General features: G+C 64.3%; 49 protein-coding genes, 1 tRNA gene and 1 riboswitch (2 of these 51 running past the window's edge). Of the genes, 18 read left to right on the top strand and 32 right to left on the bottom strand.

The genetic code is table 11. From position 1 onward, the window contains the following. Positions 1-143, bottom strand: the start of a protein-coding gene (mutS, locus tag KUV65_RS09285) for a DNA mismatch repair protein MutS (RefSeq protein WP_222189905.1). Its footprint begins 2,500 nt before the window's first position; 143 of the gene's 2,643 nt are visible here — the first part of the coding sequence; its start codon is at positions 141-143; its stop codon lies off the left edge, out of view. 127 nt (positions 144-270) lie between these two features. Between mutS and KUV65_RS09280 the strand changes: the two genes are divergently transcribed. Then, positions 271-2,538, top strand: coding sequence for an NADP-dependent malic enzyme (locus tag KUV65_RS09280; RefSeq protein ID WP_222189903.1), 2,268 nt, complete (start codon positions 271-273; stop codon positions 2,536-2,538). 21 nt (positions 2,539-2,559) lie between these two features. Here the strand turns inward: KUV65_RS09280 and KUV65_RS09275 are convergent, their stop codons facing one another. The 4 genes from KUV65_RS09275 to dnaK all read right to left on the bottom strand — a co-directional run bounded on the left by KUV65_RS09275 (position 2,560) and on the right by dnaK (position 6,749). Then, positions 2,560-3,000, bottom strand: coding sequence for a c-type cytochrome (locus KUV65_RS09275; protein ID WP_261331724.1), 441 nt, complete (start codon positions 2,998-3,000; stop codon positions 2,560-2,562). Positions 3,001-3,007: 7 nt separating this feature from the next. Then, a complete protein-coding gene (locus KUV65_RS09270) occupies positions 3,008-3,451 on the bottom strand; it encodes a c-type cytochrome (RefSeq protein WP_222189889.1) in 444 nt (147 codons plus the stop codon). A 137-nt stretch (positions 3,452-3,588) separates the two neighbouring features. Next, the gene (gene dnaJ, locus KUV65_RS09265; protein WP_222189887.1) at positions 3,589-4,755 is read right to left on the bottom strand and encodes a molecular chaperone DnaJ; all 1,167 of its coding nucleotides are present in this window, start codon (positions 4,753-4,755) and stop codon (positions 3,589-3,591) included. A gap of 77 nt (positions 4,756-4,832) precedes the next feature. Then, positions 4,833-6,749: a molecular chaperone DnaK gene (gene dnaK / locus KUV65_RS09260; RefSeq protein WP_222189885.1), complete on the bottom strand. Its 1,917-nt coding sequence runs from the start codon at positions 6,747-6,749 to the stop codon at positions 4,833-4,835. A 183-nt stretch (positions 6,750-6,932) separates the two neighbouring features. Here dnaK and KUV65_RS09255 point away from each other — a divergent pair, with 183 nt between their 5' ends. Next, complete coding sequence (locus KUV65_RS09255; RefSeq protein WP_222189882.1) at positions 6,933-7,535, top strand: alpha-ketoglutarate-dependent dioxygenase AlkB family protein; 603 nt, start codon at positions 6,933-6,935, stop codon at positions 7,533-7,535. Here KUV65_RS09255 and KUV65_RS09250 read toward each other — a convergent pair. Continuing rightward, positions 7,532-8,353, bottom strand: a complete 822-nt coding sequence (locus KUV65_RS09250) for an ABC transporter permease (protein ID WP_222189881.1) — start codon at positions 8,351-8,353, stop codon at positions 7,532-7,534. The two genes, KUV65_RS09255 and KUV65_RS09250, sit on opposite strands and share 4 nt — an antisense overlap. A 152-nt stretch (positions 8,354-8,505) precedes the next feature. Here KUV65_RS09250 and cysQ point away from each other — a divergent pair, with 152 nt between their 5' ends. The 8 genes from cysQ to KUV65_RS09210 all read left to right on the top strand — a co-directional run bounded on the left by cysQ (position 8,506) and on the right by KUV65_RS09210 (position 17,689). Then, positions 8,506-9,303 (top strand): 3'(2'),5'-bisphosphate nucleotidase CysQ, encoded by a 798-nt coding sequence (gene cysQ, locus KUV65_RS09245; RefSeq protein ID WP_261331723.1) that lies wholly within the window; start codon positions 8,506-8,508, stop codon positions 9,301-9,303. Then, on the top strand, positions 9,300-10,100 hold the full coding sequence (locus KUV65_RS09240) for a 3-deoxy-manno-octulosonate cytidylyltransferase (RefSeq protein WP_222189876.1): 801 nt from the start codon (positions 9,300-9,302) through the stop codon (positions 10,098-10,100). The genes cysQ and KUV65_RS09240 overlap by 4 nt, the downstream gene beginning before the upstream one ends. Next, complete coding sequence (locus KUV65_RS09235; RefSeq protein WP_222189874.1) at positions 10,100-11,302, top strand: glycosyltransferase family 2 protein; 1,203 nt, start codon at positions 10,100-10,102, stop codon at positions 11,300-11,302. The genes KUV65_RS09240 and KUV65_RS09235 overlap by 1 nt, the downstream gene beginning before the upstream one ends. A 96-nt stretch (positions 11,303-11,398) precedes the next feature. Next, entirely contained in the window at positions 11,399-12,292 is an 894-nt protein-coding gene (galU, locus tag KUV65_RS09230; protein ID WP_222189872.1) for a UTP--glucose-1-phosphate uridylyltransferase GalU, read from the top strand. Next, entirely contained in the window at positions 12,289-13,545 is a 1,257-nt protein-coding gene (locus tag KUV65_RS09225; RefSeq protein ID WP_222189870.1) for a glycosyltransferase family 4 protein, read from the top strand. The genes galU and KUV65_RS09225 overlap by 4 nt, the downstream gene beginning before the upstream one ends. After that, complete coding sequence (locus KUV65_RS09220; RefSeq protein ID WP_222189868.1) at positions 13,542-14,552, top strand: glycosyltransferase family 2 protein; 1,011 nt, start codon at positions 13,542-13,544, stop codon at positions 14,550-14,552. The genes KUV65_RS09225 and KUV65_RS09220 overlap by 4 nt, the downstream gene beginning before the upstream one ends. Beyond that, on the top strand, positions 14,549-16,252 hold the full coding sequence (locus KUV65_RS09215) for a beta-1,6-N-acetylglucosaminyltransferase (protein WP_222189866.1): 1,704 nt from the start codon (positions 14,549-14,551) through the stop codon (positions 16,250-16,252). The genes KUV65_RS09220 and KUV65_RS09215 overlap by 4 nt, the downstream gene beginning before the upstream one ends. 3 nt (positions 16,253-16,255) lie before the next feature. Then, positions 16,256-17,689, top strand: coding sequence for a hypothetical protein (locus tag KUV65_RS09210; RefSeq protein ID WP_222189864.1), 1,434 nt, complete (start codon positions 16,256-16,258; stop codon positions 17,687-17,689). Positions 17,690-17,693: 4 nt separating this feature from the next. Here the strand turns inward: KUV65_RS09210 and KUV65_RS09205 are convergent, their stop codons facing one another. The 9 genes from KUV65_RS09205 to KUV65_RS09165 all read right to left on the bottom strand — a co-directional run bounded on the left by KUV65_RS09205 (position 17,694) and on the right by KUV65_RS09165 (position 26,771). Then, positions 17,694-18,158, bottom strand: coding sequence for a PTS sugar transporter subunit IIA (locus tag KUV65_RS09205; RefSeq protein WP_222189862.1), 465 nt, complete (start codon positions 18,156-18,158; stop codon positions 17,694-17,696). 71 nt (positions 18,159-18,229) lie between these two features. Beyond that, positions 18,230-18,802, bottom strand: a complete 573-nt coding sequence (hpf, locus tag KUV65_RS09200; RefSeq protein ID WP_222189860.1) for a ribosome hibernation-promoting factor, HPF/YfiA family — start codon at positions 18,800-18,802, stop codon at positions 18,230-18,232. A 226-nt stretch (positions 18,803-19,028) separates the two neighbouring features. After that, positions 19,029-19,793 carry an LPS export ABC transporter ATP-binding protein gene (gene lptB / locus KUV65_RS09195; protein ID WP_222189858.1) on the bottom strand — a complete coding sequence of 255 codons (765 nt, stop codon included), beginning with the start codon at positions 19,791-19,793 and terminating at the stop codon, positions 19,029-19,031. Further along, on the bottom strand, positions 19,790-20,293 hold the full coding sequence (locus KUV65_RS09190) for an LptA/OstA family protein (RefSeq protein ID WP_222189856.1): 504 nt from the start codon (positions 20,291-20,293) through the stop codon (positions 19,790-19,792). Before KUV65_RS09190 ends, lptB begins: the two co-directional genes overlap by 4 nt. Positions 20,294-20,303: 10 nt before the next feature. Next, positions 20,304-20,912, bottom strand: a complete 609-nt coding sequence (gene lptC / locus KUV65_RS09185; RefSeq protein WP_222189854.1) for an LPS export ABC transporter periplasmic protein LptC — start codon at positions 20,910-20,912, stop codon at positions 20,304-20,306. Between the two features lie 13 nt (positions 20,913-20,925). Next, a complete protein-coding gene (locus tag KUV65_RS09180) occupies positions 20,926-21,537 on the bottom strand; it encodes a ribonuclease D (protein ID WP_222189852.1) in 612 nt (203 codons plus the stop codon). Between the two features lie 52 nt (positions 21,538-21,589). Further along, positions 21,590-21,676, bottom strand: a tRNA-Leu gene (locus KUV65_RS09175). An 83-nt stretch (positions 21,677-21,759) separates the two neighbouring features. Further along, positions 21,760-25,014, bottom strand: a complete 3,255-nt coding sequence (locus tag KUV65_RS09170; protein WP_222189849.1) for a translocation/assembly module TamB domain-containing protein — start codon at positions 25,012-25,014, stop codon at positions 21,760-21,762. After that, entirely contained in the window at positions 25,014-26,771 is a 1,758-nt protein-coding gene (locus KUV65_RS09165) for an autotransporter assembly complex protein TamA (RefSeq protein WP_222189846.1), read from the bottom strand. Before KUV65_RS09165 ends, KUV65_RS09170 begins: the two co-directional genes overlap by 1 nt. 208 nt (positions 26,772-26,979) lie before the next feature. Between KUV65_RS09165 and KUV65_RS09160 the strand changes: the two genes are divergently transcribed. Beyond that, positions 26,980-27,972 carry a complex I NDUFA9 subunit family protein gene (locus KUV65_RS09160; protein WP_222189844.1) on the top strand — a complete coding sequence of 331 codons (993 nt, stop codon included), beginning with the start codon at positions 26,980-26,982 and terminating at the stop codon, positions 27,970-27,972. On the opposite strand, the gene KUV65_RS09155 is transcribed toward KUV65_RS09160, so the two are convergent. After that, entirely contained in the window at positions 27,969-28,772 is an 804-nt protein-coding gene (locus KUV65_RS09155) for an undecaprenyl-diphosphate phosphatase (RefSeq protein WP_222189842.1), read from the bottom strand. The two genes, KUV65_RS09160 and KUV65_RS09155, sit on opposite strands and share 4 nt — an antisense overlap. Before the next feature lie 227 nt (positions 28,773-28,999). On the opposite strand from KUV65_RS09155, the gene KUV65_RS09150 reads away from it, so the two are divergent. The 5 genes from KUV65_RS09150 (at position 29,000) to KUV65_RS09130 (ending at position 37,365) form a co-directional block, all read left to right on the top strand. Continuing rightward, a complete protein-coding gene (locus tag KUV65_RS09150; RefSeq protein ID WP_261331722.1) occupies positions 29,000-30,424 on the top strand; it encodes an NAD(P)-dependent oxidoreductase in 1,425 nt (474 codons plus the stop codon). Positions 30,425-30,524: 100 nt separating this feature from the next. Beyond that, complete coding sequence (locus tag KUV65_RS09145; RefSeq protein WP_222189838.1) at positions 30,525-31,253, top strand: hypothetical protein; 729 nt, start codon at positions 30,525-30,527, stop codon at positions 31,251-31,253. Next, positions 31,250-31,684, top strand: a complete 435-nt coding sequence (locus KUV65_RS09140; RefSeq protein WP_222189837.1) for a GFA family protein — start codon at positions 31,250-31,252, stop codon at positions 31,682-31,684. Before KUV65_RS09145 ends, KUV65_RS09140 begins: the two co-directional genes overlap by 4 nt. 2 nt (positions 31,685-31,686) lie before the next feature. Further along, complete coding sequence (gltB, locus tag KUV65_RS09135; protein ID WP_222189836.1) at positions 31,687-36,231, top strand: glutamate synthase large subunit; 4,545 nt, start codon at positions 31,687-31,689, stop codon at positions 36,229-36,231. Positions 36,232-36,456: 225 nt separating this feature from the next. Then, a complete protein-coding gene (locus KUV65_RS09130) occupies positions 36,457-37,365 on the top strand; it encodes a Hint domain-containing protein (RefSeq protein ID WP_222189835.1) in 909 nt (302 codons plus the stop codon). Positions 37,366-37,371: 6 nt separating this feature from the next. Here the strand turns inward: KUV65_RS09130 and serB are convergent, their stop codons facing one another. Next, a complete protein-coding gene (gene serB, locus KUV65_RS09125) occupies positions 37,372-38,247 on the bottom strand; it encodes a phosphoserine phosphatase SerB (RefSeq protein ID WP_222189832.1) in 876 nt (291 codons plus the stop codon). A gap of 118 nt (positions 38,248-38,365) precedes the next feature. Here serB and KUV65_RS09120 point away from each other — a divergent pair, with 118 nt between their 5' ends. Then, positions 38,366-39,841, top strand: coding sequence for an alpha/beta hydrolase (locus KUV65_RS09120; protein WP_308124591.1), 1,476 nt, complete (start codon positions 38,366-38,368; stop codon positions 39,839-39,841). A 12-nt stretch (positions 39,842-39,853) separates the two neighbouring features. On the opposite strand, the gene KUV65_RS09115 is transcribed toward KUV65_RS09120, so the two are convergent. The 14 genes from KUV65_RS09115 to KUV65_RS09050 form a co-directional block, all read right to left on the bottom strand. After that, entirely contained in the window at positions 39,854-40,387 is a 534-nt protein-coding gene (locus KUV65_RS09115) for a pyridoxamine 5'-phosphate oxidase family protein (protein WP_222189830.1), read from the bottom strand. Further along, positions 40,380-41,435 (bottom strand): lipocalin-like domain-containing protein, encoded by a 1,056-nt coding sequence (locus KUV65_RS09110; protein WP_222189829.1) that lies wholly within the window; start codon positions 41,433-41,435, stop codon positions 40,380-40,382. Before KUV65_RS09110 ends, KUV65_RS09115 begins: the two co-directional genes overlap by 8 nt. After that, complete coding sequence (locus KUV65_RS09105; protein ID WP_222189828.1) at positions 41,435-43,837, bottom strand: ABC transporter permease; 2,403 nt, start codon at positions 43,835-43,837, stop codon at positions 41,435-41,437. The genes KUV65_RS09110 and KUV65_RS09105 overlap by 1 nt, the downstream gene beginning before the upstream one ends. A 2-nt stretch (positions 43,838-43,839) precedes the next feature. Next, positions 43,840-44,523 carry an ABC transporter ATP-binding protein gene (locus KUV65_RS09100; protein ID WP_222189827.1) on the bottom strand — a complete coding sequence of 228 codons (684 nt, stop codon included), beginning with the start codon at positions 44,521-44,523 and terminating at the stop codon, positions 43,840-43,842. A 39-nt stretch (positions 44,524-44,562) separates the two neighbouring features. Then, on the bottom strand, positions 44,563-45,537 hold the full coding sequence (locus tag KUV65_RS09095; RefSeq protein WP_222189826.1) for an energy transducer TonB family protein: 975 nt from the start codon (positions 45,535-45,537) through the stop codon (positions 44,563-44,565). Next, positions 45,534-45,920 (bottom strand): ExbD/TolR family protein, encoded by a 387-nt coding sequence (locus KUV65_RS09090; protein ID WP_222189825.1) that lies wholly within the window; start codon positions 45,918-45,920, stop codon positions 45,534-45,536. The genes KUV65_RS09095 and KUV65_RS09090 overlap by 4 nt, the downstream gene beginning before the upstream one ends. Next, positions 45,917-46,312 carry an ExbD/TolR family protein gene (locus tag KUV65_RS09085; protein ID WP_222189820.1) on the bottom strand — a complete coding sequence of 132 codons (396 nt, stop codon included), beginning with the start codon at positions 46,310-46,312 and terminating at the stop codon, positions 45,917-45,919. The genes KUV65_RS09090 and KUV65_RS09085 overlap by 4 nt, the downstream gene beginning before the upstream one ends. Next, on the bottom strand, positions 46,309-46,926 hold the full coding sequence (locus tag KUV65_RS09080; protein WP_222189818.1) for a MotA/TolQ/ExbB proton channel family protein: 618 nt from the start codon (positions 46,924-46,926) through the stop codon (positions 46,309-46,311). The genes KUV65_RS09085 and KUV65_RS09080 overlap by 4 nt, the downstream gene beginning before the upstream one ends. 28 nt (positions 46,927-46,954) lie before the next feature. After that, the gene (locus KUV65_RS09075) at positions 46,955-47,599 is read right to left on the bottom strand and encodes an adenosylcobinamide amidohydrolase (RefSeq protein WP_222189816.1); all 645 of its coding nucleotides are present in this window, start codon (positions 47,597-47,599) and stop codon (positions 46,955-46,957) included. Further along, positions 47,596-48,354 (bottom strand): ABC transporter ATP-binding protein, encoded by a 759-nt coding sequence (locus KUV65_RS09070; protein WP_222189814.1) that lies wholly within the window; start codon positions 48,352-48,354, stop codon positions 47,596-47,598. Before KUV65_RS09070 ends, KUV65_RS09075 begins: the two co-directional genes overlap by 4 nt. Next, positions 48,351-49,340, bottom strand: coding sequence for a FecCD family ABC transporter permease (locus tag KUV65_RS09065; protein WP_222189812.1), 990 nt, complete (start codon positions 49,338-49,340; stop codon positions 48,351-48,353). Before KUV65_RS09065 ends, KUV65_RS09070 begins: the two co-directional genes overlap by 4 nt. Beyond that, the gene (locus tag KUV65_RS09060) at positions 49,337-50,134 is read right to left on the bottom strand and encodes an ABC transporter substrate-binding protein (protein ID WP_222189810.1); all 798 of its coding nucleotides are present in this window, start codon (positions 50,132-50,134) and stop codon (positions 49,337-49,339) included. Before KUV65_RS09060 ends, KUV65_RS09065 begins: the two co-directional genes overlap by 4 nt. 31 nt (positions 50,135-50,165) lie before the next feature. Continuing rightward, a complete protein-coding gene (locus tag KUV65_RS09055; protein ID WP_222189807.1) occupies positions 50,166-51,992 on the bottom strand; it encodes a TonB-dependent receptor plug domain-containing protein in 1,827 nt (608 codons plus the stop codon). A gap of 140 nt (positions 51,993-52,132) precedes the next feature. Continuing rightward, positions 52,133-52,324, bottom strand: a riboswitch (cobalamin riboswitch). A gap of 143 nt (positions 52,325-52,467) precedes the next feature. Then, positions 52,468-56,037, bottom strand: a complete 3,570-nt coding sequence (locus tag KUV65_RS09050; RefSeq protein ID WP_222189805.1) for a hydantoinase B/oxoprolinase family protein — start codon at positions 56,035-56,037, stop codon at positions 52,468-52,470. A gap of 81 nt (positions 56,038-56,118) precedes the next feature. On the opposite strand from KUV65_RS09050, the gene KUV65_RS09045 reads away from it, so the two are divergent. Continuing rightward, positions 56,119-56,922: an alpha/beta hydrolase gene (locus KUV65_RS09045; RefSeq protein ID WP_222191247.1), complete on the top strand. Its 804-nt coding sequence runs from the start codon at positions 56,119-56,121 to the stop codon at positions 56,920-56,922. Here the strand turns inward: KUV65_RS09045 and KUV65_RS09040 are convergent. Continuing rightward, positions 56,913-57,091 carry the 3' portion of a MarR family winged helix-turn-helix transcriptional regulator gene (locus KUV65_RS09040; protein ID WP_222189803.1) on the bottom strand. The gene runs 256 nt beyond the window's last position, so only the last 179 of its 435 coding nucleotides appear in the window; the start codon falls outside the window, past its right edge; its stop codon occupies positions 56,913-56,915. The two genes, KUV65_RS09045 and KUV65_RS09040, sit on opposite strands and share 10 nt — an antisense overlap.

The following is a 57,091-nucleotide window of genomic DNA, read 5'->3' as shown; positions in this document are numbered from 1 at the left end:
ATATCCAGCGCCTCGGCTGCGGCGACCGCATCCTCGAAGAACATCTCGTAGAAATCGCCCATCCGGTAGAACAACAGCGCATCGGCATGTTGCGCCTTGATCTCCAGATACTGCGCCATCATCGGCGTGACGTGTGCGGTCATGCCTATCCCCCGTTTTGGCCGGATGACACTACGCAAGCGCGCGACGGGATTGAAGCGGCAAAGCCGTCATTGTCGTCGCTTTTTCTGCCCGCTAAGACGTGACGACGCGCAAAGGGAGGGGCGAGGCATGGCCGAGAAAACACGTATCACGCGGGACGAGGCGCTTGCCTATCACCTGGAGCCGACGCCGGGGAAGATCGAGGTCCTGGCATCGACCCCGATGACCACGCAGCGCGACCTGAGCCTTGCCTATTCGCCCGGTGTGGCCGTCCCCTGCGAGGTGATCGCGGAAAACCCTGAAACCGCCTATGATTACACGACCAAGGGCAACATGGTCGCGGTCATCTCGAACGGGACGGCGGTTCTGGGCCTTGGCAATCTCGGCGCGCTCGCTTCCAAACCGGTGATGGAGGGCAAGGCGGTGCTTTTCAAACGCTTCGCCGACGTCAACGCCATCGATATCGAGCTGGATACCGAGGACCCGGACGAGTTCATCAAGGCCGTGCAGCTGATGGGCCCGAGCTTCGGCGGTGTGAACCTCGAAGACATCAAGGCGCCGGAATGCTTCATCATCGAGCAGGCGTTGAAGGAGAAGATGGATATCCCCGTCTTCCACGACGACCAGCACGGCACGGCGGTCATCTGCGCCGCTGGCCTGATCAACGCGCTGCATCTGTCGGGCAAGAAGATCGAGGATTGCCGGATCGTCCTGAACGGGGCCGGGGCCGCCGGGATCGCCTGTATCGAGCTGCTGAAAGCCATGGGCGCGCGGCATGAAAACTGCATCGTCTGCGACACGAAGGGCGTGATCTACCAGGGCCGTACGGCCGGCATGAACCAGTGGAAATCGGCCCATGCCGTCGCCACCGACATGCGCACGCTGGAAGAGGCGATGGAAGGGGCCGACGTGTTCCTGGGCGTGTCGGTGAAGGGGGCGGTGACGCAGGACATGGTGAAATCCATGGCCGACAACCCGGTCATTTTCGCCATGGCGAACCCGGACCCCGAGATCACGCCGGAAGAGGCGCACGAGGTGCGTGTCGATGCCATCGTCGCCACCGGGCGGTCCGATTACCCGAACCAGGTGAACAACGTCCTCGGCTTCCCGTATCTGTTCCGTGGGGCGCTGGATATTCACGCCCGCGCCATCAATGACGAGATGAAGATCGCCTGTGCCGAAGCGCTCGCCGCTCTCGCGCGCGAGGACGTGCCGGACGAGGTGGCTATGGCCTATGGTCGCAAGCTGAGCTTCGGGCGCGACTACATCATCCCCACACCCTTCGATCCGCGCCTGATCTACACGGTGCCCCCCGCTGTTGCGCGGGCCGGGATGGACACGGGCGTATCGCGCCGCCCGATCGTGGATCTCGATGGATATGCCGACGGTCTGCGCGCGCGGATGGACCCGACAAGTTCGATCCTGCAGGGCATCTATGCCCGCGCCAAGAATGCCCAGGCCCGCATGATCTTTGCCGAGGGCGACGATGTCCGCGTCTTGCGCGCCGCTGTCGCCTATCAGCGCAACGGCTTGGGCAAGGCGCTGGTCGTCGGGCGCGAAGCCGATGTGAAGGAAAAGCTGGAAAGCGCCGGTCTGGGCGATGCCGTGCGCGAGTTGGAGGTCGTGAACGCCGCCAACACCCGCCATCTCGATAGCTACAAGTCGTTCCTGTACCAGCGGCTGCAGCGCAAGGGCTTCGACCATCACGATATTCACAAGCTGGCCGCACGGGACCGTCATGTGTTCTCGGCCCTGATGCTGGCCCATGGTCACGGCGACGCGCTGGTCACCGGGGCAACGCGGAAATCGGCGCATGTGCTGGAGCTGATCGGCAAGGTCTTCGATGCCGGCGCCGAGGATGGCGCGGTGGGCATCACCGTCCTGCTGCACAAGGGAAAGATCGTTCTGATCGGCGATACGCTGGTCAACGAATGGCCCGACAACGAGGACCTCGCCCTGATCGCCGAGCGTGGGGCGCATGTGGCGCGCGAGCTGGGGATCGAACCGCGCGTGGCCTTCGTCAGCTTCTCGACCTTCGGTCACCCGGTCAGCGAACGGGCCGACAAGATGCACCGCGCCCCGGCCGTTCTGGACCAGCGTGGCGTGGATTTCGAATATGATGGCGAAATGACCGTCGATGTGGCCCTGAACCCCAAGGTCATGGCGCAATACCCGTTCTGCCGCCTGTCCGGCCCCGCGAATGTGCTGGTCGTACCTGCCCGCCATTCGGCCAGCATCAGTGTGAAACTGATGCAGGAAATGGCGGGGGCCACGGTGATCGGCCCGATCCTGACCGGCTTGCAAAGCCCGATTCAGATCTGTGCGACCGTTTCCACGGCGAACGACATCCTGAACATGGCGGTGATGGCGGCCTGCGAGATCGGGCGAAACCGCTGATCGAGGGATCGGCCCGCCGCGTCAGTGCGGCGGGTTTCGCATTGCCTGCATCTCCTGCACGCGATCCGGCCAGGTCGACCGGATATAGGCCAGAACTTCCCAGATTTCCTCGTCGGTCAGCGTGCCCTCGAAGGCGGGCATCCCGCTTCGAAAATCCGTAATCCCGCGCTGGGCAAGCGCGCCCTGACCGCCAAGGCGCGTGTAGTCGAACAGCAAGACATTATCGTGGTGCCAGGTGTGCCCCGTTTCATCATGCGGAGGGGCGGGCAAAACGCCGTCCGGTCCGGGAAAACGCCAGTTCTCCTGCCCTTCGAGGTTCGCCCCGTGGCAGGACGCGCAGTGATCGGCATAAAGCGCCTGCCCATTCTCGACATCCCGGTCCAGCAACTCGTGCCCGGCATGGGCGGATAGGGCCGAAACACACAATGCGGCCACCAAGGCCGGCCGTGAAAACCTTGTCATGCGCATGTCACTCCTGCCTGTAGATATCATGGCACCCCGAGCATGTTTCCCCGATGCTCTGAAGCGCAGGGCGCACATCGCCGAGGGTTTCGATACCTCCGGCCAGTTCACCTGCGGCGATCTCCAGACGGTTGGCCCGGTTGACGAAATCATCGAAGTTCAGCCAGATCGTGTCCAAGGCTTCCGAGGCGGGGTCATCCTCGCGGTTCTGGAACAGCGGCACGATCTCGGAAGACTGGATCCGAAGGTCCTGCAAGGCCTGGTTTGCCTGGGCCCGGTCGAACGTGGTGGTTCCCCGCACCATGTTCACCAGCGTTTCAACGCTGTCTCCCATGTCGGTCATGTTGTTCATCCGGGCAAGGACAGCCGGGTTTTCTACGCCCTGATGCGCGACGGCGGCGGTTCCGATGGCGACGGCAACCGCAAGCGTCAAAGCACTTGAAAGCTTCATGAAACTTATCCCTGTTTGCGCGATCCAAGGTTAACTGGCGTCAGGGCGGCCATCCAGTCACGTTTTCTCAAGGTCGCTGGCAAGGAACCCATGAAAAAGGCCCCCGAAAACGGGGGCCTGTTCGCGGTCTAGTTGGGTCAGCTTGCCAAGTCGTCCCAGAATTTCTTGACCTTGTCGAAAAAGCCCGACGCGTTGGGGTTGTTCGACTGGGAAAAGCTCTCCTCGAACTGGCGCAGCAGGGCCTTCTGTTCGCTGGTCAGTTTGACGGGTGTCTCGACCGCCAGCTCGATATACATGTCGCCGCTGCCCGACCCGCGCAGGGCAGGCATGCCCTTGCTGCGCAGGCGCATCTGGCGGCCCGACTGGCTGCCCTCGGGCACTTTCACCCGGCTGCGGCCGCCGTCGATGGTGGGCACTTCGACCTCGCCCCCTAGCGCCGCCGCGACCATCGAGACCGGCACGCGGCAGAACAGGTCCATGCCATCGCGCTGGAACAGCGGATGATCTTCGACCTCGATAAAGATGTAGAGATCGCCGGCCGGCCCACCGCGCAACCCGGCCTCACCTTCACCCGACAGGCGGATGCGGGTGCCGGTTTCGACGCCGGCGGGGATGTTCACGCTGAGTGCGCGGTCTTTCTGCACGCGCCCAGCGCCACCGCAGGCCGAGCAGGGGTTCTTGACGATCTGGCCAGCACCCGAGCAGGTCGGGCAGGTGCGCTCGACGGTGAAGAAGCCCTGCTGCGCGCGGACCTTGCCCATCCCCGAACAGGTGGGACAGGTCACAGGCTCCGATCCGCCGTCCGATCCGGTTCCGCTACAGGAGGAACAGGGCACGGAGCTGGGCACGGTGATCTGCTTTTGCAGGCCCGAATAGGCCTCTTCGAGGCTGATCCGCAGGTTGTACCGCAGGTCGGAGCCACGCGTCGCCCGGCTGCGACGTCCGCCCCCGGGCCCCCGTTGGCCGCCCATGAAATCGCCGAACAGATCTTCGAACACGTCGGAAAAGGCGCTGGCGAAATCGCCCTGGCCTGGGCCGCCGCCATATCCCCCGGCGCGAGGACCACCCGCCATGCCGCCATCGAAGGCCGCGTGACCGAACCGGTCATAGGCCGCCTTCTTCTCGGGATCCTTCAGCACATCATAGGCCTCGTTCACTTCCTTGAACTGGGCCTCGGCATCGGGGTTGTCCGAGTTGCGGTCGGGGTGAAGCTCTTTCGCTTTCTTGCGATAGCCCTTCTTGATCTCGTCCGCGGACGCGCCGCGCTCGACCCCAAGAACCTCGTAGTAATCGCGCTTTGCCATGGGTTTTCCGTTCCTCCGGAAATGCAGGGGCCGACCCGGTTTCCCGGACCGGCCTCGGCACGGATCACGTTACGAGATCACGACCGCTTGCGATCGTCGTCGAGATCTTCGAAATCGGCGTCCACGATGTCGTCATCCACGGGGCGCGCTTCGTCTTCGTCCGATGCCTCGCCGGCCTCGGCCTCTTCCTGTTGCGCCTTGTAGATGGCTTCACCCAGCTTCATCGAGGCTTCGGTCACGTTCTGGATGCCGCCCTTGATCTTGCTGACTTCGCCGGTCTCAAGTTGTTCCTTGAGGTTCTTGATGGCCAGTTCGATCGCTTCGACCGTGGTCGGATCGACCTTTTCACCATGCTCCTCAAGCGATTTCTCGGTCGAGTGAATCAGGCTTTCGGCCTGGTTCGTGGTTTCGACCAGTTCCTTGCGCTCCTTGTCGGCCTCGGCGTTTTCCTCGGCCTCGCGCACCATGCGGTCGATATCCTCGTCCGACAGACCACCCGATGCCTGGATGGTGATCTTCTGCTCCTTGCCGGTGCCCTTGTCCTTGGCGCCGACCGACACGATGCCGTTGGCGTCGATGTCGAAGGTCACCTCGATCTGCGGCACGCCGCGCGGGGCGGGCGGGATGTTCTCGAGGTTGAACTGACCGAGCATCTTGTTGTCGGCCGCCATCTCGCGCTCACCCTGGAAGACGCGGATGGTCACGGCGTTCTGGTTGTCCTCGGCGGTCGAGAAGATCTGCGCCTTCTTGGTCGGGATCGTCGTGTTGCGGTCGATCAGGCGGGTGAAGACACCACCCAGCGTTTCGATACCCAGCGACAGCGGCGTCACGTCGAGCAGGACAACGTCCTTCACGTCACCTTGCAGAACACCGGCCTGGATGGCGGCGCCCAGGGCCACGACCTCGTCAGGGTTCACACCCTTGTGCGGCTCTTTCCCGAAGAAGTTGGTCACTTCCTCCACCACCTTGGGCATGCGGGTCATGCCGCCGACCAGAACCACCTCGTCAATCTCGCCTTTCGACAGACCGGCATCTTTCAGAGCGGCCTGGCAGGGCTTGAGCGACTGCTTGATCAGGTCGCCAACGAGGCTTTCCAGCTTGGCGCGGGTCAGCTTCATGACCATGTGCAGCGGCTGACCGTTGGACCCCATCGAGATGAAGGGCTGGTTGATCTCGGTCTGGCTGGAGCTGGACAGTTCGATCTTGGCCTTTTCCGCCGCCTCTTTCAGGCGCTGCAGGGCCATCTTGTCCTGGGTCAGGTCGACTGAATGCTCTTTCTTGAACTCTTGCGCCAGGTAATTGACGATCCGCATGTCGAAGTCTTCGCCGCCAAGGAACGTGTCCCCGTTGGTCGACTTCACCTCGAACAGGCCGTCGTCGATTTCCAGAATGGTGATGTCGAAGGTGCCGCCGCCAAGGTCATAAACCGCGATCGTCTTGCTGTCCTTCTTGTCGAGACCGTAGGCCAGTGCGGCCGCCGTCGGCTCGTTGATGATGCGCAGCACTTCCAGACCGGCGATCTTGCCGGCGTCCTTGGTGGCCTGGCGCTGGGCGTCGTTGAAATAGGCGGGAACCGTGATGACGGCTTGCGTCACATCCTCGCCAAGATAGCTTTCGGCGGTTTCCTTCATCTTGCCGAGGATCTGCGCCGAGATCTGCGAGGGGCTGTATTTCTCGCCATTCACCTCGACCCAGGCGTCGCCGTTGCCACCATCGACGATCTTGTAGGGGACAAGACCCTTGTCCTTCTCGACCTCGGCGTCGCCAAGACGGCGGCCGATCAGGCGCTTGACGGCGAAGATGGTGTTTTCGGGGTTCGTCACCGCCTGGCGTTTGGCCGGCTGGCCGACGAGGCGTTCATCGTCGGTGTAGGCGACGATCGAGGGCGTCGTGCGCGCCCCTTCGGAGTTTTCGATGACCTTGGGCTGGCTACCATCCATGATAGCGACACAGGAGTTGGTGGTGCCGAGGTCGATACCGATCACTTTGGCCATGGTTGTCTGGTCCCTTTCTTCAAGCGAACGGGCGGGGCGGGTCCGATCGCGGCCCCCGAGCCGCCACTTCTGACGTGGAATGTTGCCGACCCGATTGCACGCCGAGCCGGTTTCGGTCGCTATATAAGTAGGGGTCCATACCCCTGCAAGCGTTGCACGTTATGTGAAAGACGAGATTCATACATGAGCGAGATCGATCTGAACGGCGTGAGGGTTCTGCCCGGCTTGCTGAACCGGGCGGACCAGGTCGCACTGGTCGAGGATCTGCGACGCGTGGTGCAGGCGGCGCCGCTGTTTCATCCTGTCACGGCCCGGGGCAAGCAAATGTCGGTGCGGATGACCTCGGCCGGCGACTATGGCTGGGTTTCGGACCGCCGCGGCTACCGCTACGAGCGCCAGCATCCGCAGGGGATGGCGTGGCCGCCGATCCCGTCCATCGCCCTGCGGGTCTGGCGGGAGGTATCCGGGGTGGATCGCCCGCCGCAGTGCTGCCTTGTCAATTTCTACGATGAGGCCGCGCGTATGGGGCTGCACCAGGACCGGGACGAGGCCGATTTCGACATGCCGGTGGTCTCGATCTCTCTCGGGGATGAGGCCTTGTTCCGGGTCGGCCAGACCACGCGCGGCGGGCCGACGAAATCGATCTGGCTCCGCTCGGGCGACGTGGCTGTTCTGTCCGGGGCGTCGCGGCTGGCCTATCACGGCATCGATCGGGTCAAGCCGGGCAGTTCCACCCTCTTGCCGCAAGGTGGCCGGATCAACCTGACGCTTCGGGTGGTGGATTAACGCTTGGCGTCCCAGCTGACCGAGGCATGCTTGCGCGTGTAGAAATCGCCCAAGGTGCCCAAGAGGATCAGCACCAAGGTCGCGTAAAGCGGGTACTGCCAATTGGTGTAATGCGGGAAATAATTCACGAAGGTGAAGCCGCGGGCCTGGTCGATGATGTGAAACAGCGGGTTCCAGTCGAACATGCTGACCATGAAGCTGGGCATCATGTTGGCGACGAACATCTTGCCCGAGGCGATCATGTTGGCGCGGACATAGATCAGCTGGAGGATGGCGACGACATCCGGGGCCCAGGGTTTCAGCGCCAGCAGGATCAAGCCCACCGCGCAGCCGGATCCCCAGGCCAGCAAGAACATCATGAACGCGCCCGCCCAGTCATGCAGTTCGATCGGTGACACCAGGGTGTGCAGGCAGAAAAGGATCACCAAAAGGCTGATCGTCTTGACGTATAGCGTGGACAGCGCCGCGGAGAGGATCGAGACGAGCGTGTTCATCGGCGCGTGCTGCATCATGGACGAGGTCGGCCCATCGGTGCGCATGATCGCCGTCACCGCCTGGATGTGGGAGAGATACAGGAAAATCCCCGTCAGCAGGTAGAGCATGAAATCCCCGCGGATCGCCATCGTGCGGGTCCCGAGGAGGTTGAACATGAAATAGAACGCAGCGACGAACAAAAGGCTTTGCATGATGCTCAGCCCGATCGCGACCATCGCGTTGCCATGGGTCTGGCGCACGCGACGGACCGAGGCGTGATAGGTCACCCCGAGGAAATTGAAGAAAAGCGCCCAGGTGGACGTCGGTTTCGTGGTCTGGAACATTCCGCTCGGCCTCGAACTGGTTTGGGTCGCGTCTTGACGTCTCAATTGGGCGATTATGTGACCCGGTCGCAGAGCTTCTCTTGCCGTTTCGTGTTTCGGAAACGATAAACCGGGGCAGATTTAGGATCAATCAGACGCAAGGGGCTGGCGCTTTGGACAATGAAGAATTGATGAAAGTGTTGCGGCGCGCCGCGATTGAGGGTGGCCGCAAGATCATGGAGATCTACGAGGCCGATGATTTCGACGTCCGCGCCAAATCGGACGATAGCCCGGTCACCGCCGCCGACGAAGCAGCCGATGCGATCATTTCCGAACATCTGCGCGCCGCCTTTCCCGATATCGCCCTCGTCACCGAAGAGCAGGCCGACAGCCACGACCAGACCGCCGACCGGTTCCTGATCGTCGATCCGCTGGACGGCACCAAGGAATTCATCCAGCGCCGTGGCGATTTCACCGTCAATATCGCGCTGGTCGAAAACGGCACCCCTGTTTTCGGCGTGGTCTATGCCCCTGCGAAGGAGCGGCTGTTCTACACGCGTCCGGATGGTCAAAGCGTCGAGGAAACCGGCGATTTCGATCTGGAAACCCCCGGACCCACCACCGAGATCCACGTGTCGCAGCCCGAAAATGGCGCGCTGCGGGTCGTTGCGTCGAAGTCCCACCGCGATGCCGCGACGGATGCCTATATCGGCAAATACGCCTGCGCCGACATGAAAAGCGCGGGTTCGTCTCTGAAATTCTGCCTCGTCGCCACCGGGGAGGCTGATCTTTACCCCCGGCTTGGCCGCACGATGGAATGGGACACCGCCGCCGGGGACGCGGTGTTGCGCGGGGCCGGTGGCCAGATGGTCCGCTTCGACGATCACGCCCCCTTCACCTATGGCAAGGACGGGTTCGCCAACGTGTTCTTCATCGCCTACGCCCCGGGCGTCGATCTGAAACCGGCATGAGCGTCGTTTGTGTCATCCCGGCGCGCTTTGCCTCGACGCGCTATCCCGGAAAACCCCTGGCCGAGTTGCGCGGCGCGACAGGCGAGGCGCGCAGCCTGATCGAAAGAAGCTGGCGTGCCGCCTGCGAGGTCGATCAGTTCGACGCGATATATGTCGCCACCGACGATGATCGTATCGCCGAGGCCGCAAAGGCGTTTGGCGCGGATGTTCTGATGACCTTGGACACGTGCCGAAACGGAACGGAACGCTGCGCCGAGGCGCTGGGCCTTCTGGGCGACGGCGTCGAGATGGTGGTCAACCTTCAGGGTGACGCGCCCCTTACCCCGCCCTGGTTTCTCGTGGCGCTCATCGAAGGGTTGCGGTCCGACAGCCAGGCGGCGCTGGCCACGCCGATCCTGCGCTGCGACGGAGAGACCTTGGCCGCGCTGAAGGCGGATCGCGCGGCAGGGCGCGTCGGGGGAACGACGGCGGTGTGCGACAGCGAAAAGCATGCGCTCTACTTCTCGAAAGAGGTCATTCCCTATACCGCGCAAGACTATGCGCCCGACGCCGAAACGCCTGTGTTCCACCATGTCGGGGTCTATGCCTACCGCCCCTGGGCGCTGCATGCCTATCCCGACTGGTCGGTAGGGCCTTTGGAAACGCTGGAAGGCCTGGAGCAGCTTCGCTTCCTCGAAGCCGGTCACAAGGTCCGCTGCGTCGAGGTCGAAGCCCGCGGGCGCAAGTTCTGGGAACTCAACAACCCCGAGGATATCCCCCGCATCGAATCGATGCTGTCGGAGATGGGGCTGCCGTGATGGCCGCACCCCGGCTCAGCGTGGTGGTGGTCAGCCATGGTCGCCCCGCCGCGCTGTGCCGGTGCTTGCTGGGATTGCATCAGCAGGACGCGGGCGATGTCGAGGTCGTCGTCGTGGCCGATCCCGACGGGTTATCTGCCATCTCCAGACTGCCCTTTCATGCGCAGTTGAAGACCGCCCTGCAGCAAGGCGAAAACATTTCGACCGCCCGCAACGATGGTGTTGCGCTTGCCGCGGGCGACGTGGTGGCCTTTGTCGATGACGATGCCGTGCCTGCCCCGACATGGGCCACGCGGGTCAAGGCGGCCTTTGCCGAACAGCCCATGATCGACGCGATGACCGGCCCCGTGATCGGCCGCAACGGGATCAGCCTGCAATGGGGCGAAATCGGTGCCGACCGGACAGGCCGTGATCGCGATGTGTCGGACGCCGACGGGGTCGTGCGCAAGCTGCATGGCACGAACATGGCGATGCGCCGGTCCGTGTTCGACCAGATCGGCGGGTTCGATCCGGCCTTCGCCTTCTTTCTCGACGACACGGACTTTGCCGTTCGCATGGCCGAGGCTGGCCTGCAATCGGCCTGGACTGCGGACATGATCGTGCATCACGGCTTTGCCGCCAGCGCGCGCCGCAGCGAAGATCGCGTTCCGCTGACCTTGCATGATATCGGCGCCTCGACCGCCGTGTTCCTGCGCAAGCATGCGGGCGAAGATGAAATTGAGGCTCAGATTGACCAGCTTGTTACGGATCAGCGCCGGCGTCTTTTGCTGCTTGCCCGGCGACGAAAGATCGATGCGCGTGCGATGCGGGAGTTGATGGAGAGCCTTCATGCCGGTCTCGAAGACGGGCGTCAAAGGCGCACCGCGCATCCGCAGGTTACTCCGGTCAATCTGCCGTTTCAGCCTTTGCGCGACACGCCGGCCGCAGGCTGGTCGATCCTGTCGGGCTGGCGGCACCAGGCATCGCGCCTGAGGCGGGAAGCGGCGGGTCTGGTGGCCAGCGGTCAGAGAGTGAGCCTGTTCCTGTTCGAGCCGACCCCCCGCAAACACAAGGTCACTTTCACCGAAGGCGGATGGTGGGAACAGACGGGCGGTTTGTTCGGCCCATCGGACCGGGATGACCCGCGTGTGCAAGCCTGGCGGTTTCAAACGCGGCTGGACACAGAATTGGCCCGCATCCGCACCGAAAGAGGCCATGATTGACTGATTTCATTGTTTCGAACTTAGCAACGATTCAGTAACGTTATTCATGTAGAGAGTGCTCAAGCGCCGAACGGCGGTGATCCATAAGGGGCTATTATGAAACGGAAAGTTACAAAGGCAATCTTCCCCGTGGCCGGTTTGGGTACGCGATTCTTGCCAGCGACCAAGTCGATTCCGAAAGAGATCATGACCTTGGTCGACCGCCCCTTGATCCAATATGCCATTGACGAGGCGCGCGCCGCCGGGATCAAGGAATTCATCTTTGTCACCAGCCGCGGGAAAAGCGCACTCGAAGACTATTTCGATCAGGCGCCTGAACTGGAAAGCGCTCTTCGAAAAAAGGGTAAGGATGACCTCCTCTCTGCGCTGAAGACGACCAACATGGAATCCGGCGCGATCGCTTACATCCGGCAGCACAAGGCACTGGGCCTCGGCCATGCCGTTTGGTGCGCGCGGCGCCTTTTGTCGAACGAACCCTTCGCGGTGATCCTGCCCGATGACGTGATCGCGGCGGAAACGCCCTGTCTTCAGCAGATGGTCGAAGCCTATGAAGAGCTTGGCGGCAACATGGTCGCCGCGATGGAAGTGCCCGACGACAAGACGCACGCCTACGGTATCCTCGATGTGAAAGAGGATATGGGCAGCGTGGTGTCGGTGAACGCGATGGTCGAAAAGCCCGAGCCTGGCACCGCCCCCTCGAACCTCGCGGTGATCGGGCGGTACATCCTGCGCCCGGACGTGATGGGCCATCTGAACCGGATCAAGACCGGCGCCGGCGGAGAGATCCAGTTGACCGACGCCATCGCGCGCGAGATCGAAGACGGCGACAATGTCTATGGTTTCCGCTTCCGCGGGCAGCGGTTCGATTGCGGATCGAAGGCCGGTTTCCTGCAGGCGACGGTTGCCTTTGGCTTGGCGCGCGAAGACTTGCGCGATGAATTCTCCGAGTATCTGACCGACGTGATCTCGGCCCGGACAGCCGCACAGTGACAGCCCTGTCCGGTGGACCGGGCGAGATCTGGTTGGACGTGACGCGCCTGCTGACGCGGGTGGGACGCGGTGCCTTGACCGGCATCGATCGCGTCGAGATGGCGTATCTCGACCATCTTCTGGCATCGGATGGCGCATGTCGTTTCTTTTGCCGCACGACGCGGGGCTACCTTCTGCTTGGCCGTGAGGGTGGTCGGGCGCTTGCTCATCTGGCCACGGGACAAAAGCCACTGGACCAGGCCGATACGTGGTCCCGGATCACCGGGCGGGGCGCACGCCCGCGTCACCGGGCCGAGGCCAGCTTGCGCCCCTTCGCGGTCGACCGTTGCCCGCATTGGGGCTTGCCCCGAATGCTTGGCAGGCAGCTCAAGGGCGAAACAGTGTACCTGAATACCGGCCACGCGAACCTGATGGAACAGACCCTACTGCCGTTGAAATCCGCGGGCGTAGGCGTTGCCGTGCTGATCCATGACATCATTCCGCTGTCGCATGCGCAGCTGGTGCCGACCGGGCAGGCCGAAACCTTTTCGCGCAAACTGTCGGCCGCGCGGACCTATAGCGACCTCGTGATCTGCAATTCACGCGATACCGCAAACCGGCTTTCCGCGCTTTGGGATGACGGCACGGACCACCCCGCGATCGAGGTGGCTCATCTGGGCGTGACGCCGTTCCATCCCTCTGCTGGGCAAGACCGCGACCCCGCGCGGTTCGTGATGATCGGCACGCTCGATCCCCGCAAGAACCACACGGTCATCCTCGACGCGTGGAACTTGCTGGCCGATAGCGACGGCCCGGCAGAGCTGCCGCATCTCCACATCATCGGCGCCCCGGGCTGGCGCGGCGCAGAGATCGAGGCCGCGATCCGGGCCCACCCGCTATTCGGCAGCCATATCCATCTGCACGGCCCCCTGCCGGATGCGCAACTGTCGTGGCATCTCTCTCGGTCCAGTGCGCTGCTTTACCCCTCGCTGGCTGAGGGGTTTGGCCTGCCGCCGTTCGAAGCCCTCGCGCATGGGGCGTTGCCGATCTGCGCCGATCTTCCGGTCTTGCACGAAGTCCTTGGCGCGCAAGCCGTTTACCTGCCCCCGAACGATGCCTATTCTTGGGCGGAAACGATTAAACAACGAATAGCAGGCATATTGGCAGGGCCGGACGGGTCCTATGCCGAACTGCCCCGATGGCAGGATCATTTCGAAACAGTCTCCGGGCTTTTGCAGCGGCACGGAGGGATTGAGCGGGAAGGAAAGGGATGAAGGCGGCAAGACGCTATGCCTTGCGCCTTGAGCGCCGAAAATACCTCGTCCGTGCCTGGCGGAAGAGCCGTTCCCTGTTGCCTGTCGCCGACCGCACCGACGCCATCCGCCCGAAAGACATCCTGTGTTTCTGCACGCTGAGAAACGAACGGGTGCGGCTGAAATATTTCCTGTCCTATTACCGTGACCGGGGCGTCTCGCATTTCTTCTTCGTCGACAATGACAGCGATGATGGCACGCGGGAATACCTGGCTCAGCAGCCCGATTGTTCGGTCTGGACCACGGATGCCAGCTACAAGCGGGCCCGCTTCGGGATGGACTGGATCAACCGCCTGCTGCGGCTTTACGGGCATGGGCATTGGTGCCTGACCGTCGATCCGGATGAATTCCTGGTCTACCCGTTCTCGGATACCCGGCCGATCCCCGCGCTGACCGATTGGCTGGGCGCGTCCTCGATCAAGAGCTTCGGGACGATGCTTCTGGATATGTATCCCAAGGGCGCGATCACGGCGCAGCCCTATGCCGAGGGGCAGAACCCGTTCGAGATTGCCTGTTGGTTCGACTCCGGCAACTACACGATCGAGCGGAACTGGACTTACGGAAACCTCTGGATTCAAGGCGGCCCGCGCGCCCGTGCCTTCTTCAAGGATCTGCCCGCCCGCGCGCCCGCGCTCAACAAGATCCCGCTAGTGAAGTGGCATCGGTCCTACGCCTATGCCAGTTCGACCCACATGCTTTTGCCGCGCGGGCTGAACCTCGTGTACGACGAATGGGGCGGGGAGAAGACCTCGGGCGTGCTGCTCCATGCCAAGTTCCTTGATATCTTCACCGAGAAAGCCGCCGAGGAGTTGGAGCGGCGCCAGCACTACGCCGCCAGTGCCGAGTATCGCGCCTATCATGACGGGTTGAACGAGAACCCCGATTTCTGGACGCGCTGGTCCGAGAAATACATCAACTGGCGCCAGCTCGAGATCCTTGGCCTCATGTCGAAGGGCAACTGGGCATGAGCACGCTGGGGTTCGTCATGCTCTGCCACACGGCGCTGCACCGGGCGGCGCAAGTGGCCCGCCATTGGGCCGAGCGCGACTGCCCCGTTGTCATCCACGTCGATAAATCCGTCGGGCGCGAGCGCTACGATGAATTCCGCAAGGACCTGGCCGACCTGGAGAATGTCCGATTTTGCAAGCGCCATCGCTGCGAATGGGGCACCTGGTCCCTGGTCGAGGCGAGCCAGACCGCCAGCGAGATGATACTGAGGGAGTTTCCGGGCGTCCGGCATGTCTACCTCGCCTCGGGATCGTGCCTGCCGCTGCGCCCCGTCGACGATCTGCGCGCCTACCTGTCGGCGCGGCCCAACACCGATTTCATCGAAAGCGTCACCATTCGAGACGTCGATTGGACGGTCGGCGGCCTGAACGAAGAGCGGTTCCAGTTCCGCTTTCCCTTCTCGTGGAAACGCAACCGGCACTTTTTCGACCGTTATGTCGAGTTGCAGCGCAAGGTCGGGTTCCGCCGCCGCATCCCCGAGGGGATCGTGCCCCATCTGGGCAGCCAGTGGTGGTGCCTGACCCGCCAGACCCTGTCCGCGATCCTCGAAGACCCGCGGCGCAGAGAGTTGGAGCGGTATTTCAAGCTCGTCTGGATTCCCGACGAAAGCTACTACCAGACGCTGGCCCGCAATTACGCGCGCAATATCGAAAGCCGGTCCCTGACGCTGTCCAAGTTCGACTTTCAGGGCAAGCCGCATGTCTTCTACGACGATCACCTGCACCTGCTGCGCCGGTCGGACTGTTTCATCGCGCGCAAGATCTGGCCCAAGGCGACCCGTCTTTACGCCACCTTCCTGAGCGCCGATCACACGGGCGAACGCATGGCCGAACCCGCACCGGGCAAGATCGACCGGGTGTTTTCCAAGGCGCTGGAGCGGCGCACGCGGGGTCGCTCCGGCCTTTACATGCACAGCCGCTTTCCCAACGAGGGCTGGGAAAACGGGCGCACCGCCGCGCCCTATTCGATGTTTCACGGGTTCAATGACCTGTTCGATGATTTCGAAGGCTGGCTGTCGCGGCGTCTGGGCACGACGGTTCACGGCAACCTCTTCGCGCCGCAAAAGGCGCGGTTCGCAGGCGGCGGCGATGTCTATGCCGGCTGCCTGTCAGCCGATCCGAAACTACGCGATTACAACCCCGAAGCGTTCCTGAAAAACCTGATCTGGAACACGCGGGGCGAGCGGCAGGTCTTCATGTTCGGCCCGCAGGACACGCAGCAGCACGGCGCCTTCATGGCCAACGATGCCAACGCGCAGATCTCGGTGATTACGGGGGCCTGGGCGGTGCGGCTGTTCTCGGCCAATCGCAACTTCGCCGATATCCGGGCCGAGGCCGCGCGGCTGCAGCGGCGCGAGGCGAAATTCATCGAAACCCTGCGCGAACGCGGCGCGCGGGCCGACATCCGGATCTGGACGCTGGCCGAGTTCATCGAGGATCCGATGGAAAACCTGCAAGGCATCCTCGACGCGATGGAGGGGGCGCCCCTTCAACGGCTGACCGAGGCGCCGCGCATGCGCGATCTGCGCGGGTTCCCGCAGTTCCTGCAAAGTCTCAAGAACCAGGGAATGAACCCCTTCGTCGTCGGGGATTTCCCGCAAGAGGGCTATGGCCCGCCCATGCAAACCGGCGATGGCAGCCGGCCCTACCTGGTGCAGTAAGCGATGACCCGACCCTTCGATGCCTTCGTTCTTTTCGCGGAAATGCGGACCGGGTCGAATTACCTCGAAGATTCGCTGAACGCGTTTCCCGATATCACCTGTTATGGCGAGGTCTATAACCCCACCTTCCTCGGGCATCACAACCGGTTCGAGCTGTTCGGCTACGACATGGAGCGGCGCGAGAAAGACCCCCTTGGCCTTCTGAACCGCATGATCGAGGCCACGGACGGGATCGCCGGTTTTCGCCTGTTTCACGATCATGATGACCGGGTGGTCGAAGCCGTTCTGCCCAACCCGCGGATCGCCAAGGTCATCCTGACGCGCAATCCCTTGGAAAGCTATGTCAGCCGCAAGATCGCCAGCGAAACCGGCCAGTGGCGTCTGACCGACATGAAGAACGCGAAGACGGCCAAGATCCGCTTCGACGCGGGCGAGTTTGACGATCTGCTCGATGCGCTCATCCCGTTTCAGGACAGGCTGCGGCACGGGTTACAGGTCTCCGGCCAGACGGCGTTTCATATCCGCTATGAAGATATCAATGATCCCGAGATCCTGAACGGGTTGGCGCGTTACCTCGGCTCGGCGGCGGAGGTCGAGAAGACCTCTCAGAAGCTGAAGAAGCAAAACCCCAGCGATCTGCGCGACAAGGTCGAGAATTACGACGAGATGGTCGCCGAGCTTCAGAACCTCGACCGGTTCGGCCTTGACCGCGCGCCTGATTACGAACCGCCCCGGCAGGCGGGCGTGCCGGGCTTCGTCGCGCACCCCGACGCGGGGCTTTTGTTCATGCCGATCAAGGGCGCACCCGAGACTGCCGTCCTCGACTGGATGGGAAAGATCGGCGGCGTGGGGCGGGACAACCTGCTGCGCAAGATGAGCCAGAAGGACCTGCGCGCGTGGATGAAGGCGCATCCGGGCTATCGCAGTTTCACGGTCCTGCGCCACCCGGTGCTTCGGGCGCATGTCGTGTTCAACCGGTTCATCCTGCCGAATGACCGCCCGATCTATGCCGACCCGCGCAAGATCCTGCGCCAGCATTACAACCTGCCCATTCCCAACCAGGCCCCGGATGACAGCTGGACGGCTGAACACCAGAAAGAGGCGTTTGCGGTATTCCTTGGATTCCTCAAGGGCAACCTCGCGGGCCAGACCAGCATTCGCGTGGACAACGCTTGGGCCAGCCAGACCGGCCTGTTGCAGGGCATGAGCACCGTTGCCCTGCCGCAGGCCACGGTGCACGAGGATGACATGGCGACGATGCTTCCCATGCTGGCGCGTGCCGCAGGTGTGCAGGATGTTCCCGATGTCGGGGCCGAGGCGTTGCCCGGTCCGGTCGCGCTGGATGCGATCTATGACGGCAAGATCGAGAAAGCGGTGATCGAGGTCTATCGCCGCGATTACCTGAACTTCGGATTTCCGCGCTGGAATCGGCGTTGAGCGATCAGGCGGCCTGGCTTGCCTGTGCGTCGGTCAGCAGCGTGTGCAGCGTGGCAGGGTCGGAATTGGCCCGCAGCTTGGCACACAGGGCCGCGTCCCGCAGCGTGCGCGAGACAAGCGCCAGCGCCTTGAGGTGATCGACGCCCGTATCGCTGGGCGCGAACAGCGCGAAGATCAGGTCGACCGGCTGCTTGTCCGCCGAATCGAAATCGATCGGACGCTCCAGTTTCAGGAACGCACCCTGAACCTCGGTCAGGTCATGAAGGCGCGCATGGGGCAGGGCCACGCCATGGCCAACGCCGGTCGGGCCGAGGCTCTCACGCTCTTGCAGCGCGTCGAAGATGGACGACGATTTCAGCCCGATCAGACCTTCGGCAAGGTCTGCGATGCTTTGCAGCAAGCGTTTCTTGCTCGACACGTCGCTCACGACTTTCACCGCGTGCGGCTTGAGCAGTTGCGAAAGGTCCATGCCTGTATCCCTTTGCAGCAACCGCCCCGGACCGTTTCACGGTGGGGGCGGCGCAAAAACTTCGGTGGGTCTCAGAGGCTGGGGTCGATCCAGCCTACGTTGCCGTCGTCGCGGCGATAGACGACGTTCACCTTGTCATGTTTCTCGTTGCGGAACACCAACAGCGGCGCACCGGCAATTTCCATCTGCATCACGGCTTCGCCGACCGACAGAGACGGGATCTTGGTTTCCATCTCGGCCACGATGATCGGCTGCAGCGTTTCCGGTTCGGCATCTTCGTCATGCGCTTCGGACGAGGCGAGGATATACGTGGGCGCCTGCATGACATCAATGGGCTGGGTCCGCTCGCGGTGATGGTCCTTCAGGCGACGCTTGTAACGGCGTAACTGTTTTTCCATCTTGTCCGCCGTCTTCTCGAAAGCGGCGTAGATTTCATGCGCAAGGCCCTTGGCCGAGGCGGTCAGGCCGGTCGAAAGGTGAACCGTCGCTTCGCAGACGAATTCAGCGCCGGATTTCGAAAAGATCACCGTCGCGTCCGTGGGCCGCTCGGCGTATTTCTCGACCACAGCATTCAGGCTGTCCTTCACATGGGTCTGCAAGGCATCGCCGATGTCGATTTGCTTACCGCTGATTTGATAACGCATGATGTCTCCCGATTTAGTGGCGCAGGAATGGACTCAGCCGGGGACGACTGCAACCCTGCGCAAGGTGTTTTTGACTTGTCCGGGGTTCTTTCCTGCACGTCTTCGGTGCGCAATGCGGCGCGAAGTCCAGCGTTCGGAAAGGGATGAAGCGAGCGCGGTCATCGCTGATATTTGGCCGTGAGTCTGGGGTCCGTGTCAATCCAAAGCAGAACGCGGGCGGCTCTTTTCACCCGATGCTGAAGGTCTCGCCAAGGTAGACGCGGCGAACGGTTTCGTCGCGCACGACCTCGTCGGCGGTGCCCGACATGATGATGGCGCCGTCATGCAGGATGTAGGCGCGATCCACGATCTCCAGCGTCTCGCGCACGTTGTGATCCGTGATCAGAACCCCGATCCCGCGTGTCTTGAGCTCTCCGACCAGATGGCGGATGTCGCCGACCGCAATCGGATCGACCCCGGCAAAGGGTTCATCCAGCAGAACGAAGCGCGGGTTCGAGGCAAGGCAACGCGCGATCTCGGCTCGGCGCCGCTCCCCGCCCGAGAGCGACAGGGCAGGCGCGCGGCGCAGATGCTCGATGGAGAACTCGGTCAGCAGCTCTTCCAACCGCTCCTTGCGGCGGGCGCGCTTCTTCTCGACGATTTCGAGAATGGCCATGATGTTGTCTTCGACGGAGAGGCCGCGAAAGATCGACATTTCCTGTGGCAGGTAGCCGATCCCGGCGCGGGCCCGACGATACATCGGAAACAGCGTCACATCCTGCCCGTCGATGGTGACCGTCCCGCCGTCGGGTGTGATCAGGCCCGCGATGCAGTAAAACGACGTGGTCTTGCCCGATCCGTTCGGGCCCAGAAGTGCCACGACCTCGCCCCGGTTCAGCTCCAGCGAGACATCGCGGATCACGAGGCGGCGCTTGTAGCTTTTGCGCAGGCGATCGACGCGCAGGCCGGTCGCCCCACCGTCAGTGACGGAAAGGTGCAGCCGCTCGCTCATTCCGATCCGCCGGTATCCAGGACCGTGCGCACGCGTCCATCGACTGATCCGTTCCCGGTGCGCATGTTCACGACCATTCGGTCCCCGGCCACCGCTGTTGTGCCCTGGGTGACCAGGACATTGCCGCGCATCGTCAGCATGGCGGTTTCGACATCGTAGCGCGCTTCGCTGCCTTCGGCGGCGTCTGCCCCCCGCGTCACCAGCACGCCGCCGGTGGCCACGACCTCACGCACCTCGTTGCGTCCGGTCTGGTCGGAATAGAGGATGCGTACCTGCCCTGCGGCCATCCGCAGATCACCCTGCACCACCAGGACATTGCCCGAGAACACGGCCTCTCCGGTCGTCTGGTCCAGCGTCAGCCCATCGGCCGTCACCTCGACCGGCTGGTCGGGATCATAGGCCACCCCGCCAAAACCGACCTCCACCTGGGCGAGTGTCGTCCCCGGCAGCCCGGCCGCAAGGCACAGGCCCAAAAACCCACAGATCAATAGCTTGCGCATTTCGCGCTCCTTAATTCTCCGGCTGATATAGCAGCCGGACACCGCCGGTGAAACTGACAACCGCACCTTCCGACGGTCCGGTCACCTCCATTGCACCTGCGGTCAGGGTAATCCCAGGTCCGGTGATTTCGACATCCGTGTCCGTGCTCAGGCCAGTCTGGGCCAGCAGGACATGGATTTCCTCGGTCACCAAGCGGTACCCAAGCTCGGTCGTGGCCGTGACGCCGCCGAACAGGTCGGCCACCTGCCCGGCAAGGTCGATATACCCGCTGGCCGCGTCCAGCGTCAGCACATCGCCATCGGGCAGCGCCATGCGGCCCGAGACGTTCTCGGTCGCGATGGCCTCGGTGCGGGTGCGGTCGGCGTCGAAACTAGGCGTCGCGGCATCGGCCACCAGCGTCAGTTCGCGCCCATCTTCGAGAACACCCGCAAAGCGCGGCTGGGTCAGGCGCTGTTCCCGGGCGAGTTCTTCGACATCGACCTCGGCGTAAGGAATCGCTTGCTCGGGGTCGGGCGGGTTCGAGAACAGGAACAGCGTCGACAACAGCGCCAGCGCAGCCAGCGGCAGGGTCAGTTTCAGACCCATCACCACCGTGCTGTAGCGACTGCCGCTTGCCATGCTGCGTGATCTTTCAGTGCGCGAAAATGTCGATCTCGGGCCAGCCTGCGAGGTCCAGCTTGGCGCGCGTCGGCAGGAACTCGAAACAGGCCTGCGCGATCTCCATCCGGTCCTCGCGGTCCAGTCGCTTGTTCAGGGCCTCGCGCAGACGATGCAGGTAAAGCACGTCCGAGGCGGCGTAAGCCTTTTGCGCCTCGGTCAGTTCGGCTGCACCCCAGTCCGAGGTCTGCTGCTGTTTCGAGATATCGATATCCAACAGCTCTTGAAGCAGGTTTTTCAGCCCGTGACGGTCGGTATAGGTGCGGATCAGCTTGGACGCGATCTTGGTGCAGTAGACCGGGGCGGCCAGCGCACCGAAGGCGTTGTACATCGCCGCGATGTCGAAGCGCCCGAAATGGAACAGTTTCAGCACATCCGGATCGGTCAGCATCCGGCAGAGATTCGGCGCTTCGGTCTGGCCCTTGTCGATCTGGACCAGGTGCGCGTTCCCATCGCCCGAAGACATCTGCACAAGGCACAGCCGGTCGCGTTGCGGGATCAGGCCCATCGTTTCGCAATCGATGGCCACGACCGGGCCAAGGTCCAACCCGTCGGGAAGATCGTTTCGGTAAAGATGGATGGTCACGCCCTATCCCTTTCCTGCGTGGCTGGCCCGTGATGCGGACCCCGGAAGGGGATGGTGCCCAGGAGAGGACTCGAACCTCCACGTCCATACGGACACTAGCACCTGAAGCTAGCGCGTCTACCAATTCCGCCACCTGGGCCGGTGTCGTGGAAGCGGCTGATATAGCGGCTCCGGGGGCGTGTCAACAAGCCTTGAGAGGATTTTCTAACCGCTGATCCGAGGTCAGTAGTCGCGCTCGTAAAACACGCCGACCGAGCTGCTGCCATCGGAGGAAAAACTGCCCCGTGCGGTGATATCCGGAGTCAGGTCGATGTTGAGCGAAAGGTCCGCTTCGCCGTCCGCGTTCACGGTCACATCGGTGTAGATATTGTCCGACAGGTAGCGCCCGGCACGCACGGCGGCGTTGCCCTCTTCATCGGTCTGCAGGTCGAGGTCGTCGAGGCCAAGCCCCGAGCGCAGATTGGCGAGGAAACCGTTATTCGTGCTGCCGCCCGCCAGCGACGATGCCGCGTCGGCCAGTTGCAGCAACTGCACCGGCGAGAGCGACGATACGGACCGTCCAAAGAGCAACCGGGCCAGAACTTCGTCTTCCGGCAACGAAGGATCGGACCCAAAGGTGATCTCTGGCGACGATGCGGGTCCATCGACCGAGATCGTGATGGTGTAGCCGCCAGCGCGGCTTTCGGCGGCCAGGTCGAGATAGGGGTCGAAACTGCCCTGCAGGGTCGCACTGCCCTCGGTGAAGTCCAGCCGCGTGCCAAGGATCGAAAGACGCCCGCGGATCAGGTTGAACTGCCCGGACGGGATCACCTGCGCGCTGGTTCCGTTCAGCCGAATCTCGCCGCCGAACTCTGCATCGATCCCGCGCCCGCGCAGGTAGACGCGCCCCGGTGCGCTGATCGTCAGGTCCAGGCCGACACCCGCCCCCGCGCTTCCGGCATCCGCCGTGCGCAGCAGACCGGCATTGCGGCGTGTCTGGCGTTCCGCCGCAGTTTCGTTGACATGGCGAATGGGCGGGATCGGCGCCGCCCCGCCAAGACCGGTTTCCGGCACGCGCAGCTCCGTCTCGCCCAAATCGACCCGTCCTGCCACCTGGAGATACCCGGTCAGCCCGCCCGAGATATTCAGGTCCGCGCGGGAGATTCGCGCCTCGTACAGCTCGGGATCGACCAGGCGCGCCTGGTCCACGGTGATGCTGATATCGGCGGGCATCCCGGCCCCGACCAGGTTGATGCTGCCCTGAGTCGAGATCTGGCCACCGGTATTCAGGCGCCCGCCGCCGTTCAGCGTGACGCGCCCGCCCGACAGGTTGGCGGACAGGTTCAGATCCTCCACCGCCGCCTGCAACGTCGGCAGCGAGGCCCGCGCGCCGGACGCCGTCAGCGTGCCGGACAAGGCGGACAGTCCCGGCTGACCGCGCAGCGCGAGGTCGAAGTTGAGCGTCCCGTTGATCGATCGCGGCCGGATGAACCGGTTGGCCAGCGCCAGCGGCAGACTGCCCTGCGCCTGCAGATCGACACTGCCGTCCGGCAGGCCGACACCGCCGGTAACCCCGGCGCGGATTCCGCCGGGCCCCTCTGCTGCGACATTGATCTGCCATGGGGCCGTGCCGCGACGGGTCAGGTTGGCGTCGGCGCTGACCGGTCCACTCAACGCATCGGTGAACAAGCCCACGTTCCGCAGGCGCAGATCGGTCTCGAACCGGCCACCGGACGAATCCAGCGCCCCACTGCCCGAGGCCGTGATCTCGCCATTGTCGAGGGCCAGCTGCTCCAGTCGCAGACCGGCGGTATCGCGGATCGCGTGGACGCTCAGCACCGTGTCCCCGGCAAAAAGTTCGGGCGGCAGCCCCGCGCCGAAGCCAAGGCTGTTGCCCGTGCCATCCAGAACAATATCGAAAGCGCCCGAAAGCGGCTCGACCCGGCCGGTCAGGCTTGCCTCGATCCCGCCAGTCAAATCCTGCCCGGACACCGCGGAAAAGCGCGCAAGGTCGGCCGCGCGAAACGCAAGGTCAAGCGCGGTGTCGATCCGCCCTTCGCCCGGTTGGATCGTCGCGCCGCCCCCGGCCACCAGATCGTCGCCCGCCGACAGCGACAGGCCAGAAATCAGGATCGCCGCGCCTTGGGTCCACGAGACCTGGCTACGGAACGCGATGGCGTCGCCCATGGCCTGCGCAAGGCCGGGATCGCGATGCTCCAGCCCTTCGACATTTGCCGTGACCGTGGCGGCGACGGCCCCGATACCGCTGGCGCTGGGCGTGATCGTCCCGTTCGAGGACAGGGTGATCCGGCGGATATCGAGGTCGTCCATCTCGAAGGCCGAGACATCGGCGTCGAGCACGAACGCGTCACTGTCGGAGGCATCGAAATTCAGCGCCAGCGTGGCCCGGCGCAGGCGAGCTTCCGCGCCCACAGGCAGGCGCACCGGGCCGGAACCGGCCGGATCGGCCAAGGTGCCGGTCAGGTTGATGATCAGCGGGCGCCGCGCGGGGTCAAGCTCGACCGAACCGACCAGTTCCAAAGACCGCGAGGCGAGGTCCATGTTTTCAAGCGAAATCGCGCCATCGGCATGGAGGCGCACCAAGGCGGCAAGGCTCGTGTCCTCGCCGAAAAAGGCGTGATACTCGACGGGCATCATCGGTGTCAGATCGCCACCCAGATCGACGGCGATGACGTGATCGCCGCTCTCCTGCCCCATGCTGGTGACCATGCCCTCCACCCGGCGCGCGCCATCCGTGTCGAGCGTGATCTCGGCGGTGAAATCGTCGATCGGGCCTTCGCCGCTCACCTCGAACCGAAGCGAGGGGCGCCCCGGCAGGTTCAGAAGTTCCGATGCCAGCCCCCCGGCCTCTTCCGTCAGCAGAAGATCGACGGACAGAAGTTCCGTTTCGTTGGCGTAGCTCGCCGTCAGATCGAAAGTGTCCCCGGGTCCGTCCAGCCGCACCAGTTCGATATCCGCCTGCCCGTCACCATCGGCCAGTCGGGCGGACCCTGAGATGGAAAACCGCCCCCCGACCCCGATGATCGACGGGTCGAGGTCGATCTCGTCAATGGCCATCTGGTCGATGGCGATGCGGATGGGCAGTTCGGGCAAGGCAAAGGGCTGCGCCTCGGCGGGCGGCAGATCGATCGCGTCTTCTTCGCCAGTTTCGGGCGTGCGCAAGATGGTCAGCCGCTCGGCGGTCAACTCGTCGACCTGCAATTCCCGGCTGAAAAGCGCGGTTCGCGTCCAGACAAGCCGCGCGTTTTCGAGGATCAGCCACTCGCCCTGCGCGTCCGCAATGGACAGGCGGTCCAGTTCGGCGGTCGAGGACAGCGCACCGCGAAACCCGTCGATGCGGATCTGCCGCGCGCCATCGGACAGTTGCTCTTCGAGGAAGCGAACGATGCGCCCACGGTCATCGTCGGCGTCATCCTGCGCGACGGCCTGCGCGGGCAGCAGCGCCAGCGCCAGAAGGATCAGGACCCGCTTCAGCATCAGAAGGCCTGCCCGATGCCGATATAAAGGTAGATGTCTTCGCCCACGCCGCCGCCACGCACTGGGGTGGCCAGATCGACCCGGATCGGGCCGAACGGCGTTGCATAGCGCAGGCCAAGCCCCGCCCCTGCGTGCCAGTCGCTGTCATCCTGAAACGCGGCATCGGACGAGATCAGGCCCATATCGGCAAAGGCGACAATCCCGAAATTCGTGTCGCCGATATCTTGCCGAAGTTCCGTGGACAGGCCGGCGAAGCCGCGCCCACCGGACTCGATGCCGCCATAGGTCGCGCCAAGCGACTGGTACTCCTGGCCGCGTACCGTGCCTGAGCCGCCCGAGTAGAACAGGAAGTCAGGTGGGATATCGTCGATATCGTCGCTGAACACCCCGCCCAGTTGCGCCCGTGCCGCCAGCCGCGTGCGGTCATTCTCGCCAAAGCCCAGGTAGCCGCGCGCATCCAGGGTGTAGCGTGCGCCGCCAGACCCCTGGAAGGACAGGAAGGGGGTGGTCGTGGCGCTGACGAATACGCCATCGGCCGGATCGAGCGGGTCGTCGCGGTTGTCCCAAGTCAGTTCTGCGGGCAACAGCGCATAGCCGATGTCGAACTCGCCGAAGGGTCCGTCGATGCGCACCCCCAGCAGCCCGAGGCCAAGCGACCCTTCAAGCCGGTTGCTGAACACATGCTCGACCCCGGCCTCGATCCCGGCCCCGGTCAGGGTGAAGCTGGGTTCGCGCAGTTGGAACAGCTCGAATTCGAAATAGGCGGTCGTGTCGGGCGTGAACGTGGCCGGGCGCGAATAGCGGCCCGAGAACTCCAGGTCGATGCCCTCGATCGCGTCGGTCGAGATCTCCTCCTGGCCGATCCCGGTGATCGCGGCGTCGAAGCGCAGACGTTCCGCCCCGCCAAAGAGGTTGCGATGCAGCCAATAGGCCGTCAGCCGCGCGCCTTCATCGGTTGAAATCTCGGCGCCGAAGCCGATCCGGCGCAGCGGCGATTCCGACACGACCGCGTCGATATCCATGACATCGTTTGCGGTCGGCTCGGTCTCTTCCAGGGCGACGGCGGCAAAGACCCCGGTGTCGCGCAGGCGTTCCTCGGCGCGGGCCAGTTCGGCGGGCGAATAGGTCAGACCGCTGGGCAGGCCGGCAATCTCCACGATCCGTTCGGGCCGCATCCGCTCATATCCCTGCGGGATGAGCGTGCCGAAGGTGATGACCGGGCCGGGGTCGAGCGTGATCCGCGCGTCAAGCTCCGCCTCGCGGTGCCGCGCGGTGATCTGCTGCCCGGCGACATCGGCGGTGGCATGCCCGCGCTCGCGCCAGCCGTCTATCGCCGCGCCCGTCGCATCGCGCAGGACCGAGGTGCTGGCCGACGCACCCGGCGCAAACTCGGGAATCAGGTCGCTGTTGCGGGCCAGCGGCCCGATCTCGGCGACGCCGAAGGCATAATCCGGTCCGGGGCTGACATTGATCACGACCTGCCCAACCCGCCCCGGAACGGCAAAGGGCGAAATGGCCGCCGCCTCGCGCCCGTCCAGCAGGATGTTCACCACCGGCGAGAAATGCCCTCTGTCATAGAGCGCCGCGGTCAGGCGCGCGTAATCGGCCCGTGCGGCGGCAAGAATATCCTGCGCGCTGCGTCCCCCTTCCGGCGGTTCCTGCAACAGAAGCGAGGCCGCGCGCAGGCGATCGCGCAAATCCTCGTCGGCTGGCGAGATCCGCAAGTCGACATCCTGCGCCGCGGCCGGCAACGCCATACCGGCGACAAGGACGAGTGAAAGAAGGGATCTGGGGGCAGCGATCATATCTTAAGGAATAGGTCGTTCCCCGCGCACTGGCCAGTGATAATGGAGAAACGAAATTGTATTCGGCGGCATGCCGCAGGTGATTTGAGACGATTTGCGCCTTGTGGGACACACCTTCTGTGCCTATCACGCAGGCAAGGACGACCAAAGGATGCTTCCCATGACGAAACTCGTCACGATTTTCGGCGGTTCGGGCTTTGTCGGGCGTTACATCGCCCGCAGGATGGCGCGTGAGGGGTGGCGCGTGCGCGTGGCCGTGCGGCGCCCCACCGAGGCGAATTTCGTTCGCACCTATGGCGTGGTCGGGCAGGTCGAACCGATCTTCGCCAATATTCGCGATGATGACAGCGTTCGTGCCGCGATCCACGGCGCCGATGCAGTCGTCAATTGCGTCGGCATCCTGTCGGAGCGCGGCAAGAACAAGTTCGACACCGTCCAGCACGAGGGCGCGGGCCGCGTGGCGCGGATCGCCGCCGAGGAATCGGTGAAAACACTTGTGCAGATGTCGGCCATCGGCGCGAACAGCGAAAGCAGCAGCAAATACGCCCGCACCAAGGCGCTGGGCGAGGCGGCTGTGCTTGAGGCGTTCCCCGGCGCGATCATCCTGCGCCCGTCGATTATCTTCGGACCCGAGGATGAGTTCTTCAACCGTTTCGCCAAGATGACCCGCACGGGCTACATCCTGCCCGTGGTGGGTGGGTCGACCCGGTTCCAGCCGGTCTATGTCGATGATGTTGCGCAGGTCGCTGTCAAGAGCGTGCTGGGCGAGGTCGAGCCGGGAACCTACGAGCTGGGCGGCCCCGACGTCAGAACCTTCCGCCAGTTGATGGAGCAGATGCTGACCGTCATTCGCCGCCGCCGCCTGATCTTGAACGTGCCGTTCTGGATCGCCGGGATCATGGGGACGGTGCTGGACGCGGTGCAGACCCTGACCGGCGGGCTGATCCACAATTCGCTTCTGACCCGTGACCAGGTGCGCAACCTGCGCCATGACAACGTCATCTGCTCGGGCTGCAAGGGCCTGGACGAGTTGGGCATCGATCCGACCGGCATGGACGCCGTGCTTGACGATTACCTCTGGCCGTATCGTCCGTCGGGGCAATACGCCAAGATCAAGGAAAGCGCGCAGCACCTCGCCGAGGAAGACATCTAGGTATAGGCGATCCACAACAGGATCGCGCCGAGGATCACCCGGTAGATCACGTATGGCGTGAAGCTGACGCTGCGCAGCAGCCGCATCATGAAGGCCAGCGCCGCGAGGGCCGAGACAAAGGCCAGCGCGGCGGCAATCGCGCCATCCCGCGCGGCCTGCGCATCGGCCGTGGCGATGACCTCACCCCCCAGCAGGATGGCCGAGGCCGTGATCGTCGGGATCGACATCAGCATGGCGATCCGCGCGGCATCCTCGCGCGTGTAACCCAGCATGCGTCCGGCGGTGATGGCGATACCCGACCGCGACGTGCCGGGGATCAGCGCAACGGCCTGCCACAGGCCCATGACGATCGCGTCACGCAGGGTCCATGCCTCGGCCTGTTTCACGTCGGCGCCTTTCTGGTCGGCCCAGTAAAGGACCAGGCCGAAGATCAGCATGGCCCACCCGATCACAGCCACCGAGCGCATCGCATCGCTTAGGCCCGTCAGGTGCAGAACCAGCCCGCAAAGGATCACCGGGATGGTCGATATCAGAAGCAGAAAGGCCAGTTTCGAGCCGGGCGTGTCGATCCGGCCTGTCAGAAGGTGTGGCACCCCGGACAGCGCAAGGCGGACGTCGTGCCAGAAGTACAGGATCACGGCCCCAAGCGTCCCGGCATGTACCGCAACGTCGATCACCTGCCCCTGGTCCGCTTGCCCCGAAAGATTCGGCAAGAGGATCAGGTGACCCGAGGACGAGATCGGAAGGAACTCGGTCAAACCCTGGATCAAGGCCACGAGAAACAAATAAAACAAGCTCACGTGGATTTTCTCCGGTCCAGGTAACGGAATGTTAAGATATTGATACTAATTTTATAATTCCTACTAAGGTAAAGTGTTTTGACCTAAAATTCCGCAGTGCGGAAAAAATTTACCCCGAGACCTTTCAGAAAACTGTATATAGGTCAGCATAGCTGTCTTTTTATCCCGCAAGACCCCCGGTATAGGGGCGCGAGCAAGATGGGAGAAGATCCTTGGCCAAACAACCCATGTTGAAGTTCGTCAGCATCGAAAAAGAGATGCCGGAAAAGCGTGACGCGGACCAGCGTCGCGAGGACTTCAAGGAAATTTACGGCGAATATGCGATGGAAAAGGCACGCCAGCAGGCTGGGCGCTGTTCCCAGTGCGGGGTGCCCTACTGCCAGTCGCATTGTCCGCTGCACAATAACATCCCCGACTGGCTCAAGCTGACCGCCGAGGGACGCCTGCAAGAGGCGTACGAGGTCAGCCAGGCCACCAATACCTTCCCCGAGATCTGTGGCCGCATCTGTCCGCAGGATCGCCTGTGCGAAGGCAATTGCGTGATCGAACAGTCGGGTCACGGCACCGTCACCATCGGCTCGGTCGAGAAATTCATCACCGACACCGCGTGGGAAGAAGGTTGGGTCAAGCCGATCAAACCCGCCGAGGAGCGCGCGGAATCGGTCGCCATCATTGGCGCGGGTCCCGGTGGCCTTGCCGCCGCTGACCGCCTGCGCCGCGCCGGCCTGCAAGTGACGGTCTATGACCGCTACGACCGCGCCGGGGGCCTGATGGTTTACGGCATCCCGGGCTTCAAGCTGGAAAAAGATGTGGTCATGCGCCGCAACGCCCAGCTGGAAGAGGGCGGCGTGAAATTCGTGCTGAACTGTAATGTCGGCGAAGACATCACCTTCGACGAGTTGCGCGAACAGCATGACTTCGTTCTGATCGCGACCGGCGTCTACAAGTCGCGCGACCTGCCTGCGCCGGGTGTCGGCGCCAAGGGCATCGTGCGCGCCATCGACTACCTCACCGCCAGCAACCGCATCGGCTTTGGCGACACGGTGGCCGAGTTCGAGTCGGGCGAGTTGAACGCCGAGGGCAAGCGCGTCGTCGTCATCGGCGGTGGCGACACGGCGATGGACTGCGTGCGCACCGCGATCCGCCAGGGCGCGACCAGCGTGAAGTGCCTTTACCGCCGCGACCGCGCCAACATGCCCGGCTCGCAGCGCGAAGTGCAGAATGCCGAGGAAGAAGGCGTCGAGTTTGTTTGGCTGTCGGCCCCCAAGGGCTTCACCGGCGGCGACGCGGTCGAAGGCGTGATGGTGCAGAAGATGCGTCTTGGCGCGCCGGACGCCACGGGCCGCCAAAGCCCCGAGGTGATCGAAGGGGCCGACTATGTCGAAGACGCGGACCTCGTCATCAAGGCGCTGGGCTTCGAACCCGAGGATCTGCCGAGCCTTTGGAACGTGCCCGAGCTGGAAGTGACCCGTTGGGGCACCGTCAAGGCCGATTTCCGCACCCACGAGACCCAGATCGAGAATGTCTATGCCGTGGGTGACATCGTGCGCGGCGCATCCCTCGTTGTCTGGGCCATCCGCGACGGGCGCGAAGCGGCCGATGCGATCCTCGACAAGGTCATGGCGTCCGCGACCGACGTCGCCGCCGAGTGACCTGACCCGCTTTGCCCGATTGCAGGTTTCGCGATCGGGCAGGGCACCCGCTCTCGTTTTCACGTTTTCACCCGCCACCGCACCAAGGACGGACGTCATCATGGGCAATGGACACGCTACAAGCCTGGCCGCGCTGCTGGTCGCCGTGCTGGCTACGCCCGCCGTTGCACAGGATGGCGGCCGCCTGTTCCAGGTGCCCGAGGGCTGCGAAGCCTTCCTGACCGTGCAATCGCGGTCCTGCATGGTGTCGCACCACTGGCGTTGCGACGCCGACCCCGAGGGCACGCAATGGCGCGCCACGCTGGACCAGGATGGCGCCTTCTACCTCAGCTTCACGGATTCCGAGTTTCGCTGGCTGCGCAGCTGGGACCTGCGCGGCGGCAGCAACGACACCCTGATCGAACCCGAGGAAGACCCGGCCAGCCTGTCCGAGCTGCTGGCCACGGGCAGCGACTCGATGGTCTTCTCGATCCGCGAGGAAAACACGCTCGGCACGTTCCAGCGCGACTATACCGGCTTTGACCGGCTGACCGGCGAAACCCTGGATGTCGATGGCCGCGAGCTTCTGGTGACGGAATTCGCCTACCAGTACGACACGGCCGAAGGCCCCCGCCGGACCGAGGGCAACCAGTTCGTGCACGAAGGCTGGGGCCTGTTTTTCGGCGGGATCGAAACGACGACGCGGCCCGATGGCGAAACCTTCGAAGGCAATTACAGCCCGATGGAATTCGCCGAGCCGGGCGAACGCGGTTTCCTGTCGATGGAGCCGATCTACGATTGCGGCGACATGATGAGTGGTCTGCCGCACCTGCCGGAGTACCGCGGATGAGCGCGTCCGGCCAGTGCCTATGCGGGGCCGTCCGGTTCACCGCGGCCAAGCTGGGTGGCTTCGGCATCTGCCATTGCGGGCAGTGCAACCGCTGGCTGGGTGGACCGATGCTGGGCGTGACGGTCGAACAGGCCGACATGAGCGTGGCCGAGGGCGCCCCCATCGTGACCCGTCGCACCAGCGGCTGGGCCTCGCGCAGCCGCTGCGCAGAGTGCGGCTCGCCGCTGTGGTACCGGTTCGACAAGGGTGTCGACGGGGCCGGGAATTACGAGGTGCCGCTCGGTATCCTCGATGACGCCAACGGGTTGGCGTTGACGCGGGAGATCTTCATCGACCGCAAACCCGACAGTTATTCCTTCGCGGGCGCGCATGAACGCCTGACGGAGGACGAGACCTTGGCGCTTTACGCGCCCTCCAGTGAAGGAGCATGACCATGACGAAGTATGACGCCACCTGGGCCCAGTCCGAGGCAGCCAAGCGTGAATGGATGGCCGAGAACGGCATGTTCCGCGAAGAGGACGAGCATTCGTCCTGTGGCGTGGGCCTTGTCGTGTCCCTCGATGGCCAACCCACCCGTGCGGTCGTGGAAAACGGCATCAGCGCGCTCAAGGCGATCTGGCACCGCGGGGCGGTTGACGCCGACGGCAAGACCGGCGACGGCGCGGGCATCCACGTGCAGATCCCGGTGCATTTCTTCTACGACCAGGTGCGCCGCACGGGCCATGAGCCGCGCATGAACGAGCTGATGGCCGTCGGCCAGGTCTTCTTGCCGCGCAACGATTTCGGGGCGCAGGAAACCTGCCGCACGATCGTCGAATCCGAAGTGCTGCGGATGGGCTATTACATCTATGGCTGGCGGCACGTGCCGGTCGATATCAGCGTGCTGGGCGAAAAGGCCAACGCGACCCGCCCCGAGATCGAGCAGATCATCATCTCGAACTCCAAGGGCGTGGACGAGGAAACCTTCGAACGCGAGCTTTACGTCATCCGCCGCCGGATCGAGAAGGCCGCCGCCGGTGCAGGCGTGAAGGAGCTGTATATCTGCTCGCTGTCCTGCCGCTCGGTCATCTACAAGGGCATGATGCTGGCCCAGGACGTGGCCGAGTTCTATCCCGATCTCAAGGACGAGCGGTTCGAGTCCGCCTTCGCGATCTACCACCAGCGCTATTCGACCAACACCTTCCCGCAATGGTGGCTGGCGCAGCCGTTCCGCATGTTGGCCCATAACGGCGAGATCAACACGCTGAAGGGCAACGTCAACTGGATGAAGAGCCACGAGATCCGGCTCTCCTCCGCGTATTTCGGCGAGATGGCCGAGGATATCAAACCGATCATCGCGCAGGGCGCGTCCGACTCCGCCGCGCTGGATGCGGTGTTCGAGGTTCTGGTGCGCGCTGGCCGGTCCGCGCCGATGGCCAAGACGATGCTGATCCCCGAGGCCTGGAGCCAGACGGCCAGCGAACTGCCGCAGGCGTGGCAGGACATGTATTCCTACTGCAACTCGGTGATGGAGCCGTGGGACGGTCCCGCTGCGCTGGCCATGACCGATGGGCGTTGGGTCTGCGCCGGGCTTGACCGGAACGGCCTGCGTCCGATGCGCTATGTCGTGACGGGGGACGGCATGCTTATCGCAGGGTCCGAGGCCGGCATGGTGCCGATCAACGAGGCCACCGTCGTCGAGAAGGGTGCGCTCGGTCCCGGCCAGATGATCGCCGTCGACATGGCCGAGCAGAAGCTGTTCCACGACACCGAGATCAAGGATGCGCTGGCCGCCAGCCGCCCCTTCGGCGAATGGGTCGGCAAGATCACCGATCTGGCCATCGAAACCCGCGACGTGACCGAAACGGCGATCTTCGACGGCACCGATCTGCGTAAGCGGCAGGTCGCCGCCGGCTACTCGATGGAAGAACTGGAACAGATCCTTGCGCCCATGGCCGAGGACGGGAAAGAGGCCATCGCCTCGATGGGCGACGACACGCCCGCGGCCGTGCTGTCGAGCATGTATCGCCCGCTGAGCCACTATTTCCGCCAGAACTTCAGCCAGGTGACGAACCCGCCGATCGACAGCTTGCGCGAATACCGGGTGATGAGCCTCAAGACCCGCTTCGGCAACCTCAAGAACGTGCTGGACGAAGACAGCAGCCAGACCGAGATCCTGGTGCTGGACAGCCCCTTCGTCGCGAACGCGCAGTTCGACGAGATGGTGAAGTATTTCGGCGACTCGCTCGTCACCATCGACTGCACCTTCCCTGCCGGTGGCAAACAGGGGGCGCTGCGCGACAACCTTTCCCGCATCCGGCAAGAGGCGGAGGATGCCGTGCGCTCGGGTGCAGGCCATATCGTGCTGACCGACCGGTTCCAGGGCGAAGATCGCGTGCCGATGCCCATGATTCTTGCGACCAGCGCGGTGCATAGCTGGCTGACGCAGAAGGGCCTGCGCACCTTCTGTTCGCTCAACATCCGCTCGGCTGAATGCATCGACCCGCATTACTTCGCGGTTCTTGTCGGCTGCGGCGCGACCACGGTGAACGCCTATCTCGCGCAGGACAGCATCGCCGACCGGATCAATCGCGGGCTGATCGAAGGCACCCTGACCGAAGCCATGGCGCGCTACCGCGCGGCCATCGACGCGGGCCTGCTCAAGATCATGTCCAAGATGGGGATCTCCGTCATCTCGTCCTATCGCGGTGGTCTGAACTTCGAGGCCGTGGGCCTGAGCCGCGCGATGGTGAACGAGTATTTCCCGGGCATGCTGAGCCGCATTTCGGGCATCGGCGTCAGCGGCCTGCAAAAGAAGGTCGAGGAAGTGCATGCCAAGGGCTGGCAGGGTGGCGCGGACGTGCTGCCGCTGCCCATCGGCGGCTTCTACAAGGCACGCCGCTCGGGCGAGAAGCACGCCTGGGAAGCGCAGACCATGCACATGATGCAGATGGCCTGTAACCGCGCCTCCTACGAGTTGTGGAAGCAGTATTCGAAGAAGATGCAAAGCAACCCGCCGATTCACCTGCGGGATCTGCTCGACATCAAGCCGCTCGGTGAGCCGATCAATATCGACGAAGTCGAAAGCATCACCTCGATCCGCAAGCGGTTCGTGACGCCGGGTATGTCGCTGGGCGCGCTGTCGCCCGAGGCACACAAGACGCTGAACGTCGCCATGAACCGCATCGGCGCTAAGTCGGATTCCGGTGAGGGCGGCGAAGACCCGGCGCATTTCGTGCCGGAGCCCAATGGCGATAACCCGTCGGCCAAGATCAAGCAGGTGGCCTCGGGTCGGTTCGGCGTGACCGCCGAGTACCTGAACCACTGCGAAGAGCTTGAAATCAAGGTCGCCCAGGGCGCCAAGCCCGGCGAGGGCGGCCAGTTGCCCGGCATGAAGGTCACCGACCTGATCGCGCGGCTGCGGCACTCGACCAAGGGTGTGACGCTGATCTCGCCCCCGCCGCACCACGACATCTACTCGATCGAGGACCTTGCGCAGCTGATCTACGACCTCAAGCAGATCAACCCGCGCTGCAAGGTGACGGTGAAGCTGGTGGCGTCCTCGGGCGTTGGCACGATTGCTGCCGGTGTCGCCAAGGCCAAGGCGGACGTGATCCTGATCTCGGGTCACAATGGCGGCACGGGCGCGTCGCCCGCGACCTCGATCAAGTATGCGGGTCTGCCGTGGGAAATGGGCCTGACCGAAGCGCACCAGGTCCTGGCGATGAACAAGCTGCGCGATCGCGTGACGCTGCGCACCGATGGCGGCCTGCGCACCGGGCGCGACATCGTGATGGCCGCGATGATGGGGGCCGAGGAATACGGCATCGGCACCGCGGCCCTGATCGCGATGGGCTGCATCATGGTGCGCCAGTGCCAGTCGAACACCTGCCCCGTCGGTGTCTGCACGCAGGACCCCAAGCTGCGTGAGAAATTCACGGGCAATGCGGATAAGGTGGTCAACCTCATCACCTTCTACGCGCAGGAAGTGCGGGAAATCCTCGCCTCCATCGGGGCGCGCAGCCTCGATGACGTGATCGGGCGTGCCGACCTTCTGACGCAGGTCAGCCGTGGCGCCGCGCATCTGGACGATCTGGATCTGAACCCGATGCTCATCACCGTCGATGGCGCGGATCGCATCGTTTATGACCGCTACAAGCCGCGCAACGCCGTGCCGGACACGCTGGACGCCCAGATCGTGAAGGACGGGCATCGGTTCCTCGAAGACGGGGAAAAGATGCAGCTCAGCTACGCGGTGCAGAACACGCTGCGGACCATCGGCACCCGCACCTCCAGCCATATCGTCAAGAATTTCGGGATGCGGAACTCGCTCCAGCCCGATCACCTGACGGTCAAGCTGGAAGGGTCGGCTGGCCAGTCGCTGGGGGCCTTCGCCGCGCCCGGCTTGAAGCTGGAAGTGTCGGGCGACGCCAACGACTATGTCGGCAAGGGCCTGTCGGGCGGCATCATCGTGGTGAAACCGCCGCAGGTCAGCCCGCTCAAGGCCGACGAAAACGTTATCATCGGCAATACGGTGCTTTATGGCGCGACCGATGGATACCTCTTCGCCGCGGGCCGGGCCGGGGAACGTTTCGCTGTTCGGAACTCGGGCGCGAAGGTCGTGGTCGAGGGCTGTGGCTCGAACGGGTGCGAGTACATGACTGGTGGCGTGGCCGTCATCCTCGGGTCCATCGGGGCCAATTTCGGGGCTGGCATGACCGGCGGCATGGCCTATCTCTACGATCCCGAGGGGCAAGCCGGCGTCAACATGAACCTTGAAACGCTGGTGACCTGCCCCGTGACGGTCGAGCACTGGGAGCAGCAGCTTCGCGGGCTGATCGAAAGCCATCTGAAGGAAACCCGCAGCCGCAAGGCCGCCGATATCCTCCAGCACTGGGAGATCGAGCTGAAGAACTTCGTCCAGGTCTGCCCGAAAGAGATGCTGGACAAGCTGGCCCACCCGCTGGGAATCGAGGCCGGCGCGGTTCCGGCGGAGTAATCCGCCAACGGTCGAAATGCCGCCACAAAGCGTTGAAAAGGCCCCGATCAGAACGACCGGGGCCTTTTCCAATTATATGAAAAATATAAGAAGTTTTCCTACGCAGCCCCTCTGCGTCGATTGTTTTCGAATCGGAACGATTGTCCTGCGTTTACCCTAATTGTTCCTGAATACCGCCCGTTTTCAGGGACAGCTTTGCTCTCAATCGCAAGGGCAGAGCGCAAGATGGCTGACACCTATTACGATCAGTTCTTCATCATCGATCCCGCCAATCCGCCAGGCTTCGGGACGATCTTGACCCCGCAGGTGTTCGCAATCGTGGATGTGAACGAGGACGGGTTGATCGACGGTCCCAGCGGCGATTCCATTGATGGCAGCGACGTCACCGCGGTGTGGCAGGGCGACCAGATCCGCGTTCGTATTGATGGTGTCACGCTATGGATCGAGGGAACGACCTTTTACCTTGCGGACGGACGCGCCGTTTTCACCCCGAATGACGGCACGATTCTGGAGACGGCGAGTTTCCGCACCGCGTCCTACGTCACGCAGGACACCAACATGCCGGTGGGCGAGCTTGGGCCGCCCTGCCTGACACGGGGAACACGGGTTCAAACCGCGCGTGGGCCCGTGCCGGTCGAGGGTTTGTGCCCCGGCGACCTGATCGAAACCCTGGATCACGGGATGCAACCGCTTCTCTGGCTGGGCCAGACAAGGGTGGACGCCAGTGCCGAACACGCGCCGATCCGGTTCGCGCGGGGCGCCATCGGGAATGACGAGGCGTTGTTGGTCTCGCCCCAACACCGCATGTTCATCGGCGGTTGGGAAGCGCAGCTTTACTACGGCGCCGACGAGGTTCTGGTCGCGGCTAAGCATCTTGTGAACGGCACAACCATTCGGCCCGAACCGAAACCGACCGAGACGTATTTCCACCTGCTGTTCGCACGGCACGAGATCATCAAGGCGGGCGGCGTCTGGTCGGAAAGCTACCTGCCCGATAGCGGGCTTTCCCGGCATGAGCGCGATCTGCGTGCGGCCCTGAAAGACCGCTATCCCAGTGTCGCCGAAGCCTTGCGCGCGGCCCCGCTGGCCCGTCCGCAGGTTCGCCGGTTCGAAGCGGCGCTTCTGGCCGCCTGAACCGGGTCAGGCGGTGACGAACTCGTCCACTGAATAGCCTTGCAGATACAGAAGCGCGGTCAGATCGCCGTGGTTCAGCCGATGCGGCGCCTGTGCCTGCACCGCCGGTTTGGCATGCAGCGCGACCCCCGTTCCGGCCAGTCCGAGCATCCCGAGGTCATTGGCGCCGTCGCCCACGGCGATCACGTCCCTGGGGGACAGGCCAAGCCGTTCGGTGATCTCGTGCAGGGCCTGAACCTTGGCCTCACGTCCAAGGATCGGGCGCGCCACGTCACCGGTCAGCACGCCATCCTCCGCCAACAGCGTATTGGCGCGGTGTTCGTCGAAGCCGAGCCATTCCGCGACGGCCGTCGTGAAGGCGGTGAACCCGCCAGACACCAGCGCGGCGTGACCGCCATGCGCCTTCATCGTGGCGATCAGGGTCTTGCCGCCCGGCATCAGCGTGATGCGTTTTTCCAGCACGTCCGAAATCACGGAGGCTGGTAGACCTTTCAACAGGCCGACACGTTCCAGAAGCGCCTCTTCGAAATCCAGCTCACCATTCATCGCGCGCGCGGTGATGTCGGCCACGCGGTCGCCAACGCCGGCTTCGGCGGCCAGTTCGTTGATGCATTCCTGCTGGATCATGGTCGAATCCATGTCAGCCAGCAGCATGGATTTGCGCCGTCCCTCGGTCTTCTGCGCGACCATGTCTACGCCCTCGGATTGCAGGCTGTCCCAGACCGAGCCGATGTTCTTGGGCAGGCGCGCAACCTCGAACTCGGCGGCATGGTTCGGGTTCAGCCAGACCGCATCGCCGCCCCCCATCGCGTTGCGCAGGGTCGTGACCAGTTCGGGGTCGAGGTACATGGCGGAATTGGTGATCAGGGTGACGGTATGCATCGGGCCAAAACGGTTGCGAGAATTGAATCGAGCGTAAAGCACGCAGCGCGACAAAGGGCCAGTGGCAAGCGTTGCCCTGCGGGTTAGGTTGCGACCAAAGCAACACGGGAGCGGTGGAGTGAAACGGCACGCGCTGACGGCAATCCTGGCGCTGGTTTGCGTTGTGGCGGGGCTGTTCCTGCTGGAACGCCCGCGTTCGGGGTTGGACATCACCCATACCGCGGTCGGCACGACGCCCGTCACCGTGATGCAACGCCCGGGCGCCGAGGCCCCGGTCGTCATCATCGCGCATGGGTTTGCCGGGTCTCGGCAGTTGATGGCGGCCTACCAGCTGACGCTGGCGCAGGCTGGCTACATCACCGCCAGTTTCGATCTGGAGGGGCACGGACGGAACCCCGTGCCGATGTCGGGCGACGTGACCTCGGTCGATGGCACGACGCAACTTCTGATGGCCGAGATCGGGCGCGTGACGGATGCGATGCTGGATCTGCCCGGCGCAGAGCCGCGCGTGGCGCTGGTCGGGCACTCCATGGCCTCGGACATCATCATCCGGCAGGGGATCAGCGATGACCGCGTCGAGGCGATTGTCGGCATCTCGGTGTTCAGCGAGGCGGTCACCGAGGATCAGCCGCAGAACCTGCTGCTGCTCAACGGCGCGTGGGAAGGGATGCTGCGCGAGGAAGCCCGCCGCGTGATGGCCGAGATCGGCGCCGAGGAAGGGCAGACGGTCGGCACCCCCGGCGAGGGGTTCGCACGGCGCGCGGTGGCCGCCCCAAGGGTCGAGCATGTAAGCGTGCTGTATTCGCCGGTTGCCTTGCGAGAGACGCGGGCGTGGCTGGACGAGACTTTTGACCGAGACAGCGCCGGGCCCGTCGCCGCGATAGGTTGGCCCATCCTGCTAACCCTGTTCGGCATCGTGCTGCTGGCCCGTCCCCTGGCCCGCCTCTTGCCGGTTGGTCACGCGCCATGGTCACCGACCCGTGGCCAGTTCTGGGCCTTGGCCGTTGTGCCGGCTGTGGTGACGCCGCTGGTCCTGGCCCTGTTCGAAACGCAGGTGCTGCCCGTACTGGTGGCCGATTACCTGGCGCTTCACCTGGCCCTTTACGGCGCTTTGGTCCTGATCGGCGCGGCCTGGGCCAAGGGTTTCCCCGCGCGGTCAGGCTGGATCTGGGGCTTTGCGCTGGCCGCTTACGGGTTGCTGGCTTTCGGGGGCGTGATGGATCGTTACGTGGCCAGTTTCGTGCCTGTCGCGGGGCGGTTGCCGGTCATGGCGCTTATCCTGCCGGGTGCGGTGCTTGCGATGATCGCCGATGCCGTTCTTCTGGAGGCAGGGCGCGCGGCGCTCTGGCGGCGCTGGGTGGCGCGGCTGGCGTTCCTTGTGTCGCTGGGCATCGCTGTCGCGCTCGATTTCGAGCGTCTTTTCTTCCTCATCATCATCCTGCCGGTGATCGGCCTGTTCTACGCCAGTTTCGGCCTGATGGGCGGCTGGGTCGGGCGGCGCACCGGGTCGGTTCTGGCGATGGGGCTGGGGCTGGGCCTTGTCCTGGGTTGGGCGCTGGGCGTCAGTTTCCCGATGTTCGACCCGTCCTTGTGACCGTCTTCGTGCCTAGGGCGCGATCCAAGCGCCGCCCCATCCGTTAGTCGCGGTGAACAGGGCGCGCTGATGCGTGTCGCCAAGGGACAGGGCGTCGATTTCGGCCAGATGAATACGGATCAGGGCAAAGCGGGCGGGGTCGCCTTGGGTGCCGTCCGGCTTGTTGCCGGGCGTGCCGGGGGCCGGGCCGCCGTAATTCGCCTGCGCCTCGGGCGGGAGACGGTCGAACACGTCCCGGTCGCCTTGCCGCATCTCGGCCCGGCCCCGCATCCGGATCTGAAGGCGCGCCTTGGGCACCCAGACATGAAGCGCGACGCGGGGATCGGCCTTGATCTGCGCATATTTGGGGGAGGCCGCATCGGTATGCAGGTCGAGGGTCGCGTCCGCACGATCGGCCCCCCGCAGGACGAGCGTGCGAAGCTCTGGCCCATCCGGCCCGATCGTGGCCAAGGTCGGGTGCCGGGCGGGGTGTTTTCGGTCGGCGACACCGCGCGATAGATGGCTCCAAACAGTGTCTAAAAAGCCATTTAGACTATAGTCATTCATATCCGGTCATCTCTAGGTAGCCGCGCCCGTCATGGGAGCCGGTGAAAAAGATCGGCCCTTCCCAATAGGCGAAACTGGTGTCCATCCAGCTTTGCGGGTTCAACGCCCGCGTCGTTATGTCGAGCTCGCGATCGGGCAGTTCCACGCGCCATTCCACGGGCACCGTTCGGCCCGCGACGTCGACACTGGCCAGCGGGGTCAGCCGCAGCGCGCCATCGGGATAGGCCACTGTCGCGCCATCCGGCTCGATCCAGGTTGCCGAGGTATAGACACTGCCCCCCGTCTCGCGCAGGCCGAAGCCCATCAACCGCGCGCCATCTGCGAATTGGAGTGAGAACCAATCCCAGCCTTCCTGCGTCTCGGAAAGCGGCTGAGACGACCATTCCCGGTCCAGCCAAGCGGTGCCGGTGACCTCGACCGGCCCATCCGGCAGGTCAAGAATGCCCGTCACCTCGTAAAACGGCTGGGAATAGTAATAGCTCGCCTGGCCTTCGGCGGATTTGACGGAATAGCCATCCTGCCCGTGGAAGACGAGCGGGCCGGTCGCCTGAAGCTCCATCGCGTAGGAAAACACGTCTCCGCGCGCCGTAAGGGACAGGGCGGAATAGGCATCTGCCCCCTCGGCGGCGGTCGAGGTCATGGCCCAATCGTCGATCCAGGCCTCGAATGGCTCTGCCGTGGCGCCGGCCTGTCCGATGCCGCCGCGCGCAAGGCGTTCGGCGCTGTAATGGGCGTCGGCTGTCGTGACGGCGGCATGCCCCATGAAAAGCTGAGGGGCCTCCCACCCCTGCGACGTCTCGGGGGCCAGCGCGCTGCGAAACAGGGTCCATTGCGCACCGTAGTCCCGTCCATCGGCCCCGCTCAGGGTCGCGGTCAGGTACCACCATTCGATGCGATACGCGGGATGGGGGCCGTGATCGCTTGGGAAGTCGAACACGGGGTCGGGCTGTGGTACGGCGAACCCTTCCGCCGTGGTGCCCAGCCCGGCGAACCCCTGAGAAAGCGCGGGGCTGGCAGAAAGAAGGAGAGCGAGGAGGAAACGAAACATCAGCGCTCCTGCGAGAAGACTTGGAGAAGTCGGGCGGGGGGTGTGCGGGCAAGCCGAAGCGACGGCAGGGAGGCGGCAAGCACCGCCGCGACCAGGGACAACCCCAGCAATTTGACCCAATCCGCGGGGAAAACCTGCATCGGCAGGCGCCAGCCGAACGCCTCGACATTCACCACGGCCAGCAAGACCCACGCTAGGGCAAGGCCGACGGGCAGGGACAACGCCCATGTCAGGGCGGCCAGCAAGATACTGCGCGCCAGTTCCGTGCGTGCCAACACCTTGCGCGGCGTGCCGATGGCCCAGACCGGCGCCAGTTGCGGCAGGCGCAGGGAGGCGAGCGTCAGCAGGCTGGTCAATAGCGCAAGCCCCGCAACGCCGAGCGTCAGCACGTTCAACGCGCCGGTCACGCGGAAGGTCTGCTCGAACACCTCGATCGAAAACCGTTTGATCTGGGCCTGATTGCGGACAAGCTCGGTCGGGACGTCGAATGTTTCCCGTATGGCAGAGGCGAGGTCCGGGGCGTCCTCGGTTGGAACCCGCACGGCAAAGCGGGTCAGCGGCGCATCCGGGAAAAGCGCCCGGAACAGATCGAAACCGATGATTGCTTGCCCCGATGGGTTGCCGTAGTCGGAATAAACGCCCGCGATGGGCAGGGTCAGATCATCCGTGATCACAATTTCCTGCCCAAGCGCCAAGGCCTCGCGCCGGAAAAGCTGTTCGTTGATCAAGACGGCTTCACCGGCGAACAACCTGTCCCACGCGTCCGGCGTGGCCGACAGAAGGGGCCAGTTGTCGCGATAGGTGGCATGGTCGGCCATGCCGAACACCTCGCCGGGCAGGTCCAGAAGCCGGACATCGGTGGAAATGATCGGAAGAACGGCCTCGGACCGGGGGGCCAGCCATTCGGCAAGCGCGATGGCCTGTTCCTCGTCACGGGCGCCGACATAGAGCTCGGCGGCGAGGCGCTGGTCCAGCCAGCCAAGGAACGTGCCGCGAAACGATCCGACCATGGTCGAAACACCGATATTCGCGGCCAGGGCCAGAAGCAGGGCCATCAAGGCCAACGACAGGCCCGGGATCTGCTGTCGAGTATCCGCCATGACCCATTGCAGAAAGGGCGCTCGGGTCAATTTTTCGACCCTGTTCAGCAGAACAGTCAAGAAAACGGGCAGCATCAGGGCAGCGCCGACCAGCAGGGTCGCGAGGACGGCAAATCCCGCGACAAGGCCGTGCCCGAACTGCAGGATCAAACCCGAAGCGATGAACAGGACCAGCGCGGCGATGCCTTGGCTTCGGATCGTCCGACCCGCGGCCTGGGCCCATGCGCGCGGTTGCGCCGGGGACAGGAGCGGCATGCGCGCGGTTCTGAGCATGGCCTGCGCTGTCGCGGCCGCCGCGCCCAAGAGTGTGATCACAAGCGCCGAAATCGCCCAAACCGGATCGAAGCTGAGCGTGCCGGGGACGGTTGCGCCGTAAAGGCCGCGCAGCGTTCCCGCGACGCCCGGCATCAGCGCGGCGGCGATCGCGTAGCCAAGCGCGATCCCGGCCAGTCCCGATAGCACCGCAATCGTCGAGATTTCCAAGGCCAGCGCGGTCAGAAGGCTCCGCAAGGGCAGGCCGAGGGCGCGAAGCGTCCTGAAACTCGCGCGCCTTTGTTCGAACGCTAAGCCAATCGCGGCATGGACGATGAACAGACCCACGGCAAAGGACAAAAGGCCAAAGGCCGTCAGGTTGAGGTGAAAACTGTCGGTCAGACGCGCGATATCGCTGGTTTCTTGCGGTTGGCTGAGGACCAGGTCCGTCGCCTCGGACAGGGGCGGCAGGCCGCGCGGCTGTTCGGGCGCGACCAACAGGAAAGAGGGATCGGTCTGGCCCGTCAGGCGCGCGGCGGTCGAAATATCGGTCAACGCGGCGTTGGGCGGGATGCCATCGGCCTCGACCAGTCGCGGCAGATCGGGCGGGAGGGGGCCAGCAGCCGTGCCCGGTGACACCAGCAAAAGGCCCGGCGCGGTGAAGAAGGCTGCAAGATCCAGGCCTCCGTCCAATGCCGGGCCTTGGGCGGCTTCGGGTGCGGTCAGGGGGTCGATGCCTTGAATGCGCAGGCGGGCGTTCGTGCTGCGCACCTCGCCCGCGATGACAGGGGAGACGAGGTAACCGGCCCGCCGCAGCGCGATGTAATCGGACAGGGGCACGGGTTGCCCATCGGCGCGCGACAGGCGCGGAAGGCTGTCCTGACCCAGGGTTTGCGCGGCCCGGTCATAGCTTGCGCGCGCCTCGGCATTTATCGCCTGCACCCCGGACCAAAGCGCTGTGGCCAGCGCAAGGCCCAGCACCAGCATGGCCAATTGACCGGGCTGTCGGCGCCAATGGGAAAACAGGCTCTGTAATGCAGAATAGAGCATGGTCAGGCCGCCGACGCAGGCATCGCGATCCGGCCTTGCGACAGGTGAACCCGACGCGACAGGCGGTCGGCCAGGCGGGTGGAATGGGTCACCATCAGAAGGCCTGCATTGGTCTCGGCCACCAGATCCAGCAGAAGGGACAGAACGGTATCGCCGGTCGCTTCATCGAGGTTGCCCGTCGGCTCGTCCGCCAGGATCAGGGCAGGGCGCGCCGCCAATGCGCGGGCAATGGCCACGCGCTGTTGTTGCCCGCCGGAAAGCTGTTCGGGGTAGCGGTCGACCACCGCGTTGAGCCCCAGCCGCTCGACAAGGCGGGCGCTCAGATCGGCATCATGGCGACCCGCGAGCCGCGCTTGCAGGCTGATATTGGCGGCGACGGTCAGGGACGGAACAAGGTTGAACTGCTGAAAGACGAGGCCGATCTTCTCGCGCCGAAGCGCTGCACGGTCCGAGTCCCCCAGTCCGGCAAATTCGACCCCATCAAGCCGGATCGAGCCACTATCGGGCGCATCCAGCGCGGCGGCGAGGTGCAAAAGCGTGCTTTTGCCCGACCCGCTTTCGCCTGTCAGGGCGAGGGTCTCTCCGGCGGCAAGGCTCAGGTCCACGCCGCGCAGGACGGAGACCGGCCCATCCGATCCGGGATAACTTTTCGAGACGGACTCGATATTCAGAAAGCTGTTTACCATGCTGTCCGACATAGCAGCCGGATCAGCCCCGAACAGCCCTTAGCGGAATGTCACGGGCAGAGAGAATCCGTAACTCGGATCGGTCAGGCCATCGGGGGCCGCGGGGAAGCGCCCGGCACGTTGCACGGCCTGAACGGCGGCCCGGTCGATGGCCGGATCACCGGAGGGCCGCGCTATGCCGACACCGGCCAGTTGCCCGCCCCGCGTGATCGTCAGGCGCAACACCACCTGTCCCGTGCCGCGCACGCGGGGCCGGCTGCGTTCGATGCGCCTTTGGATCTGAGCGCCCCACGACGCAATCAGGCTCTGACGTTCCCCTGCCGAAAGACTGGGCTGTGGCGCGGGTTGGGTGGCCGCGCCTTGGGTCGCCCCTCCGCCGCTGCCGCCGGCCACGCGCGCCGGTGTGGGCGTGCGTGGTGGACTGGCCGCTGCCTCGGGCCGCTCGGGCCGTGCCGTCGGGCGGGGCGAGCTGCGCGCGGCAAGGGGCGAGTCCGGTGGCTCCGGCGCGGTGGCGTCGACGGTCGGGCTGGCCGTCAGATCGGGTGCGGTCAGGGTGGGCCGGACCATGCGACCGGGGGCATCGCCGTCTGCCGTGGGCGGCGGCGCGAGGCTGGGAATGGTGGGCAGGGTGGGACCGTCGAATTCGGTCATGGCCTGCATCCGGGCGGGCGGTGCCGGAACAGCCGCCGGGCGCTGCGGCGCCGTTTCCAAGACCGGTGTCGACAGGGACGTTGGCATGTGCTGCACGGGTGCCACATCGCTGTTCGGCGCGATGGGCCGGTCGGGGGTAACTTGCGGCGGCTGTAACGCGCTGACGTTCGACACCTCGGGCGCATCGCGCCACTCGCGCACAAGGGTCGAGAGCGCCGCCGGGCTCGCCTGAAGCGAGACGATATCCTGGCCGCCAGCCCCTTGCCCTGCGCCACCGAAATCCCCGGGCACCCAATAGGCAACGCCTGCATGAAGCGCCGCTGAAAGGCCAAGAAAGGCGAGGATTTCAGTGCCGCCCCTCATGGCTGCACCGTCACAAGCCGGATGTCGGCAATCCCGATCTCGGCCAGCCGAGGCAGGAGGGCGGCGAGTTCAGATGCGGGCAGGCCCGAATCCGCCCGGATCGGCAAGGGGCGGTCCGCATCGCGATTGGCCAAGGCGCCAAACACCGCGTCGCCGCGGGCCGTCTCATAGGCAAGGTGCCCATCGGCGGCGATGTGCAACGTGTCCGGCGGTGGGTCGGTCAAGACGCCTTCAGCCTCGACCGGGTCTATCTCGAACGGGGCGGGCGGGGTCAGGCTGGCGGTCATCAGGAAGAACACAAGCAGCAGGAAGACCACGTTGATCATCGGAACGATAGCCCGGTCCTGCATCGCGCGCCGTTTTGTGCCCTGAGCGAAATTCATGGCGCGTCCACCAGAATAAGCGATTCGAACCCGGCAGCGCGCAAGGCGGCGGCGACATCGAGCAGGCGTTGCAGATCGCTCCCTTCGACCGGCATCAGGACGATCGGGTCCTCTGGTCCCGAGACAAGGGCCGAGATCCCATCGGCCAGATCGGTCAAGGCGGTGGTGCTGCCATTCAGGCGCAGGGTATCGGGGCCGATCTCGATCAGGCGCGGGGGGCCGTCCCACGTCGTTGACCCTGCGCTGCCCGAGGGCGGCGATAGCGTGATCTCGGCCTCTTGCCCGAAGCGCGAGGCCAGCATGAAGAACACCAGCAGCAGGAACACCACGTCGACCATAGGGGTCAGGCTGGGGCGTCGGCGGGCGCGCGGGGTGTCGAAGGTGAAACTCACGCCGCAGGCCCCCGCGTGAAGATCCGGGTCGCGTCATCCTCCATCTCGCCCTGCAGGCGGTCGGCCACGGAATCGAACCAAGTCAGCGCCATGGAGGCCGGGATGGCGACCCCCATCCCCGCGGCCGTGGTCAGAAGGGCCTCCCATATTCCACCGGCCAGGGTGGCGGGATCGGCGCGCACACCGGCCTCCTGCAAGGCCTGGAAGGCCGCGATCATGCCCAGAACAGTGCCGAGCAGACCCAGAAGCGGCGCAATCGTCACGATCAGGTCAAGGGGCCGCAATCCGACGCGCAGTTGCGCCAGAAGGCACCGCGCCTGCCTTGCGGTGTCTTCGCGCGCGGCGGCGTCAGACAGGCCCGCATCCAGACGGGAGGACATCGCCGCCAAGGCCAGCCGCGCCCGGATCGAGTTTCGCCCCGACAATATCGCCATCGCGGCGTCGACCTCTCCGGCCTGCCAGTGCGAAATCGCCTCTGTGGTCACGCGCCCGCCTGACCACGCCCCCGACAGCGACAGGCGCCAGACCTTCCACAGGATCAGCGCGACGGTCACGACGGAAAGTGCGGCGATGATCCAAAGGACGACGCCGCCATTGGCGATCAGGTCTGTCATATCATCGTCTCCCGGTCGCAAAATGCCATCAAGCGCCCCTCGTTTCCATCCACTCGCGCGTGCCCTTGGCCACAGCGTTGTAAACCGCGCGGCCCAGGGCTTCGCCCACATCGGTGTGAAGTCCGGCATAGGCGGTGGACCCGCCGGGGCAGCCAAGCACGATGCAATCGGTCCCGGTGCCTGTCGCGCGCCCTGTTGGCAGGTCGGGGCCATGTGTGATCACAGCGGCGGTCCGCGCCTCGGCCGCGATGGTCATCGCTTCGATCATGGCCGTGTCCGACAAGGGGGCATCCGTGACGGCCAACAGATTGATGGTGCCATAGGCCCCGGCCAGCGCGGGCAGGCGATGCCCCACGCGCTCGGCATTTGTAAGGCCAACGGTTGCAAGGCAAGAGGCCGAGATTCGACCCGAAACCGCGGATTCGAGATGATTCTGGCCGATATTGCGAGAGGTCAGCATCCCGATAGCGTCATCATCCCCGCGCGCGCTCATCTCGTGGCCGAGCCAGGAAATCGCGTCGAACTCGCGGGTCAGGTCCGCGTTGCGAACCTCGCGCCAAAGGACGCGACTGGCCGAGACGAACCCCGGACGGTGCGGCGCGAAGCTGAGCAGGCGCAGCGGTTGGCCCAGATCGGCGATCAGCCAGGGACGGTCAAGCGTGACGGCGATCATCGCATCACCTCGAGCGGTTGGAAGATCATGCCATCGGGGCCGTCCTGAACATGGGCCGAGATGCCGAAAACGTCGTGCAGGTTGTCCGGCGTCAGAACGGGCGCAGGCGCCCCATCGGCCACGATCCGGCCCTGGTGCATCAGGATCAGCCGCGTGCAATGCCGCGCGGCCAAGCCCAGATCGTGCAGGGAGACGAGAACCGATTTGCCCTGCGCCGCGATGCTGCGGAACAGGTTCAGCGTGGCGATCTGGTGGCCGGGGTCCAGCCCGGCGATCGGCTCGTCCGCGAGGATCAGGGGGCAGTCCTGCGCCAGCGTCCGTGCAATCAACACGCGGGCCTGCTCTCCGCCCGACAGGTCGGTTGCGGCGCGTTCCTCGAACCCTGTCAGGCCCATATCAGCGATGGCGCGCCGAACCGCGTCGTGGTCGGCCTCGCCCGGTTTCTGACCGCCCGACAGGTAGGGCACGCGCCCCAGCATCACCAGCGTCTCGACCGCCACAGGCCACGCGATCTCGCGCGCTTGTGGCATCCAGGCGGCGGCCTTGGCGCGGTCGCGCGGTGTCATCCGGGCAAGGGACGAGATGCCCTTAAACGGCAAAAGCCCCAAGGCCGCGCGCAGAAGGGTCGTCTTGCCTGCGCCGTTCGGCCCGATCAGGCCGACGACCTCGCCCTTGTCGATGGTCAGGCTGGCCGTGTCGACCACGGGGCAAGACCTGCGCATCACCGTCAGGTTTTCGAGTGACAGGAGGGTCATGCCATCGCCCTCCGGGTCTTGTAGATCAGGTGCAGGAACAGCGGCGCCCCCACGATGGCCATCAGGACCCCCAGCTTGAGGTCGCGGTCGGGCAGAACCAGCCGCACCGCGATATCGGCCGCCAGAACCATCGCCGCACCGCCCAGGGCCGAGGCCCAAAGCAACCGGCCCGGACGTGCGCCCACGAAGGGCCGCAGGATGTGCGGCACGACTAGCCCGACGAACCCGATGGCACCGGCCACGGCGGTGGCCGCGCCGACGCTGGCCGCCGTGCCCAGCACCACCGACAGGCGCAGCAGCCGCAGGTCGATCCCCATCGCCTGCGCGGCGTCCTCGCCCAGCGTCAGCGCCTCCAGGCCCCGGCCCGTCAGCGACAGGAGCAGCCAGCCCACGGCCATGAACGGCAGCGCGATCCAGACATGCACAAAGGAGCGATCCGACAGCGATCCAAGCATCCAGAACACCGTTTCACTGACCGCGAAAGGGTTGGGTGACAGGTTCAGCGCAAGCGAGGTCAACGCCCCCGCAAGGGCCGAAATCGCGATGCCGGCCAGGATCAGCGTGATCGACCCGCCGCGTGGGCCGGCCAACAGCAGGATCAGCATCACCGCGATCAACGCCCCGATCAGGGCCGCCAGCGGCAAGGCAAGGGCGAAGAGCGCGGCAAACCCCGTTTGCAGCGCGATCACCGCGCCCAGCGCCGCCGACCCCGATACGCCGATCAGGCCCGGTTCCGCCAACGGGTTGCGCAGGTAGCCTTGCAAGGCTGCACCTGACAGGCCCAGCGATACGCCGACCATGACGGCAAGGATGGCGCGGGGCAGGCGTATTTCCCGCATGACCAGCGTGACCGCATCACCCTGCCCGCCGATCAATGCCCGCAGCGAATCGCCAAGGCCGAACCCTGCCGGCCCGATCAGAAGCGAGAGGGCGAACAGCACGAGGACCAGCGCCACAAGACCGGGCATGAAGATCCGCCGGGTCATTGCGCTGCCCCCATCTCGGTCCGCAGGCGGGTCAGGTTTTCGAGGGCATTGATGACATGGGGCGTGCCGCAGACCCAATCCGGCCCGCTGACCGTGCCTCGGCCTGCCGCGATCACCGCTTGCAGCGCGGGGTGGCGCAAGATCTCTTCCGACCGCGAGGCGCCCGCATAGGGCGTGCTGCCGATCACCAGCTCCGGCGCGGCCATGGCGAGCAATTCCAGTGCCAGCCGACCCGATGTGCTGCGCCCGAGTTCCTCGGCGATATGGGTGAACCCGGCTGTTGTGAGAATCTCGTGCGACAGCGTTTCGGAGCCAAGCGTATAGCCGTTGGGAAAGTAGAAGGCCGCGCGGGGGCCGGTCGCGGCATGCGTCAGCCGCGCAAGATCCGTCTCGAACGCGGCAATCAGGGTCTCTGCCCGTTCTTCCTGGCCAAGAAGCGCCCCAACCTCGCGCAGGCGATCCGGCACGTCGACAAGGTGCTGCGTGATCGCGATCTGTTCCACCCGCACCCCGAGACGGCGCAGCATGTCCACGGTCGCCGGGTCGGAATAGACGCCGGCCAGAACGAGGTCGGGGTCGAGCAGATAGATCTCTTCCGCGCTACCGAAGTTGATGTCGTAAGCGGCCGCTTCCTCGGCCATCGGAGAGGTCAGCGGATCGACCGCGACCTGGCTGACCGAGATCAACTGCCCCGGCGCGGCCAGCATCATCGCCAACTGGTCGGTGCACAGGTTCATCGACACGACTCGGGTGGGGGCGTCCGCCCATGCCGATGTAGTGGCGGCGAGGGTCATCCCCGCCGCCACCAGAAGGTGTTTCAGCCGATCAGAAGCGCGAGCGCAGGCCAATGTAGAACGCCCTGTCGCTGGTGCCGTAACTCCGGACCAATTGGTATTCTTCGTCGAACAGGTTCTCTACGCGCAAATAAGCCTCGACTTCGTCAGCGATTGCATAAGAGAAGGTCGCGCTGGCTGTCGTGTAGTCCGACAAGGTGGGCCGGTCCCAAACCGACTGTGCTGTGAAGGCCGCCGACAAACGTTCAGTCAGATCGCCGGTCAGGGTCACGGATAGATCGTGCTCGGGGAATTCAAGGTTCCATGAGTTGCCCGGGGTCAGCGTGTTGGGGTTGTCGCCCGTTGTGTAGGTATAGCTACCATCAAGACGCCAAGACGACCAAATAGGGGTCCCGAACTCGACCTCAGCACCACTCCGGGTTACCGTTCCCGCCACTTGGGCGTAAGGGAAAGGAAAGTCGATCAGGTTTGTCGTTTCATTGTAGAACAGCGTGATGCGAGCGAAGGCATCCGCGCCGAAACGGCGTTCAAGACCCAAGTCTACCGATCGGCTTTCTTCCGGCTGCAGGGTTGGATCGCCAAACGGGCCGAACAGCTCATAAAGCGATGGCGCGCGGAAGCTGTGGGCCGCCGAACTGCGAATGATCCAGTCCTCTGCGGGGCGCCAGGATGCGGCGATACGACCAGATGTCAGGCCACCAAAGCGCGAGTGTTCATCATAGCGCAAAGTGGCCGACAGATCGAAGTCGGCACTCGGGGACCATGCAACCTCTGTGAATACGCCTACGGTTTCGCTTTCGCCGTCTGCCGGACCGTAATCTCCAGCTTGGGTGAATGTTTCTTGCGTTGCATCGACCCCGAACCGCATATCGACTGACGGAGAGATTTGCATGGCCCCCAGATAACTGATGCCCAGACGCTCGCCGGAGTACACGTTGTTTGCCCCAAAGCCGCCCGACGAACCGCGCACGTCTCGCTCTATCTCGTAATAGGTAAGGGCGAAGGTGCTATCGATCGGACCTGTGGGCAGTTCGAGATAGGCCCGCAGACCAAAGGACTCGTTGTAAGACACTTCATCGGTGTTCCCGTCGCCAATGGGAAACTGCTCATCGAATTCAATGCGCGCATCCTCGACGAAGCCGTTCAAACCGATCCGGCCGCCGTTGGCCAGGTCATACCCCAGAGCGAAACTGAGACGGTCGGACTCGAACCCGTCTTCTTCCGTGTTTCCATCGTTCTCATCGGCTGCCGAGAAACCATCGCTCTGGGTGTGGGTGAATGTAAGAGCGTAGTCCATGGCACCCAGATCGGCAGCCACGCCATAGCTCCCGCGCAATGTGTTGTAGCTGCCCGCCTCGACGTCGAGGAACTGGGTCACACCCTCTTCCTCGGCGCGTCGTGTGGTAATGTTGATCACACCGCCGACGGCTTCGGACCCGTAGATTGCAGATTGCCCGCCGCGCAGCAATTCAATGCGAGAAATATCCGACGTGGTGAGGCTGCCAAAGTCAAAGGCGACCTGCGGGGTGGACAGATCGGTCACGTCGATCCCGTCAACAAGCACCCGCACATAGTTCTGCCCAGCCCCGCGAATGGTGACAGAAGTGGCGCTGCCCAGCGGCCCGCGCGCACGAACATCCACACCGGGAAGCCGTGCGATATAGTCGATGATCCGTGTCTCACCCGTTTGTTCGAGTTCTTCACGCGTGACGACAGAAAGACTGGTCCCGCTTTCTTCGATCGTGGTCTCGCCAAACTCGGTGGTGAAGACAATCTCATCCAGCTCGAAGACCGCTTGTGCTGAAGCGGCCGTCGGCAGGAAAATCGAGGATATCAGGGCGATGGAGGTAGGTTTCATGCCTAGTCCCTATATTTGAGCCACAGAAAGGCTCATGAACTTCGAAATGTTCTAAGAGGGACTCCGCAGCCCTCCCGTGAACGGCGCAAATGCGTCACCACTACGGAAGGGTCCGTTGCCCATGGCGCCACCCGCGCCCGGACAGGGTGATCACTTCGGCAGGTCTCCTGACTTCGCGGGTCATTGCGTGAAACGGGCCTTCCCGGGGTGTCCCAGTGGCATATGCCGTCCACACTCGCCGCTTACAGTTGCGGGGGCAGTCGCGGGATTACACCGCGTTCCCTTTTACCCGAACGGTTTGCGCCGCCCGGACCGAAGCGAGTCCCCGGATACGCGCGCCGGGACGTTCAAGCAAGGGTTGAACGCGGCACTTCGGTTCCCGAAACCGAAATGTCACAGGTTTCTGACAGGACTCGCCGTGTGTCCTGTCAGACGATCTTGACCGTTCCGTGCCCCGGAAGGCTGTGTTTTCGGGTCATTTGGGCTGGCCCCAGCCCCCACCACCGGGGGTCAGCATTTCGATCGCATCGCCGATGCCCAACTCGACCTCGGCATTTCCGGCAAGGCGTTCGCGCGTACCATCGGCCCGAAGAACCCAGTTTTCCCCGACAGCCCCATCGCCACCGCCCGCGCGCCCCGGAACAGGCACCTCGCGGTGTGAACAGAGCGTCGTGATCGTCATGGGGTCGAGGAAGCGCAGCACCCGGTGCATCCCCTCTCCACCGGTCCATGCGCCGATGCCACCCGACCCGTTCCGATGGGCCATGCGCTCCACCCTCACTGGAAAGCGGGTCTCCAGGATCTCGGGATCGGTCGCGCGGGTATTCGTCATGTGCACCTGCACGCAGGAGGCGCCGTCGAATCCCGGCCCGGCCCCCGCGCCGCCCGCGATGGTTTCGTAATTCTGGATGCGGTCATTGCCCCAGATGAAGTTGTTCATCGTGCCTTGGCTGCCCGCGATCACATCTAGCGCGCCATAGAGGCATTCGGTGATCGCCTGGCTGACCTCGGTGTTGCCCGCGATGACGGCGGCGGGGTGGACCGGGTTGATCATGCTCCCCTCGGGCAGGATGATCTCCAGAGGTTTCAGGCACCCTTCGTTCAACGGGATCTCGCGGCCGACCAGCGTACGGAAGACATAGAGCACCGCCGCCGTCGCGATGGCCTTGGGCGCGTTGTAGTTGTTGCGATGCTGCGGCGAGGTGCCGGTGAAGTCGATCACCGCCCGGCCGGCCGCCTGATCGACGCGGATATCGACCTTGATCTCGCTGCCATCGTCCAGCGGATAGGTGCAGGCCCCGTCTTTCAGCGACCCGATCACGCGGCGCACGCTGGCCTCGGCATTGTCCTGCACGTGGCGCATATAGGCCAGAACAGTGTCTAACCCGAAGGTTTCGACCATGTTCTGCACCTCGCGGATGCCGGTCGCGTTGGCGGCCACCTGCGCCTCCAGATCGGCCATGTTCTGGTCGATGTTGCGGCAGGGATAGCGGCCCGAGGCCAGCAGCGCCCGTGTCTCGGTCTCACGCAGGCGCCCATTTTCCACCAGCTTGAAATTGTCGATGACGACGCCTTCCTCCTCGATCCGGGTCGAGTCGGGCGGGGCGGATCCAGGGGTCTTGCCGCCGATATCGGCATGGTGGCCCCGGCTGCCGACCCAGAAGACGATCTTTTTCCCGGCCGTGTCGAAAACGGGTGTGATCACGGTCACATCCGGCAGGTGCGTGCCGCCGTTGAAGGGGGCGTTCAGCATATATGCGTCGCCCTTGGCAATCTGTCCGGCGTTCAGGCGCGCAACGGTGCGCACCGCCTCGGACATGGAGCCAAGGTGCACCGGCACATGCGGGGCGTTCGCCACAAGGTTGCCATCGGAATCGAACAGCGCGCAGGAGAAATCGAGCCGTTCCTTGATGTTCACCGAATAGGCCGTGTTTTGCAGGGTCGCGCCCATCTGCTCCGCGATGTTCATGAAAAGGTTGTTGAAAACCTCCAGCATCACCGGGTCGGCCTCGGTCCCCAAGGCGTGTTCGGTCGCCTTCGCTTCTATTCGTTCCAGCAAGAGGTTGCCCAGCTCATCGACCCGCGCCCGCCAGCCCGGTTCGATCATGTTGGTGCCGGTCGCCTCCGTGATCACGGCAGGTCCGGCCACCGTTGCGCCGACAGGCAGGTCGTCTCGGGCGTAAAGGGGCGTGTCATGCTGCACCCCGGAAAGGTGGACAGAGAGCGTATCGCGCGGTGCAGGGTCTTTCTTTGTGGACGGCAACGGGGCGTCTGGCGCATCGGTCGACCCGATTGCCTCTACCTCCAGCATTTCGAAAACGAGGTCCCGTTCGGGCGCGGCAAAACCGTACCGCGCGCGATGCGCGTTTTCGAAGGCGGACCGCAAATCGTCGGTGCTGCCAAAGGGGACGGCCAGGGCCTGGAGCGACCCTGCATAGCGCAGATGGGCGCGTTTCTCGATCCTGATCTGGTCAGTCCCGATACCCTGTTCCGCCACCTCGGCGCGGGCCTGGTCCGCCATCTCGGATAGTCTCTGTTCCGCCTGTTCGACCCTATCCAAACCTTCATCGAACTGCGCTTCGCGCAGCGCGCGTATATCGGCCAAGCCCATCCCATAGGCCGACAGGACCCCGGCATAGGGATGGAGCATGACAGTCGTCATGCCCAGCGCATCCGCGACGAGGCAGGCATGTTGCCCGCCCGCGCCGCCGAAACTCGCCAGCGCGTATTTCGTCACGTCATAGCCGCGCTGCACGCTGATCTTCTTGATCGCGTTGGCCATGTTCTCGACCGCGATGCGCAGGAACCCCTCGGCGACCTCTTCGGGAGATCGGCCATCCCCAATGTCCTTGGCCAGGGCCGCGAATTTCTCGCGCACGATATCGGCATCCAGCGGCTGATCCGCATTCGGCCCGAACACGGCGGGAAAGTGCCGGGGTGACAGCTTGCCCAGCATCACGTTGCAATCGGTCACGGTCAGGGGCCCGCCGCGCCGGTAGCAGGCCGGGCCGGGGTCGGCGCCTGCGCTTTCGGGGCCTACTTGCAACCGCCCGTCGCGATAGGACAGGATCGATCCGCCCCCCGCCGCGACCGTGTGGATATGCATCATCGGCGCGCGCATCCGCACGCCCGCGACCTCGGTTTCGAAGCTGCGCTCGTATTCGCCCGCGAAATGGCACACGTCGGTCGAGGTGCCGCCCATGTCGAAGCCGATCAGCTTGTCGAACCCTGCCGCCTGCCCGGTGCGCACCATGCCGACAACGCCGCCCGCGGGCCCCGAGAGGATCGCGTCACGCCCCTGGAACAGCCGCGCATCGGTCAGCCCGCCATTCGATTGCATGAAGAACAGGTGCTCGCAGCCGCCCCGCCCGAGGTCCAGCGCATCGGCCACCTGGTCGACATAGCGCCGCAGGATCGGTGAGAGATAGGCATCGACCACCGCCGTATCGCCGCGCCCGACCAGCTTGATCAGGCGGCTGGCCTCGTGGCTGGGGGTGACCTGGGTAAACCCCACCTCGCGGGCGATCTCGGCGGCGCGGATCTCGTGCGCAGGGTTCAGGTAGGAATGCATGAAGGCGATGGCGACGGCGCGGATGCCATCGTCATAGGCCTTGGTCAGCGCCGCGCGCACGGCGTCTTCGTCCAGGGGGGTCAAGACCCCGCCCTCGGCATCCAGCCGTTCGGGCACCTCGGTCCCCTGCTCATAAAGCAGCGACGGCAACTGGATGTTCAGATCGAACAGGCGTGGCCGCGCCTGCGTGCCGATGCGCAGAAGGTCCCGAAACCCCTCGGTGATCAGCAGTAGAACGCGCGCGCCTTTGCGCTCCAGCAGGGCATTCGTGGCGACGGTCGTGCCCATCTTGACCGCCTCGATCGGGGCGTCGGACCCCTCCATCAGGCGGCGGACCCCTTCGACGGCGGCATCGGCATAGTGCTCGGGGTTCTCGCTGAGGAGTTTGGTCGTCACCAGCGTGCCATCGGGTCGCCGTCCGACCAGATCGGTGAAGGTGCCGCCACGATCGACCCAGAATTGCCACTTGCCCATGATGCGCTCCGTTTGCCTGCGTCTTGCTAGCAAACCGCCCTCGGGCTAGCCAGATGCCAGAGGGAGGATCACATCATGCAGATCACCGATTGGGACGATGCCTATCAGAACGGGGCCTACATCCCCGGGGCCGATGACTTGGTCGCGGGGTGGGCGACTCGCGCCGCAGCCTTCCGCGCCAAGCATTTTGAGGAGGTCCTTAACTACGGGTCCGGCGACCGCCAGTTCCTCGACCTGTATCGACCCGAAACCGCCCCACAGGGTCTGTGTGTGATCGTCCACGGCGGCTATTGGCACAAGTTCGAAGGCCGCGCCTTTGCCCATCTCGCCGCCGGGCCGTTGGCCGCTGGCTATGCCGTGGCGAACGTCACCTACACGCTCGCCCCCGAGGCCCGAATTTCCGAGATCACGCAAGAGATCGCCCATGCCGTCATCGCGGCGGCAAAGGCCGTTCCCGACGGTCCCATTTTCCTGACCGGCCATTCCGCCGGCGGCCATCTGGTCAGCCGCATGGGATGTCCGGGGGTTCTGCCTGACCCGGTCGCGGACCGGATCGCGCATATCCTGTCGATCTCCGGGGTGCATGACCTTCGCCCCCTGCGGCGCACGGCGATGAATGACACCCTCCGCCTCGACGCCGAGGAGGCCGCAGCAGAAAGCCCCGCCCTGTTGACCCCGCGCCCGGGCCTGCGCCTGACCTGCGCGGTCGGGTCCGAGGAACGGCCCGAGTTCCTGCGCCAGAATGATCTTCTGGCGAATATCTGGACGGGGCTGGGCGTCGACACGCAGGCGGTGCATCTGCCCGGTGACAATCACTTCACCATCATCGCCGGGCTGGAATCACCCGACGGGACGTTGACGAGGTTGCTGTTGGATCAGAGCTGATCGTAAAGGCCGCTGATCGCGGTCTTCAATTGCGCGCGATCTTCCGGGCCGAGCGAATCGAGCATGCTGCTTTCCGCATCGCGGGCCAGGATGCGCAGGCGATTCACCTCGTCCGAGCCCTTGTCCGACAATTTCACGACCAGACGCCGCCGATCTTCCGTATCGCGGA

The organism is Maritalea mobilis, assembly GCF_019800885.1.
Classification (GTDB): Bacteria; Pseudomonadota; Alphaproteobacteria; order Rhodobacterales; family Rhodobacteraceae; genus Roseibacterium; species Roseibacterium beibuensis.
This window is presented reverse-complemented; position numbering and strand designations above follow the sequence as displayed.

What these genes read in the sequence shown, in the direction of transcription:
- hpf (WP_222189860.1), bottom strand. Translation starts at nt 18,802, where the DNA reads ATGCGTTATCAAATCAGCGGTAAGCAAATCGACATCGGCGATGCCTTG.
- KUV65_RS09100 (WP_222189827.1), bottom strand. Translation starts at nt 44,523, where the DNA reads ATGGTAAACAGCTTTCTGAATATCGAGTCCGTCTCGAAAAGTTATCCC.
- KUV65_RS09240 (WP_222189876.1), top strand. Translation starts at nt 9,300, where the DNA reads ATGAGCGTCGTTTGTGTCATCCCGGCGCGCTTTGCCTCGACGCGCTAT.
- dnaK (WP_222189885.1), bottom strand. Translation starts at nt 6,749, where the DNA reads ATGGCCAAAGTGATCGGTATCGACCTCGGCACCACCAACTCCTGTGTC.
- KUV65_RS09130 (WP_222189835.1), top strand. Translation starts at nt 36,457, where the DNA reads ATGGCTGACACCTATTACGATCAGTTCTTCATCATCGATCCCGCCAAT.
- dnaJ (WP_222189887.1), bottom strand. Translation starts at nt 4,755, where the DNA reads ATGGCAAAGCGCGATTACTACGAGGTTCTTGGGGTCGAGCGCGGCGCG.
- KUV65_RS09060 (WP_222189810.1), bottom strand. Translation starts at nt 50,134, where the DNA reads ATGACCCTCGCCGCCACTACATCGGCATGGGCGGACGCCCCCACCCGA.
- gltB (WP_222189836.1), top strand. Translation starts at nt 31,687, where the DNA reads ATGACGAAGTATGACGCCACCTGGGCCCAGTCCGAGGCAGCCAAGCGT.
- KUV65_RS09250 (WP_222189881.1), bottom strand. Translation starts at nt 8,353, where the DNA reads ATGTTCCAGACCACGAAACCGACGTCCACCTGGGCGCTTTTCTTCAAT.
- KUV65_RS09215 (WP_222189866.1), top strand. Translation starts at nt 14,549, where the DNA reads ATGAGCACGCTGGGGTTCGTCATGCTCTGCCACACGGCGCTGCACCGG.
- KUV65_RS09145 (WP_222189838.1), top strand. Translation starts at nt 30,525, where the DNA reads ATGGGCAATGGACACGCTACAAGCCTGGCCGCGCTGCTGGTCGCCGTG.
- KUV65_RS09105 (WP_222189828.1), bottom strand. Translation starts at nt 43,837, where the DNA reads ATGCTCTATTCTGCATTACAGAGCCTGTTTTCCCATTGGCGCCGACAG.
- KUV65_RS09065 (WP_222189812.1), bottom strand. Translation starts at nt 49,340, where the DNA reads ATGACCCGGCGGATCTTCATGCCCGGTCTTGTGGCGCTGGTCCTCGTG.
- KUV65_RS09275 (WP_261331724.1), bottom strand. Translation starts at nt 3,000, where the DNA reads ATGACAAGGTTTTCACGGCCGGCCTTGGTGGCCGCATTGTGTGTTTCG.
- lptB (WP_222189858.1), bottom strand. Translation starts at nt 19,793, where the DNA reads ATGAGCGAGCGGCTGCACCTTTCCGTCACTGACGGTGGGGCGACCGGC.
- KUV65_RS09220 (WP_222189868.1), top strand. Translation starts at nt 13,542, where the DNA reads ATGAAGGCGGCAAGACGCTATGCCTTGCGCCTTGAGCGCCGAAAATAC.
- lptC (WP_222189854.1), bottom strand. Translation starts at nt 20,912, where the DNA reads ATGGCAAGCGGCAGTCGCTACAGCACGGTGGTGATGGGTCTGAAACTG.
- KUV65_RS09235 (WP_222189874.1), top strand. Translation starts at nt 10,100, where the DNA reads ATGGCCGCACCCCGGCTCAGCGTGGTGGTGGTCAGCCATGGTCGCCCC.
- KUV65_RS09170 (WP_222189849.1), bottom strand. Translation starts at nt 25,014, where the DNA reads ATGCTGAAGCGGGTCCTGATCCTTCTGGCGCTGGCGCTGCTGCCCGCG.
- KUV65_RS09210 (WP_222189864.1), top strand. Translation starts at nt 16,256, where the DNA reads ATGACCCGACCCTTCGATGCCTTCGTTCTTTTCGCGGAAATGCGGACC.
- KUV65_RS09095 (WP_222189826.1), bottom strand. Translation starts at nt 45,537, where the DNA reads ATGAGGGGCGGCACTGAAATCCTCGCCTTTCTTGGCCTTTCAGCGGCG.
- KUV65_RS09115 (WP_222189830.1), bottom strand. Translation starts at nt 40,387, where the DNA reads ATGAATGACTATAGTCTAAATGGCTTTTTAGACACTGTTTGGAGCCAT.
- KUV65_RS09140 (WP_222189837.1), top strand. Translation starts at nt 31,250, where the DNA reads ATGAGCGCGTCCGGCCAGTGCCTATGCGGGGCCGTCCGGTTCACCGCG.
- KUV65_RS09050 (WP_222189805.1), bottom strand. Translation starts at nt 56,037, where the DNA reads ATGGGCAAGTGGCAATTCTGGGTCGATCGTGGCGGCACCTTCACCGAT.
- KUV65_RS09150 (WP_261331722.1), top strand. Translation starts at nt 29,000, where the DNA reads ATGTTGAAGTTCGTCAGCATCGAAAAAGAGATGCCGGAAAAGCGTGAC.
- KUV65_RS09070 (WP_222189814.1), bottom strand. Translation starts at nt 48,354, where the DNA reads ATGACCCTCCTGTCACTCGAAAACCTGACGGTGATGCGCAGGTCTTGC.
- KUV65_RS09055 (WP_222189807.1), bottom strand. Translation starts at nt 51,992, where the DNA reads ATGAAACCTACCTCCATCGCCCTGATATCCTCGATTTTCCTGCCGACG.
- galU (WP_222189872.1), top strand. Translation starts at nt 11,399, where the DNA reads ATGAAACGGAAAGTTACAAAGGCAATCTTCCCCGTGGCCGGTTTGGGT.
- KUV65_RS09205 (WP_222189862.1), bottom strand. Translation starts at nt 18,158, where the DNA reads ATGGACCTTTCGCAACTGCTCAAGCCGCACGCGGTGAAAGTCGTGAGC.
- KUV65_RS09080 (WP_222189818.1), bottom strand. Translation starts at nt 46,926, where the DNA reads ATGACAGACCTGATCGCCAATGGCGGCGTCGTCCTTTGGATCATCGCC.
- KUV65_RS09160 (WP_222189844.1), top strand. Translation starts at nt 26,980, where the DNA reads ATGACGAAACTCGTCACGATTTTCGGCGGTTCGGGCTTTGTCGGGCGT.
- KUV65_RS09190 (WP_222189856.1), bottom strand. Translation starts at nt 20,293, where the DNA reads ATGCGCAAGCTATTGATCTGTGGGTTTTTGGGCCTGTGCCTTGCGGCC.
- KUV65_RS09255 (WP_222189882.1), top strand. Translation starts at nt 6,933, where the DNA reads ATGAGCGAGATCGATCTGAACGGCGTGAGGGTTCTGCCCGGCTTGCTG.
- serB (WP_222189832.1), bottom strand. Translation starts at nt 38,247, where the DNA reads ATGCATACCGTCACCCTGATCACCAATTCCGCCATGTACCTCGACCCC.
- KUV65_RS09270 (WP_222189889.1), bottom strand. Translation starts at nt 3,451, where the DNA reads ATGAAGCTTTCAAGTGCTTTGACGCTTGCGGTTGCCGTCGCCATCGGA.
- KUV65_RS09165 (WP_222189846.1), bottom strand. Translation starts at nt 26,771, where the DNA reads ATGGCGTTGCCGGCCGCGGCGCAGGATGTCGACTTGCGGATCTCGCCA.
- KUV65_RS09280 (WP_222189903.1), top strand. Translation starts at nt 271, where the DNA reads ATGGCCGAGAAAACACGTATCACGCGGGACGAGGCGCTTGCCTATCAC.
- KUV65_RS09075 (WP_222189816.1), bottom strand. Translation starts at nt 47,599, where the DNA reads ATGATCGCCGTCACGCTTGACCGTCCCTGGCTGATCGCCGATCTGGGC.
- KUV65_RS09110 (WP_222189829.1), bottom strand. Translation starts at nt 41,435, where the DNA reads ATGTTTCGTTTCCTCCTCGCTCTCCTTCTTTCTGCCAGCCCCGCGCTT.
- KUV65_RS09090 (WP_222189825.1), bottom strand. Translation starts at nt 45,920, where the DNA reads ATGAATTTCGCTCAGGGCACAAAACGGCGCGCGATGCAGGACCGGGCT.